This is a genomic window from Mycobacterium sp. 3-98 (assembly GCF_035918355.1).
GTDB lineage: Bacteria > Actinomycetota > Actinomycetes > Mycobacteriales > Mycobacteriaceae > Mycobacterium > Mycobacterium intracellulare.
The window spans coordinates 1,020,417-1,075,610 of sequence record NZ_CP142360.1 but is presented as its reverse complement, the minus strand read 5'-3'; the positions used below and the strand labels follow the sequence as shown (position 1 = coordinate 1,075,610).

The window sequence follows — 55,194 nt, the reverse complement described above, 5'->3', positions numbered from 1 at the left end:
CGGGCGCAGCGGGTCGCCGCCATCGGCCTAGGGCCGTACAGTCTCATCCGTGAGCCGCATCGCGCCCCTCGCCCCGCCGTGGAGCGAAGAGGATGCCGCCGGCATCAACAGCTGGGGCCACCCGGACCGCACCTACGAGCCGCTGCTGTTGGTGCGTTGCCTGCAGCGCCATCCGGTGCTGGCCTCCCGGCTGCGCAAGCTCGGCGAATCCCTTTACACCGCAGCGCTTTTGCCGCCCCGGACGCGGACCATCGCCATCCTTCGCATCTGCGCGCTGCTGCGCTGCGCCTACGAGTGGGGCGGGCAGGCCGCCTTCTGGGGTCCGATCGCCGGCGTCAGCGACGACGAGTGCGACGCGCTGGTGTTGGCCGGGGCCGACGACCCGCGGTGGGGCCCGGCCGAGCGGACGCTGATCGCGGCGGTCGACGAGTGCGAGCGCACCGGCTCGTGGTCGGAGGCGACATGGGAAGCGCTCGGCGACTTTCTGGACGACGAGCAGCGGATCGAATTGCTCACGGCCGTCGGCTGGTACCGCACGATCTGCACGCTGTGCAACGCGCTCGCGCTTCCGGTGGAGGGCTGGATGCGGCCCTGGCCGGGGTCAGCCGGCTGACCGGTCCCTGCGCAGGCTCGGATGCTGGTTCTTCAACAGCGGCAGCAGCACTCGTCGCGGCATGAACTGGAACAGGCGGGTGCTGATCTGGCTGGGCAGGCCGGGGATCACGGTTGGGCGGTCGCTCTCGAGCGCGTCGACCCCGGCGCGCGCCACCTCACGCGACGGCTTCCACATGAACTTCGGGAACGCGTCGGCGAATTCGCGCTCGTCCATGCCGGCGCTCTTCACGAACTCGGTGCGCACCGGGCCGGGACACAGCAGCGCGACGGTGACGCCGGTGCCGGCGAGTTCACCGCGCAGCCCATGGGTGTAGTTGTTGACGAACGCCTTGGTGGCCGCGTACCCGGCCTGCCCGGGGAAGGGTTGGTAGCCGGCGGTCGAGCCGACGTTGAGGATCGCGCCGCGGCCGCGCGGCACCATCCGCTGCACCGCGCGGGTGCTCAGGTCGATGACGGCCTCGACGTTGACCCGCACCTGCGCGATCTCGTCGGCCACGGGAATTTTCGTCACCGAGCCCATGGTGCCGATGCCGGCGTTGTTGACCAGGATGTCGGCCGTCAGGCCGCGGCGCTCGACCTCGTCGAACAGGCCGGCGCGGGCGGCGGAATCGGCGACGTCGCAGGCGATCACCTCGACGCGCACCCGGCCGGCGAGTTCGTCGGCCAGATCGCGCAGCCGGTCTTCGCGGCGGGCGACGAGCGTCAAGCCGTGGCCGCGGTCGGCCAACTCGCGGGCGATGTCGGCGCCGATGCCCGACGACGCGCCCGTCACGACGGCGGTGCTGGTGGGTGAGGGAGCGGGAAGCGCCACGCGTTCAAACGTACAAGGCCGGCCAGGCGCCTCGAGTGTGCACTCTGGGCGTCGAGTGTGAGGCCAGGGCTTCGCGGGTGAAACCAGGGCGGGAAAATCGCGAAAAGCTCGCCGTGAGCTCACACCCAAAGCCCTGAGCTCACACTCGATGCCGCGGCGCGGCGGCCTACCCGCCGAAGGTGAAACCAGGGCGGGAAAATCGCGAAAAGCCCGCCGTGAGTTCACGCTCGGCGCCATCGCCACGAAAAAACCCGGCCCCTTGTGAGGGCCGGGTTTTTTCGTTGGCGACTTTTTAGAAGTCCATGCCGCCCATGCCACCGGTCGGGTCGCCGACGGGAGCGGCGGCCTTCTCCGGCTTGTCAGCGACGACGGCCTCGGTCGTCAGGAACAGGCCCGCGATCGACGCGGCGTTCTGCAGCGCCGAACGGGTCACCTTCACCGGGTCGGCGACACCGGCCTTGAGCAGGTCCTCGTACTCACCGGTGGCGGCGTTCAGGCCGGTACCGGCGGGCGAGTTGCGGACCTTCTCGGCCACCACGCCGGGCTCCAGACCACCGTTGAAGGCGATCTGCTTCAGCGGAGCCTCGAGCGCGACGCGGACGATGTTGGCGCCGGTCGCCTCGTCACCGGTGAGCTTCAGCTCGTCCAGCGACGGGGTGGCGTGCAGCAGGGCCACGCCACCACCGGCGACTATGCCCTCCTCCACGGCCGCCTTGGCGTTGCGCACGGCGTCCTCGATGCGGTGCTTGCGCTCCTTGAGCTCGACCTCGGTCGCGGCCCCGGCCTTGATCACCGCAACACCGCCGGCCAGCTTGGCCAGGCGCTCCTGCAGCTTCTCGCGGTCGTAGTCGGAGTCGCTGTTCTCGATCTCGCTGCGGATCTGGGCCACCCGGCCGGCGATGGCGTCCGAGTCACCGGCGCCCTCGACGATGGTGGTCTCGTCCTTGGTGACGACGACCTTGCGGGCCTTACCCAGCAGGGCGACATCGGCGCTCTCGAGCGACAGGCCGACCTCTTCGCTGATGACCTGACCACCGGTGAGGATGGCCATGTCCTGCAGCATCGCCTTGCGGCGGTCACCGAAGCCGGGGGCCTTGACGGCCACCGACTTGAAGGTGCCGCGGATCTTGTTGACGACCAGGGTGCTCAGAGCCTCACCCTCGACGTCCTCGGCGATGATCAGCAGCGGCTTGCCGGCCTGGATGACCTTCTCCAGCAGCGGCAGCAGGTCCTTGACCGTCGACACCTTGGAGCTGACCAGCAGGATGAAGGGGTCCTCGAGGACCGCTTCCTGACGCTCGGCGTCGGTGACGAAGTAGCCCGAGATGTAGCCCTTGTCGAACCGCATGCCCTCGGTGAGCTCGAGCTGCAGGCCGAAGGTGTTGGACTCCTCGACGGTGATGACGCCCTCGTTGCCGACCTTGTCCATCGCCTCGGCGATGAGGTCACCGATCGACTGGTCGCCCGCCGAAATCGCCGCGGTGGCAGCGATCTGGTCCTTGGTCTCGACCTCCTTGGCCGACTTGAGCAGGGTCTCGGTGACCTTCTCGACGGCCTTCTCGATGCCGCGCTTGAGACCCAGCGGGTTGGCGCCGGCGGCGACGTTACGCAGGCCCTCGCGGACCAACGCCTGAGCCAGCACCGTGGCCGTCGTCGTGCCGTCACCGGCGACGTCGTCGGTCTTCTTGGCGACTTCCTTGACCAGCTCGGCGCCGATCTTCTCGTACGGGTCCTCCAGCTCGATCTCCTTGGCGATGGACACACCATCGTTGGTGATCGTGGGGGCACCCCACTTCTTCTCCAGGACGACGTTGCGACCCTTGGGGCCCAACGTCACCTTTACCGCGTCGGCGAGGGCGTTGAGCCCCCGCTCGAGGCCACGGCGGGCCTCTTCGTCATACGCAATTGTCTTGGCCATTGCGAAGTGATTCCTCCGGATTGGGGATGACACGTTCTGGCCGGGTGCAGTGCCCGCGACGGACGACCGGGCTGTCGTTGGACCTGGTCTCACCGTCCCGACCTAGCACTCACTGGTCGCGAGTGCCAAGTCATTCTTAGCACTCGCCTATGCCGAGTGCAAGAAGTAGTGGGGCTCAGGGCAGGTCGAGCAGCTGCTCGTAGAAGCCGCCGAAGCCGCGCGGGCGGTCGACCAGATGGATCTCGAGGATCCAGTGGCAGATGCGCCCGCGCGGGTCGGTGCGGCGCATCGGCTTGTCCGAGCCGGGCATGATGTACCACTCGATGCCGGGGCCGGCGATCTTCTTGTGCGGGAACTCCCCCACCAGGTGCCCGGCGATCCGGCTGGCCCACTCGAAGCCCTCCGCGTGGGCCGCCCCGACGACGAAGTCGAACAGCTCGGCGCCGGTGACGTCGGGATTGCCGGCGAAGTAGTCGCGGCCGGCCTGCCACACGCGGGGCAGCGCGTCGCGGACGGCCCTCTTGTGTGGGTCGTCGCCCAACAGGAAGGTCCGGCCGAAGTCGGCCTCCCACTCCTCGAAGATCGGCCCCAGATCCAGGAAGACGATGTCGTCGTCGACGATCAGCCGGTCCGGCGGGCGCTCGTGGAACGGTTGCAGCGTGTTCTCCCCGGCGCGCACGATCCGCCGATGCCAGTGCCGGGTCACGCCGAACATTTCGCCGGCCAGATCGTGGATCTCATCGGAGAGCTCCTTCTCCCCGACCCCGGGCCGAATCATGGCCCGCCGCTCGATCTCGTCGAACAGTTGCGCCGCTTTGCGTTCGGCGTCCAGCAGCCGTTCCACGCGCAGTTCCTCCGCGGCCTCCATCCACGCGATGTTATGCGCACACTGGAGCCATGTCCCTCGTCGTGCCGCCCTACCCGCCGGCCCGCTACACCGCCGAAGAGCCGGAGATCAGCGCCTGGCTCAAGCGGGCCGACCAGCCCCCGGACTACGAGACCTCCGGCGTCAAATACCACTACCTGGCCAACCAACAGGACACCGCCGGCGACTACGGCCTCTATCGCGTCGACATCGCCCCGGCCGGCGGCGGTCCCCCGGCTCACTTCCACCGGGCCATGTCGGAGGCCTTCTTCGTGCTCTCCGGGACGATGAAGCTCTACGACGGCACCGAGTGGGCCGACGGGCACCAGGGCGATTTCCTCTATGTCCCCCCGGGCGGCGTCCACGGCTTCCGCAACGAGGCCGACGAGCCGGCGTCGATCCTGATGCTGTTCGCGCCGGGCGCCCCCCGCGAGGCCTACTTCGAAGGCTTCGCGGCGCTGGCCGACATGACCGACGAGGAACGCCGGGAGTGGTTCGTCCGCCACGACAACTACTGGGTCTGACCGCCCAGGTCGCCGTCGACGTAGCGCTGCAGGTTGGGGGCGATCGCGGCGATGGCCTCGTCGTCGGTCATCGAGGCGACGGGCTCGATCTTCCACACGTAGCGCATCAGCGCGAACCCCATCATCTGTGACGAGATGAGGCCGCTGCGGATCAAGCGGTCCCGGTCGTCGCTGCCGAGCCCCGAGACCCCCATCAGGCTGCCCTCGACCACTCGACGGAGTTTGTCGCGGGTGGCGGGGTCGTGCGCCGCGGTCTGCAGGATGGCCCGCAGCGTCGGCCCGATCTCGTCGTCGGCCCAGCTGGCCAGCAGCAGCTGCAGCAGCGCGGCGCCGAGCCGCTCGACCGGGGTGGCCCACACCTCGGCCACGCGGTCCAGCCACTGCTGGGGCGGGTTGGTCGCGGCGTCGAGCAGCCCTTCCTTCGACCCGAAGTAGTGGTAGACCAGCGCCGGGTCGACGTCGGCCCGCCGCGCGACCGCCCGGATCGTGGTGCCGGCCCAGCCGTGCACGGCGAATTCGTCGCGCGCCGCCGCGGCGATCCGCGCGGCGAGCACCCCCCGTTCGTCCCGGGGTCCAGGCGTCGTCGCTGTCTTCGCCACGAGTTTCATCGTAGCGTGAATTTCTCCTTGCGTTGAAACTAATTTCATCGTAGCGTGAGACTAGTCTCAACGGTCCGTGAAAATCTTGAGGAGCGGTCCCATGTACACCTACGACATCGATGCCGCGGCCATGTTCGACGACCGCACCGACCAGTTCGCGAAGTTCGGCGTTCCACTCGAGGACATCGAGCGGGTCCGCTCGGCCGTCGACGACATGTGGGCCGACGCGCCGGGCGGCTGGGTCTACGAATGGTCGCGGGTGGCAAGGGATTACGCCGAGCGCGGGGACCACCGGATGGCGTCCCTGGTGTACGGGTGCGCCAAGTTCCCCTGCCTGACGGACGCCACCCGGGTCAAGGCGCTGCAGCACCAGCTCGAGCAATTTCAGTTGGCGGCCAACGGCTTTCCGGTGCACTTCGAGCGCCGCATCGTCGCCGTCGGGTACCGCGGCGGATCGGTCGAGGTGCCGGTGCACCTGTATTCGGCCGACGGCCGATACGTGGACCGGGCGGTGCTGATCGCCAGCGGCGGTGTGGACACCTGGAAGATGGACATCCACCCGTGGTGGGTCGCATTCACCCAGGGCGCGGGCGTGACCACGCTGGCCTTCGACCATCCCGGCACCGGCGAGACGGACATCCCGCTCGATGAACACGCCGACGAGGTGATCCGCGGCCTCATCGGCTACGCCCGGACGCTGGGCGACGGCCGGGTCGCACACTTCGGCGCGTCATTCGGCGGGAACTTCGCCGCGATGTCCGGGCTGACCGGAATCGTCGACGCCGCAATCGAACTCGGCGGCCCGGTGGTCGACGCGTTCGCCGTCGAGAACATCGCAAAGCTGCCCTACGGCATGCGCGACATCGTGGGCAACGCCATGCACTGGGATCACTCCCCCACCCTCGAGGAGCTCAGCGCCGGCCTCAGCCGACTCAACCGACGGGATCTGCTTGCCCGGCAAGGCAATTCGGAAATGTTGGTGATCAATGGCGCCGACGACTACTTCGTCCCGCAATCCGACACGCTCGTCTTCCAGGGCCGCCCCGACACCGAGGTGCACCTCATCGAGGGCACCGGCCATGTCGCCATGAGCAAGGCGCCCGAGGTGGTGCCGCGGGTCATCGCCTGGCTGCGCGCGCAGATGACAACCGAGCGATGACGCGCCCGGCAACATCCGGCCGGGGTGAGTATGTTTTGGGCCATGGCTTCCAACGACAAAGAAACCCGCGCCTGGTCGGAGAGTGACGTCCCGGATCAGAGCGGGCGCGTCGTCGTCATCACCGGCGCGAACACCGGCATCGGGTATGAGGCGGCCGCCGTGCTGGCCCACCGCGGCGCCCACGTCGTCCTCGCGGTGCGCAACCTCGAGAAGGGCAACGCGGCGCTGTCGCGCATCGTCGCCGCCGGGGGGCAAGGGTCCCGAGAAGTAGACGTCACGCTGCAGCAGCTGGATCTGACCTCGCTGGACGCGGTCCGGTCGGCCGCCGACGCGCTGCGCGCGGCCTACCCGCGCATCGACCTGCTGATCAACAACGCCGGGGTGATGTGGACGCCCAAGCAGGTCACCGCGGACGGATTCGAATTGCAGTTCGGCACCAACCATCTGGGCCACTTCGCGCTGACCGGGTTGCTGCTCGACCACCTGCTCCCCGTGCGGGATTCGCGGGTGGTGACCATCAGCAGCCTCGGCCACCGGCTGCGCGCCGCGATCCACTTCGACGACCTGCAATGGGAACACCGGTACGACCGGATCGCCGCCTACGGGCAATCCAAGCTGGCCAACCTCCTGTTCACCTACGAGCTGCAGCGCCGGCTGGCGGCCACGCCCGACGCGAAGACCATCGCCGTGGCCGCGCACCCCGGCGGCTCCAACACCGAGCTGACCCGCAACCTGCCGGCGATATTCCGGCCCGCCGCCGCGGCGCTGGGCCCGGTGCTGTTCCAGAGCGCGGCCATGGGTGCGCTGCCGACGTTGCGGGCCGCCACCGATCCGGACGTCGAGGGCGGGCAGTACTTCGGCCCTGACGGATTCCTCGAGCAGCGTGGCCACCCGAAGCTCGTCAAGTCCAGCGCCCAGGCCCACGACGCGGAACTGCAACGCCGGCTGTGGGCCGTCTCCGAAGAGCTCACCGGCGTCCGCTTCCCGGTCTGACGCGCGGATAATGGCCCCGATGCGATCAGTCGCGGAACATCAGCGCGTCGTCACCGATTTGATTCGTCCGCGGCCGCCGGTTTCGGTCGCGCTGACCGACGCCCAGGGCCTGGTGCTGGCCGAGGACGTCATCGCCCAGCTGGCCCTGCCGGTCTTCGACAACTCCGCGATGGACGGCTACGCGGTGCGCGCCGAGGACACGGCGTCCGCGACGCCGGAAAACCCGGTGGTGTTGCCGGTCGCCGAGGACATTCCGGCCGGGCGCACCGACGAGCTGACGCTGCAACCCGGTACGGCGCACCGGATCATGACGGGCGCCCCGCTGCCGGCGGGGGCGACGGCGATCGTTCCGGTCGAGGCCACCGACGGCGGGGTGGACGTCGTGTCGATCCGCGAGCCCCGCGAGGCCGGCAAGCACATCCGGCGCGCGGGTGAGGACGTCGCCCCCGGCACCACCGTGTTGCGCCGCGGCCAGGTCGTGACGCCGGCGGTGCTCGGCTTGGCCGCCGCGCTGGGGATCGCCGAGCTGCCGGTGATCCCGCGCCAGCGGGTGCTGGTGATCTCGACCGGATCGGAGCTGGTGACCCCGGGCGTCCCGCTGCGGCCGGGGCAGATCTACGAGTCCAACTCGATCATGCTGGCCGGGGCGGTCCGGGATGCGGGCGCCGATCTGGTCGCCGTCGCGACCGCGGAAGACGATGTGGCTCAATTCAGTTCGATCATCGACCGGTACGCGGCCGACTCCGATTTGATCATCACCAGCGGCGGTGTCAGCGCCGGCGCCTACGAGGTGGTCAAGGACGCCTTCGGGCGCGAGGGCGATCAGGGCGTGGAATTCGTCAAGGTTGCGATGCAGCCCGGGATGCCGCAGGGCGTGGGCCGGGTGGCGGGCGCGACGATCGTCACGCTGCCCGGCAACCCAGTCAGCGCGCTGGTGTCCTTCGAGGTGTTCATCCGGCCGGCGCTGCGCACGGCGATGGGCCTGCCCGACCCCGAACGCCCGCACCGGTCCGCCGTGCTCGCCGAGTCGCTGACCTCGCCGCGGGGCAAGCGGCAGTTCCGGCGCGCGGTGCTCAGCGACGACGCGAGCTCGGTCACCAGCTACGGGCCGCCGGCCTCGCACCACCTGCGCTGGCTGGCGTCGGCGAACGGGCTGCTCGACATCCCCGAAGACGTCGTCGAGGTGCCCGAGGGAACGCGGCTGCAGGTCTGGGATCTGCGCTAGCTGTACTGACCAGGGACGTTGGTGACTTAGCCCGCGGGCGTGGCCACGTCCCGGTGGAATTCGTCGGCCTTGTCGAAGGCCGGGTTGTAGCGGATCGCGATGGCGACGATCGACATCATCACCGGGATGGTGGCCAGCGCCGCCGACAGCCCCACCCAGCCGGACAGGTGACCGATCAGCGGCGGGCCGAGCAGGTAGCCCAGCCAGCCCGTCGCCGCCACGATGGCGATCGCCGATCCCGCTTCGCTCGCGCCGTAGGCCGCGCTGAACGCGGTGGGCACCAGCAGCGCCACGCCGACGCCCAGTGCGGCGAAACCGAGCACGCCGACGGCCGCGTTGGCGGTCGCCAGCGTCACGCTCATGCCCGCCACGGCCACCACCGCCAGGGCCGGCAGCAGCCGGCGACTGGGCACCCGCGCGTGCAGCCGGGGCGCTCCGAACCGGGTGATCACCATCGTCAGCGTGTAGGCCGCGTAGCTCAACGCCGAGACGCTCGGGCCGGCGCCCACGACGTTGCGCAGGTAGTTGGCCGACCAGTCGGTGGCCGCGCCCTCGCACAGAAACGACGCGAACGAGACCGCGGCCAGGATCGCCACCGTCGGCGTCATCCAGGCCCGCCGGCCTCGGGTGGGTCCCGACGGCGCCTCGGAGTCATCTGCCGCATCGGGGATCAGGCGACGGGTGAGCGTTCCCACCACGATCAGCACGACCGCCCCGAGGACCGTCAGCTGGGCGGTCAGCCCGATGCCCGCGCCGACGCACGCCGCGCCGATGACGGCCCCGACCAGCGTCCCGACACTCCACATGCCGTGGAACCGCGCCATGATCGGCGCCCGGGCGGCCCGCTCGACGGTCGCGGCCTGGGTGTTCATCGCGACGTCCAGCGCGCCCTGGAACGTCCCCCACAACGTCAGCGCGCCGAACAGGGCGGCCCCGGATTTGGCCAGCCCCACGGTCGTCCCCGCGACCGCATAGCCGGCGACCATGACCGGGATCAGGCGGTGGCTGCCCCAGCGGCGCAGCGCCCAGTGGCTTGCCAGCGTGGCCACCACCGATCCCAGCGGGGCGCCGAACAGCGCCGTTCCCAACGCCGCGTCGGAGAGGCCCAGCTCGTCCTTGACCCGCGGAATGTGGGCGGCCCACGACGAAAACACCAGACCGTGGGCGATGAATGCGGCGGTGACACCGCGTTTCGCCCGACGCACCGGTGTCGCCCGCCGATCAGCACTGTGCGGTTGCATGTCGAAGGTCAACGTTCCCTCTGCGGGCGTCCACGAATCAACCGCGGGCTCCGTAAGATGGCCGCGTGGCACGACGCCCCCGCACTATCGGCCCCACCGCTTCGGACCCGGGCTTCAGCCCCCAACACGCGCTGGAGCTGGTGCGCTCCGCCGTCCCGCCGGTGCACCCGGCCGGGCGGCCGTTCATCGGCGCCGGGCTGGCGCTGGCCCTGGCCGGCCGCCGTCACCGCTGGGTGCGACGGGCGGGCCTGCTGGCGGCGGGGGCCTGCGCGGGGTTCTTCCGGCATCCCCCACGCGTGCCGCCCACCCGGCCCGGGGCCGTCGTCGCCCCCGCCGACGGCGAGATCTGCGTGATCGACTTCGCCACCCCGCCCGCCGAATTGAGCATGGGCGACGCGGCGCTGCCGCGGGTCAGCATCTTCCTGTCGCTGCTGGACGCCCATGTGCAGCGCGCGCCGGTCAGCGGCGAGGTGATCGCCGTGCAGCACCGGCCCGGCCGCTTCGGGTCGGCCGACCTGGCCGCCGCCAGCACCGAGAACGAACGGACCAGCCTGGTCATCCGCACCCCGGGCGGTGCCGACGTTGTCGCGGTTCAGGTCGCGGGGCTGCTGGCGCGGCGGATCATCTGCGACGCGCACGTCGGGGACAAGCTGTCGATCGGCGACACCTATGGGCTGATCCGGTTCGGCTCCCGGCTCGATACCTACCTGCCGGCCGGCTGCGAACCGCTGGTGAAAGTCGGCCAGCGCGCGATCGCCGGCGAGACCGTGCTGGCCGAGCTGCCATGATCAGCAAGCCGCGCGGCCGGGCGGTCAACCTGCAGATCCTGCCCAGCGCGATGACGGTGCTCTCGGTGTGCGCGGGCTTGACCTCGATCCGGTTCGCCCTCGAACACCAGCCCAAGGCCGCGATGGCGTTGATCGCGGCGGCGGCCATCCTCGACGGTCTGGACGGGCGGGTGGCGCGCATCCTGGACGCCCAGTCGCGGATGGGCGAGGAGATCGACTCGCTGGCCGACGCGGTGAACTTCGGCGTGACCCCGGCGATCGTGCTCTACGTGACGCTGCTGACCAACTCGCCGGCGGGCTGGGTCGTGATCCTGCTCTACGCCGTCTGCGTCGTGTTGCGGCTGGCGCGGTTCAACGCGTTGCAGGACGACGGCAGCCAGCCCGCCTACACGCACGAATTCTTCGTCGGCATGCCCGCGCCGGCCGGGGCGATCTCGATGATCGGCCTGATCGGGCTCAAGCTGCAGTTCGGTGACGGCTGGTGGACCTCGCCGCTGTTCCTGTGCATCTGGATCACCGGGACCTCGATCCTGATGGTCAGCAAGATCCCGATGCGCAAGATGCACGCGGTCGCGGTGCCGCCGAGTTGGGCCGCCCCGCTGCTGGCGATCCTCGCGATCTGCGCGGCCGCGGCGGTGCTGGCGCCCTACGTTTTGATCTGGGTGATCATCATCGCCTACCTGTGCCACGTGCCGTTCGCCATCCGCAACCAGCGCTGGCTGGCCGCCCACCCCGAGGCGTGGGACGACGAACCCAAGCAGCGTCGCGCCACCCGCCGCGCGATCCGCCGGGCGCAGCCCAACCGTCGATCGGTCGCGCGGCTGGGCCTGCGAAAGCCGGGCAGGCGCGTGCCGTGACGGCCGGCGGCTCCGGCGACGATGCGGGCCGCTCCGGGCCGCTGAGGAGCGGAGCCATCAATCCCGCGTCCCGTCAGCTCACCTTGACGGCTCGGCTGAACACCTCGGCCGTCGACTCCCGCCGCGGCGTCATCAGATTGCATCCGAGCGCCGTTGCCGCCCTGGGGATTCGGGAGTGGGACGCGGTGTCGCTGATCGGGTCGCGGACCACGGCCGCGGTCGCGGCCCTGGCCGGCCCGGGCACGCCGTTCGGCACCGTGTTGCTCGACGACGTGACGCTGTCCAACGCGGGGCTGCGGGAGGGGTCCGCGGTGGTCGTCGGCGCGGTCACGGTCTACGGCGCGCGGTCGGTGACGCTGTCCGGCTCGACGCTGGCCACCCAGTCGATCACGCCGGACACGCTGCGCCAGGCCCTGCTCGGCAAGGTGCTCATGGTGGGCGACGCCGTGTCGCTGCTGCCCCGCGACCTGGGACCCGGCACGTCCACCTCGGCCGCCACCCGGGCGCTGGCCACGGCCGTGGGCATCAGCTGGACCTCGGAGCTGCTGACCGTCACCGGCGTCGACCCCGAGGGCCCGGTCAGCGTGCAGCCCAACTCGCTGGTCACCTGGGGCACCGGCGTGGCGTCCGGCGCCGCGACGCCGTCGCGGGTATCGGTCGAGGTCGCCCGGCCGGAGATGGTCGTCGAGGAGCTCAAGGGCACCCAGCCGCAGGCCGCCAAGCTCGTCGAATGGCTCAAGCTCGCGCTCGACGAACCGCACCTGCTCAAGACCCTGGGCGCCGGCACCAACCTCGGGGTGCTGGTGTCCGGCCCGGCCGGGGTGGGCAAGGTGACGCTGGTCCGCGCGGTCTGCGGCGATCGCCGGCTGGTCACGCTCGACGGCCCCGAGGTCGGCGCGCTGGCCGCCGAAGACCGCCTCAAGGCGGTGGCCTCGGCGGTGCAGACGGTGCGCGACGGCGGTGGCGTGCTGCTGATCACCGACGTCGACGCCCTGCTGCCGGCCGCCGCCGACCCGGTGGCCTCGCTGATTCTGGGCGAGCTGCGCACCGCGGTGGCCAGCGACGGCGTCGCGCTGATCGCCACCTCCGCGCGACCCGACCAGCTCGACGCCCGCCTGCGGGCGCCCGATCTGTGTGACCGCGAGCTGGGCCTGCCGCTGCCCGACGCCGCCACCCGCAAAGCGCTACTGGAGTCGCTCCTCAAGAACGTCCCCGCCGGCGGGCTGGATCTCGACGAGATCGCCTCACGCACACCGGGTTTCGTCGTCGCCGACCTGGCCGCGCTGGTGCGCGAGGCGGCGCTGCGGGCGGCGTCGCGGGCCAGCGCCAACGGCCGGCCCCCCGAGCTGAACCAGGAGGACCTGGTCGGCGCGCTGAGCGTCATCAGGCCGCTGTCCCGTTCGGCCAGCGAGGAAGTCAGCGTCGGCGACATCACCCTCGAGGACGTCGGCGACATGGCCGAGGCCCGCCAGGCGCTGACCGAGGCCGTGTTGTGGCCGCTGCAGCATCCCGACACCTTCGCCCGGCTGGGCGTCGACCCGCCGCGCGGCGTGTTGCTGTACGGCCCTCCCGGCTGCGGCAAGACATTCGTCGTGCGCGCGCTGGCCAGCACCGGGCAGCTGTCCGTGCACGCGGTCAAGGGCTCCGAGCTGATGGACAAGTGGGTGGGCAGTTCGGAAAAGGCGGTGCGCGAACTGTTTCGGCGCGCCCGGGATTCGGCGCCCTCGCTGGTCTTCCTCGACGAGGTCGACGCGCTCGCGCCGCGGCGCGGGCAGAGCTTCGACTCGGGCGTCACCGACCGGGTGGTGGCCGCGCTGCTGACCGAGCTCGACGGCGTCGATCCGCTGCGCGACGTCGTCGTCCTGGGCGCCACCAACCGCCCGGATCTCATCGACCCGGCGCTGCTGCGTCCCGGCCGGCTGGAGCGGCTGGTCTTCGTCGAACCCCCCGATGCCACCGCCCGCCGCGACATCCTGCGCACCGCAGGCAAATCGGTTCCGCTGAGTGCCGACGTCGACCTCGACGAGGTGGCCGCCGGGCTCGACGGCTACAGCGCCGCCGACTGCGTGGCGCTGCTGCGGGAGGCCGCCCTCACGGCCATGCGCCGATCCCTCGATGCCACCGACGTGACGGCCGCCGATCTCGCGGCGGCGCGCGAAACCGTCCGCCCCTCATTGGATCCCGCGCAGGTCGAGTCCCTACGGGCGTTCGCCAAAGCTGTTTAGCACGGCCAGCGCCGAGGCGGCGACGTCCTTTTCGAGCCAGGACGGCATCGGGTCGTCGTGGGCGTGGCGGCGCACCACCGCGTAGGGCAGGTCGGCGACCGCGCGCGCGACGGCGTCGACGGAGCGCGGCCTGGCGTTCCCGTACAGCTGCCGGGCCAACACCGCGATCCGCTCGGTCAGCGGGGCGTTCATCGCGGTGAGCGTCTGCCGGAATGCCGCGTCGGGCTCCTCGTCGAGCAGGTCGCCCGGGCGGATCGTCAATAACAGCCGGGCGTCCTCGGGCAGGGCGCGCGCGAAGCCGACGGCCGCCACCGCCATCGCCACGGCCGTGTCCGCCGGCGTGTCCCCGTCGGCGGCCAGCGCCCGCGCCTGGAAGCGTTCCAGCGCCCGCAGCCACGCCGCCGTCAGGACGCCGTCGCGGTTGCCGAAGCGGTGATACAGCGTGCCCGCCGGCGCTCCACTGGTTTTCGCGATGGCGGCGACGCTGGCCGCGCGCGGTCCGCCGTCGAGCACCAGCGCCCGGGCGGCGTCGAGGATCACATCGGTTTCATGCTTCCGCGGAGGCGCCATGATCTAGTACAGTCCTTCTATATGGAACGATTACCCTATATCGACGAGCATGCCATAACCCTCGACGCGAACCGCGCAGACACGTGGTCGGCGCTGCTGCGGGTGATGTGCCGCGACCCGCATGACGCGACGACGGTGCCGGTCGGCTTCGTCCTGGACGAAGCGCGCGCGCCGGCGCGGTTCGCGCTGAAGGGCCGCCACTGGTTCGCGATCTACCGGTGGGTGTTCGAGCTCGACGAACTCGACGGCGCCGCCCGCACCCGGCTGCGCGCGGCGACCTGGGCCGCGTTCCCGGGCATCCACGGGAAGGCGTATCGGGCGCTCGTCATCGGCACCGGCGCGCACCGCGTCGCCGTAAGGTGGACGCTGAAACGCGTTGCGGCAAGGGTTCATTCACGCAATACGCCGGTCCCGTGACGCCGGGCCTGACGTGGGGGGTCAGGCCCGGGGAGCGAACGACACCGCTGCCCTGCGACGGCGTCCTGCCCTCGGCCGGCGTCCGGGCCGACCGCGCGATCAGCATCGCCGCGCCCCCGTCGATCGTGTTCGGTTGGTTGTGCCAGTTGCGCGTGGCGCCTTACAGCTACGACAGCCTCGATAACCTCGGGCGCCGCAGCCCCCGCCGGCGCGACCCCGAGCTGACGCACCTTGCGGTCGGGCAGCGATTCATGACCATCTTCGTCTTGCGGTCGTATCTCGACGGTCGGCAGATCACGTTGCGGTCCAAGGGTGTGGCCGTCACGTATGCGATCCGCCCCGAAGGGGAGGGCTCGCGGCTGCATGCGCGCGTGTTGTTCGCCGGGCCCCGGCTCCTCGCTCAGGCCCTGGCGCTGGGGGACCTGCTGATGATGCGCAAGCAGTTGCTCACGCTGAAGTCATTGGCCGAGACCGAAGCCGACCACCGTCGGATTCCAGCTCTCACACCAGCGCGCTCCCATCCCAGAACGGGCTCAACCCACCCCAGACGCGGTTGGTGATGTGGTGGTCGAGGGTCCGCGTCGCATCGATGAGTGGGTGATCTTCACCGAGCACACGACCACCGTCATCGATGAGCTTTCGGGTGCGCGCCGCGGCCGGGTCGAATTCGTGGCCGTTCCATAGCCACCAGGCGAGGTAGTACCTCCATTGCAACGTTTCGATGTGATCGTTGCCCAGCGTGCGGGCGCTGCGGGCGAGCGCCCTTTTCACCTCCACCGCGTGTTCCATGAGATCCACGCGCTCGGAGCGTTGTTCGTCGGCGTCTTCGGCGACTTTGGCCACGGCGTCGTCGTCGAGATTGCCCGGGTCCATCCAGTCCCGCCCGGGCATGACATCGAGTTCGCGGTCTTCGGATTCGGCGTCGACGAAGAGATCGAAAGCAATGTTGCGGGTCTCGTTGACGCTGTCCTCCCATTCGGCGCGGGCGGCGCCGAGTCTCTGGGCAGCCTCGACCGTCACGGGATGCTGTTCACCGAGAACGCGCGCGAGATCCTCGCCCAGGACCTCCCATTCGGAAACTCGCTCGACCTCGTCGGCAGTCTCCGGTGTCCAGACAGCGCGGTTGTAGCGCGCGATCAGTGTGTGCTCGTGGTCGTGGCCGAGCGTGTTCTGCAGGGCCACGATCAGCTCGTCGAACTCGTTGAGGGTGTGATCGTTGATACCCTCGGCCTCCCCCAGCCACGTCAGCCGCGACAGTTGCGCGGCCAGCGTGTGGGGATGATGTTCGCCGAGCAGACGCCGGCGGTAGCCGACGACGATCAACGCGTCGGTGCTCGCGCCGAAGGGGTCCCCGAGGTCGTGGCGCGCTTGTGCCACCCCGAAGGCGGCCGCCAAGGTCAATTCGTTACGGGGGCCGAATACCCGAGTCTCGGCGCCGCACAACTGCACCCAGCGCAGCAGGCGGGCGGCGGGATCACCGCCGGCATCCTCGGCGGTGGCCAAAGTGTGGGTGACCCACAACGTGTCCGCTTGCTCGGCGCCGAGTACCCGGGTCATCACCGGGACGAGCTCGCGCAGCTCATCGACGCTGTCCTCGTCGCCGCGGTGGTAGCGCCAAATCGCGACCAGCCCCGCCACGCCAAGCGTGGAGGGATGTTCGTCTCCGAGTGTTTCGCGCCTGACGGCCAGCACCTGGCCGGCATCGTGGACGGCACCGAGGCTGTCGCCGGCGGTCCAGCGCGCGGACGCCAGCGCGAGTAGCGCGGTCAAGGTTGACTCGTGATGGGGCCCGAATGTGGCAAAAGCCGAGCGCCATTCCGTGTCGGCGCGCGCAACCGGATCGGCCGCGTCGGCGGGTTGATCTGGGCCGTCAGACATGTGCACTCCTTTTCGTCATGCCAGTCTCCGGCTCCCGTGCCCGCGCCGCCAGTCACCGGCGGTAAGGACTTCGCAGCCGCGAACCAGCCGCGGCGATAGGTTGGTCCGCATGACCGAGCATCCAACGGCCCTGCAGATCGTCGAGGGAATCGATTTGTCCGGCAAGACATGTGTGATCACCGGCGCGTCGTCGGGACTGGGCCGCGAGTCGGCCCGGGCGCTGGCCGCCGGGGGCGCGCACGTCATCCTGGCCGCCCGCAACCCCGATGCGCTGGCGGAGACGGCCCGGTGGATCGCGTCCGAGGTTCCGGCTGCCCGGACGTCGACGGTATCGCTCGACCTCACCGACCTGTCCAGCGTGCGCGCGGCGGCGAGCGCGGTCGCCGGCATCACGCCGGTCGTCGACGTGTTGATGAACAACGCCGGCGTGATGTTCACACCCTTTGGCCGGACCCGGGACGGCTTCGAATTGCAAATCGGGACAAACCATTTCGGGCATTTCGAGCTCACCCGGCTGCTGATCCCCCAGCTCACCGCCGCAGGCGCCGCCCGGGTGGTGATCCTGTCGTCCGGTGGCCACGTGATGGGTGACGTCGACGTCGACGACCCCAACTGGGAGCGTCGCGAATACGACAAGTTCGCCGCCTACGGCGCCTCCAAGACGGCGAACGTCCTGCACGCGATCGAAGCCGACCTGCGCCTGCGCGACGCGGGAATCCGCGCGTACGCCGTGCATCCGGGCACCGTGGCGACCGCGCTCGCGCGGTACATGTCGCGCTCGGACTTCTCCGCGCTGCGCAGCCTCGTCGCCGAAAACAGCCGCGAGCCCTCCGACGGCTTCCTCGATTTCGTCATGCCCGAACACGGTGCGGCGACGCAGGTATGGGCCGCGGTAAGCCCCGACCTCGCCGGCCGCGGCGGCCTCTACCTGCAGGACTGCGGGATCGGTGAGGCAGCGCCGCACGCTCGCGACGAGCGGCGCGCGGCGCAACTGTGGGAGCTCTCCGAAAGGCTTTGCGCCGCATACTGATTCGGTCAAGGATCGGGAAGCGGTGTCCAATCCCGGGAAACCCGCGCGGTGAAATTCGGCGGGCGGCGGTCCAGGAAGGCGGCGACGCCCTCAGCGGCGTCGGCGCCGCCCATCACCCGCTCGTGCAACCGGGTCTCCAGCGCGGCGACCTGCCGCGGTGTGTAGTGATGGATCGCGCTGTCCCACAGGAGGCGTTTACACAGCGCGGCGGACATCGGGGCCACGTTGACCGCGATGTCGCGGGCCACCGTCAGCGCGTGGTCGAGGACCCGCTCGGCGGGCAGGGCCCGGTTGGCGATCCCGAGCGTCACGGCCTCGGCCCCGCCGAACGTCCGGCCGGTGAGCAGGATGTCGGCGGCCACCCCCAGGGTGGTCAACTGGGTCAGCGTCCAGTGCGCCATGCAGTCGGGGATCACGCCCCGCCGTACCTGCACCACACCGTATTTGGCGTCCTCGGCCAGGATCCGGATGTCCGCCTGTAACGCGATCGTGAGGCCGATTCCGATGGCGTGGCCGTTGACCGCGGCGATCACCGGTTTGCGCAATTCGAAGGCCGCCGGGGTGATCGGCGACGCCGAGAACGTGCCGTCGGCGGCGGGCGCATCGAACAGGCTTGCGCCACCGGAGAAGTCGGCGCCGGCGCACAAGGCGCGTCCCGCCCCGGTCACCACGATGGCCCGCACGTCGTCGTCCTCGTCGCACTCCCGGTACGCGCGGCTCAGCAGGGCGCCCATCTCGGCGGTGTAGGCGTTGAGCTGTTCGGGGCGGTTGAGCGTGAGTACCGCGACGCCGGAGTCGATTTCGACCGTCAGGTCATCGCTCATGGCAGGGCCGGCGCCCGGTGCAGGGCGCCGATCAGGTCGGCGATGTCGGCGTCGCGCGGCGTGTAGCCGGGGAAGTAACAGCACACCTCCCCGGCGTGCTCGCCGAACCGGCCGGCGATCTGCCGCGCGCATTCCTCGGGCGTTCCGACGATCCCGATCCGGGCCACCATCTCGTCGCTGACCAGGCGGCGCATCTCGGCGAAGCGCCCCTGCTTGGACAGGGCGTTGAGCTCGGGCTGGACATCGTCCCAGCCCTCGACCTGCAGCACCGGCAGGTAGGCCGGCGTCGAGCCGTAAAACGCGATGAGGGACGCCACCCCGTTGACCGCGGCCGCCAGATCCGCCTCGTCGCGGCCGACGGCAACCATGGCCTGGGCGATGACGGTGAACTCACCGAACGCCCGGCCCGAACGGCGCAGCCCGTCGGCGATCGCGGGCACGGTGCGTTCGGCGAAATGGCGGGCGCTGTTGAACGGCATCACCAACAATCCGTCGGCGACCTCGGCGGCGGTACGGGTCATCACCGGGCCCAGCGCGCCCAGCAGCACCGGCGGCGGCCCGAACGGGTTGGGCCCGGGGTTGAAGTTGGGCGCCATCACGGTGTGCGTGTAGAACTCGCCGCGAAAGTCCAAGCGGCCCTGGTTTTCCCACGCGGCGAAGATCGCCTTGATCGCGGCGATGGCCTCGGCCATGCGGGCCGCGGGCTTGTCCCATTTACTGCCATAACGCTTTTCGATGTGCACCTTGATCTGGGAGCCGAGGCCGAGGCGGAACCGCCCGCCGCTGTAGCACTGTAGGTCGTAGGCCGAGTGCGCCAGGTGCAACGGGCTGCGCGGTGGGGCGATCGCCACGTTCGTCATGAGGTCCAGGCCGGTCGTGCCGGCGGCGAGGAGCAGCGGGAAGAAGACGTCGTGCTGGCCTTCGAACGTGAACAGGCCATCCGCGCCCGTGGCGGCGATGTCGGCGGCGCTGGCCGCCGCACCCGCCGGTGAACCGTCCACCTGCAGGTGAACCTTCATCGTAAGCTCCTGTCGCGCAGTTCTATTCGGAGAGCTGAAACTCGACTACCTCGGCGACCGCGTTCACGGCTTCGCTCAGCGCGGCGAGGCGCTCGGCGGCCGTCGGGGCCGCCAGCACCGTGTAGCGGTCGGCCGTGCCGATCGGGATGCGCGAGGCCAACGCGAACAGGCGCTCCCCCGCCGGGGCCTGGGGGTCGTGACCCAACAGCACCTCGCGGCCGGGCAGGGTGATCCCGCGCGCCTGCGCGATCCGCTCGAACAGGGCCACCGCGCGGTCTTCGACGTCGAGCAACTGGGCCGGCGAGACCTCGGGTCCCGGCTCGTCGGGCCATAACGTGATCCGCGCGCGCGGATAGGGATCGTCGGGCAGCCATTCGCGCACCCGGATCCGTTCCCCGGTCCGGCAGCGCAGCGCGTACCGGCCGGCGCCCTGGTCGACGCATTCGGTGATCCGCGACAGCACGCCGACGTCGCAACGCTCCTCACCGCCGCCCACCTCGCGCCCCCGCGAGATCAGCACCACCCCGAATGGGTCGCCCGTGTCCACGCAGTGCCGCACCAGCGCCCCGTAACGGGGCTCGAAGATCCGCAGCGGCAGGTCCTGGTCGGGCAGCAGCGCCGACTCGAGCGGAAACATCGCCAGCTCAAGGGATTCCATCATCAGATTTCCAGCTCGGACACCAGGGCGTCGACGACCGCGCGCAGGTCGCCGTCATGTTCCTCGGCCACCCGGCGCTGGCGCTGGTAGGACGCGCCCTGCCGGGGTATCTCGGCCACCGCGGCGAGCTCGTCGACGCAGTTCAACTTCTTCGCGACCGGCTCCAGCCGGTTCAGCACGTCGTCGAGATCCTCGGTGACCAATCGCTCGTTGCTGTCGGCGTCCAGGATGATCACCGCGTCCAGGCCGTAGCGCGCCGCGCGCCATTTGTTCTCCTGGTTGTGCCACGGCGGCATGCTGGGCAACGACTCGTCGGCTTCGAGCCTGCGGTCCAAATCGACCACCAGGCAATGCGTGAGCGCGACCAGCGCGCCCAGCTCCCGCAGGTTGGACACACCGTCGCAGATCCGCATCTCGAGCGTGCCCAGGTGCGGGGAAGGCCTGATGTCCCAACGGACTTCGTCGACGTGGTCGATGATGCCGGTCTTCTTCTGGTCGTAGACGAACCCCTCGAACTCCGACCAGGTCTGGAACTGAAACGGCAGCCCGGCGGTGGGCAGCTGCTGAAACATCATCGCCCGGTTGCTGGCGTACCCGGTGTCCACGCCGGTCCACCACGGTGAGGACGCCGACAGCGCCAACAGGTGCGGGTAGTAGTTCAGCAGCGACGTCATGATCGGCATCACTTTGTTCGGCGACGAGATCCCGACGTGCACGTGCACACCCCAGATCAGCATCTGCCGTCCCCACCACTGGGTGCGCTTGATCAGCTCGGCGTAGCGCGCGCCGGCGGTGAGCTTCTGGGTGGTCCACTGCGCGAACGGATGTGCGCCGGCGCAGAAGAGCTCCATGCCCCGATCCCGCACGATGCGCCGCGCCGGGCCCAGGGTCTGCCGCAGGTCCTCCATCGCTTCGCCCGCGGTTTGGCAGATGCCGGTGACGACCTCGACGGTGTTGCGCAGCAATTCCTTGTGCACACGCGGGTTTTCGCCGATCTCGGCGATCACCGCGGTGGCTTCGTTGCTCAGGTCGCGGGTCTGCGCGTCGACGAGCGCGAACTCCCACTCCACCCCGATGGTCGGCCGTGACGAACGGGCGAAATCGATGCGCGCGTCACGCCTTTTAGCCGGCACCGATGACACCGCATGCCACCCGCTTGCCGGCGTCACCGGTGCTCTTCGTCGTCTCGTCGGGGCCCGGCGTGCCGTTGGTCTGGTTGTAGCGCTCGGCGGGGATGTTGGCGAAGTTGTCCGCGTCGGCGTGAATGATGATCGCGGTCTTCTGCCCGGTGAGCAGGTCCTCCATGGCGAACGCGTCGGTGGTGGTCACCAACGTCCCGGAACCGTCCTTGCGCACCTGCAGGGAGGTCAGGTCCCCGCTGGCGGGTTCGGTGGCGTGTCCGGGCACCTGGAAGTGCCCACCGGCGGACAGGAAGTCGCCGGGCGCACCGCCGTTCGGGGCGACCGAGTTGGGCTCGCACTTGCCCACCTTGTGGATGTGGACGCCGTGAAAGCCGGGCGCGAGTACGCCGTTGGCGGTCGTCTCGATGGTGACCGTCGCGTAGCCGTTGTTGAATTCGAACTTGGCGATCGCGACCTGGGTGCCGTCCGGTGCCTTCAGGTGCGTGGTGACGGTGGGCACCTCCGCCGGCCCCGCCTCCGCGGCCTTGGCGCCCGATGGCGACGGCGATCCCGTCCAGATCGCGGGCGTGGTGCCCGGGACGGACGACGCGTACTGCGGCGTCGAGCAGGCGCCCAGCAGCGCGGCGCAACCGGCCAGAACCAGGGAGGGGGGCAGCTTAGCCATAGCCAGCAGCCTAGCCCGGTGACGATGCGAGCCGGAACGGCTCGCTGAGGAGGCGGGCAATCGAACCGTGCCCGGTGACGATGCGAGCCGGAACGGCTCGCTGAGGAGGCGGGCAATCAAACCCGGCGCTTATCTAGCCGGCGACGAGGACGATGACACCTGGCGGCTCCCCGCTCAGGGCGGGAATGCGCGGTTCGACGGGGGCGCCCAGCTTCTTGCCGATCGCGTCGGCGGTGGCGTGTTCGTCGTCGGCGTCGGTGTAGTAGACCGTGGTGGACGAGACGTCGGGCACGGTCATGTTGTCGACCTTAATGACCTTGAAGCCGGCGGACGTCAGCTGGTCTCCGGTGCGCGCGGCGACGCCCTCTTTGGTGGAGATGTTGTACACCTGCACCTCGGCCTGGGTGGCGGCCGGCTTGTTGCTCGTCGACGTGGCCGACGCGGTGGCGGTCGCGCTCGGTACCGGCGACGCCGAATCGTCGTCAGAGCTCCCGGAGGTGCCCAGCGCCTGCCAGCCGAGCAGCAGGAAGATGACGCCGAGGAACAACAGCACCATCACCATGGCCCGCAGGGGCAGCCCAGTGGAGTCGGGAACTCGTTCTTTCATCGAGCCCTACTGTAACGAGTCAGGTCACCTCGAAGCCGAGACGCCGCGCCGCCCGTGCCTTCTGCCTGCTGGCGCGCAGCCGGCGCAACCGTTTCACCAGCATCGGATCGGCCGCCAGCGCCTCAGGCCGGTCAACGAGCGCGTTGAGCACCTGGTAGTACCGCGTCGCCGACATCGAGAACAACTCCTTGATGGCGTCTTCCTTCACACCGGCGAACTTCCACCACTGGCGTTCGAAGGCCAGGATGTCGTGTTCGCGGCGGGTAAGGCCATCGGCGACCTCAGAATCGTCCCCCGATCGATTTGCCCGCGCCATGGCGCTGTCCATATTGCTTCCCCTGGACCCTTTCGGCGAATTCCGAACTGCTCGAATGACTTGACTTAGCTAAGGGCGTGTTTCGGCGAATATTGAAACACGCCCCAAACCCTCAAGCCGTCATCCAGACCCGCGAGTCGGCCGATTGGCCTAATTGCCCACCCCGAAGATCGGCGGCTGAGCAGCCCACGGGCGTGCGGTAGCTTAGCCGACCATGGCAGTCGTTCCGATCCGCATTGTGGGAGATCCCGTCCTGCATACCCCGACGAAGCCGGTGCCCGTCGCTGCCGACGGTTCGCTGCCCGCGGAGCTGCCGGCGTTGATCGCCGACCTGTACGACACCATGGACGCCGCGCACGGGGTCGGGCTGGCGGCCAACCAGATCGGGGTCGGCTTGCGGGTCTTCGTCTACGACTGCGCCGACGAACGCGGGCGCACCGAGCGCCGGCGCGGCGTCGTGGTCAATCCGGTGCTGGAGACCTCCGAAGTACCCGAGACCATGCCCGACCCGGACAACGACGACGAGGGCTGCCTGTCCGTCCCCGGCGAGTCGTTCCCCACCGGCCGGGCGAAGTGGGCCCGGGTCACCGGGCTGGACGCCGACGGCAACCCGGTCGCCCTCGAGGGCAACGACCTGTTCGCCCGCATGCTGCAGCACGAGACCGGACACCTCGACGGCTTCCTGTACCTGGATCGCCTCGTCGGCCGGCATGCCCGCAGCGCGAAACGCGCCGTCAAATCCCACAACTGGGGCGTCCCCGGCCTCTCCTGGATGCCCGGCGAGGGACCGGACCCGTTCGGTCACTGATGATCTCGTGGCCGGCCCTGGGAACGCGGGTGATGATTCGTTACCGGCTCGCCGAAGGATCGGTACCGCCGTTGACCGACGCGGTGGGACACCTGCTGGCGGTCGACCCGGTGGTGCGGCTGCAGACCAAAACGGGCGCGGTCGTCGAATGTTCGCCCGCCGATGTGTCGATGCTGCGGGTGCTGACCTTCGCCCCGGTGCGCACCTCCGACATCCGCGCGCTCGAGCACGCGGCGGCCATGGCCTGGCCCGGCGTCGAACACGCCTGGCTTGAGGGCTGGCTGCTGCGGGCCGGCTCCCCAACCGGGAAGGGCACCGAGCTGCCCGCGAATTCAGCGGTGCCGCTGGATCTTTCGGCTCGCCTGGGTACCGTACCGGCGATCGTGGACTGGTACGAGCGCCGCGGCCTGACACCGCGGCTGGCGATACCCGATCGGTTGTTGTCGGTGCCGACCGGTTCGACGGGTGAACAGCCCGAAAGCGTGCTGGTGCGCGACGTGTCGGAAATGGCCGCGCGCGAACCCGACCCGTCCGCCGGCTGCTCGGCGCGCCCCGACGATGCCTGGCTGTCGATTTTCGGGCCCGAGGTCGACGTCGACGTGCTCACCGCGGTGGGCAACGGCGAGCTCATGTTCGGGACACTGGGCGGCGCGGCGGTCGCGCGTGCCGCGGTGACCGACGCCCCCGACGGCGCGCGCTGGATCGGGCTGTCGGCGATCCGCGGCGACGACCGGGCCGCGACGGCCTTGTGCGAAGCGTTGTTGGCGTGGGGCGCCGGTCGCGGCGCCACGCGCGGCTACGTCGCCGTCCCCGACGCCGAGGCCCACACCGGGTGGCTGGGCTTCCGCCTGCACCACCACCGCCGCTACTTCCCGGTCCGGCAGGGCGCCTGAAATGCGGATCGCCACCTGGAACGTCAATTCCATCCGCTCCCGGCTGCCGCGCGTCCTCGACTGGCTGGCCCGCACGGACGTCGACGTGCTGGCCATGCAGGAGACCAAGTGTTCCGACAGCCAATTCCCGACCCTGCCGTTCTTCGAACTCGGCTACGAGGTCGCCCATGTCGGTTTCAACCAGTGGAACGGCGTGGCGATCGCGTCCCGCGTCGGCCTCGACGACGTGCAGATCGGATTCGACGGCCAGCCGACCTGGAGCGGCAAGCCGGAGGTCGCCGCCGTCGCGGAGGCCCGCGCGCTGGCCGCCACCTGCGGCGGCGTGCGGTTGTGGAGCCTCTACGTTCCCAACGGCCGCGCGCTGGGCGACCCGCACTACGCGTACAAGCTCGATTGGCTTGCCGCGCTGCGTGATTCGGCGGAAGGATGGTTGCGCGACGACCCTGGCGCCGCGATCGCGCTGGCCGGCGACTGGAATATCGCTCCACAGGACGACGACGTGTGGAGCATGGAGTTCTTTGCCGGCGCCACGCACGTCTCCGCACCGGAGCGCCGCGCGTTCAACGCGATCGTCGAGGCGCAATTCACCGACCTGGTACGGCCTTTCGCGCCGGGGCCCGGCGTCTACACGTACTGGGACTACACCCGGCTGCGGTTCCCGAAGCGGCAGGGCATGCGCATCGACTTCATCCTGGGCTCACCGGCATTGGCGAGTCGCGTGACCGACGCGCGGATCGACCGCGAGGAACGCAAAGGCAAGGCCGCCAGCGATCACGCGCCCGTGCTCGTCGATCTGCGCGTCGACTGACGCCGCGACCCGGCGTAGGCTAACTGGCAGCGCAATTCCGTAGATCCCCTCAACTGTGCGATCCACGGTATACATGAAAACAGCGAACGCGAATTGCATGAATACGAAATTGGGCCAGGGAGTCAACATGGGTGTCGTCGACGGAGCGGTTCGCAGCGTGGGGCGAACACTGAATCGTGCGGCATCGGTCACCACCTCCACTGCCGGCGCGGTCGGCGGAGCGGCGGTGAACGGTGTCGTCGGCGGCATCAAGGGCGCCGCGGACGGCATTCAGCAGGGCATCAGCAAGGGCAGCAAATCGACGACGGCCGCCGCGGTGGGCCTGGGAGCGCTCGGCGCCATCGGCCTGATCGAGTGGCCGGTGCTGCTCGCGGTCGGCGGCGGGGCGCTGGTGTTGCAGCGGATCGCCCGCCAGCAGAAGGAGTCGGCCCCGCCGTCCAGGGCAAAGCTGACGACGGTGCCGACCAAGCCCGAACCCGAGCCCCAGACGCGCAAATCGCCGCCGCAAAAGGCCCCCACCAAGCGGGCGGCCGCCAGTAAACCGGCCAAGAAGGCCACCGGCCGCCGCGCCGGCAGCGCCGCGCTGCGCAGCACCAACTGACACGGAATCCTTACTGAACCCTTGAGTATCACAACGTCTCTGCGACGGTCGCTGCCGTCGCGACTGATTTCTGCGGGCCTGCAGGCGACAACCGAGCTGGCGCGAGCCGGGATCGAAACCGGTATTGACGTCGCGACGATCCCCCTGCGCGAGGGGGCCAAGGCGCTGTCCGGCGAACTCTCCCGCGCCACGTTGCGCCGGCATTGCTGGCGTGGCAACGGCCGCGCGTGGATCGAGGTGCGCGGGCTGGCGGACGGGGCCGACGGCCCACTCGGTCCGACCGTGCTCGAGGCGATCCTGGCCCATCCCGGCGTGGCGTCAGCAAAGCTGAATCGTCCCCTGTCCCGGGTGGTGGTGGACCTCGACGACCCGGACACCTCGCTGAGCGACCTCTGCCGCGTCGTCGAGGAAGCCGAAAACCGTTGCCCGCCAACGCAAGATGCCGGCCAACCGGTGTCGGCGAGCCTGCCGGGCGACGGCCTGGTGCTGGCAACCAGGGCGGTCACCGTGGCCGCCAATGCGGCCGGGCTGGGCGTGGCGCTCTTCGGCCGGGCCACGCGGCTACCCCGGCTGCCGGTCACCATCGCCGCGGGCATCACGTTCTTCGACTACCAGCCCTGGCTGCGCCGTCGGCTCGAAGACCGCATCGGCGGCCCCGCCACCGACACCGTGATGACGCTGGTGCAGGCGACCAGCCAGACGCTCTCGCAGTCGCCGACGTCGCTGTCGCTGGGGCTGACGATGCAGTCGCTGAAGGTCGCCGAGTGCCGTGCCGAGGCACGAGCCTGGGAGCAGCATGAGCCCGAGCTGGCGCGCCACGCCGACCAACCGCTGGCCCACCGCTCGCCGCGGCCGCAGCCGTCGAGGGGCATGGAGCGCGCGCCCGGTCGCTTCGCCCTCCTTCAGGCGCTCAGCGCCGGCGCGATCGGCGCCGGCACCCGCAACCTGAACATGGCCGCCACCGCGGTGCAGGTGACCACCCCCAAGGCCAACCGGACCACCCCCGAGGCGTTCGCCGCGACGCTGGGCCGCGGCCTGGCCGAGCGACATTCGGTGTTGCCGTTGCGGCCCGAAAGCCTGCGCCGGCTGAACAAGGTCGACACCATCGTCATCGACCCCCGCGTGTTGTGTACCGACACGTTGCGGGTGTCCCGCATCCGCGGCGCGGACGACAGCGAGCTACCCGCGGCGTGGAATCGCGCCCAGCTCATGCTGGAGAACAGCGGCCTGGGCGCCGGCTGGCGCAAGGTGTCCGGCATATCGAGCGGCCGGTCCGGTGCCCAGGTCGAGGCGCTGTTCCTGCCCGCCCACGATCCGCTGGCCTCCGCCGTCGTCGGCGAGGCCAACCGCGCCGGGGCGCAACTGGTGACGGTCGACCACGAGTCGCTCGACGAGTTGCGGCCGGCGTTCGACGAGGTCCGGCCGCTGAAGAGCGGGACCGACAAGTCCATCGACGACGCGCTGGCCGCCGCGGTGGACGACCTGCAGGAGGCCGGCCGCACCGTGGCCGTGCTGTCGTCGACTGCCGCACAAGCCATTTCGTCGGCGCACTTGGCGCTCGGCGTGTTGCCGCAGGACGGCGTGGGTGCCCCGCTGTGGAACGCCGACCTGCTGTTGCCGGACCTTCAGGCCGCCTGGCGGGTGCTGCACGCGCTGCCCGCGGCCGCGGCGGCGACCCAGCGCGGCATCGGGATTTCGGCCGGCGCCACCGCGATGGGGTCGCTGTTCATGATCCCGGGCGTGCGGGGCAACCTCGGAGCCGAAACGGTGAACGTCGGCGCGGCGGCCGGTCTGCTCTCGGGGTACCTGCTCGCCCGCGGGGTCCTGGGCGCGGACACCCCGCGCCCGGCGGCCATGCACGAATGGCACGCGATGTCGGTCGAGCAGGTCCGTAAGGCGTTGCCCGAGCAGGATTCCGCGGCGCCCGTCCCGACGGAGCGAGGCACCCCCGCGGCCCTGCGGCTGGCGGAGACGCCCGCGCAGGCGGTGTGGCAGCTCGCCAAGGCGGTGCGCGCCGAATTGTCCGACCCGCTGACCCCGGTGATGGCGCTCGGCTCGGCCGCCAGCGCCGTGCTCGGTTCGCCCGTCGACGCGATGTTGGTCGGCACCGTGCTCACCGGCAACTCGATCCTGGCCGCCGCGCAGCGGCTGCGCGCCGAGAAGCGGTTGAGTTATCTACTGGCCCAACAGACTCCGCCCGCCCGGAAGGTCATCGTCGGCCCGGACGGCGCGCGCACGTACACGCTCGTCGACGCCGCGCAGCTGCGGCCGGGCGACGTGATCGAGGTGCGCACGCACGAGGTGGTGCCCGCCGACGCCCGCGTCATCGAAGAGGTCGACGTCGAGGTCGACGAATCGGCGCTCACCGGCGAATCGCTGTCGGTCGAGAAGCAGGTCGAGGCGACGCCCGGCGCGCCGCTCGCCGAGCGTCGCTGCATGGTGTTCGCCGGTACCACCGTGGTGGCCGGCACCGCGCTGGCCCTGGTGACCGCGGTCGGGCCCGACACCCAGCAGCGCCGCGCCGCCGACCTCATCTCCGGCGAGCTGTCCTCCGACATCGGTCTGCAGCACCAGCTCGGCCAGCTGACCACCAAGGCGCTCCCGGTGAGCATCACCGGCGGCGCGCTGGTCGGCGCGCTCGGGCTGCTGCGCCGCCTCCCCCTGCAGCACGCGGTCGGCAGCGCCATCGCCATCGCGGTCGCCGCCGTCCCCGAGGGAATGCCGCTGGTGGCCACGCTGGCCCAGGCGTCGTCGGCGCGACGGCTCACGAAGTTCGGTGCGCTGGTGCGGGTTCCGCGCTCGGTCGAGGCGCTCGGCCGCATCGAGGTGGTGTGCTTCGACAAGACCGGAACGCTCAGCGAAAACCGCCTGCGCGTCTCGCAGGTCCATCCCGCGCCCGGGTACTCGCGCGAGGAGGTGCTGCGCTGCGCCGTGCACGCCGCGCCGGTGACCAACGGCGGCACCCAGGTGCACGCCACCGATGTCGCCATCGTCGAGGCCGGTTCGGCCGTTGACGGCTCGGCGTCCGCACCACCGACCGCGCACCTGCCGTTCCGCTCCGGCAGGTCCTTCTCCGCCTCGGTGACCGGCACCGAGCTGACCGTCAAGGGCGCGCCCGAAGTGGTCCTGGCCGCCAGCGGGGACACCGGCGCGATGGAAGGCACGGTCGCCGAACTCGCCGCCGGCGGCCTGCGCGTCATCGCGGTGGCGCGCCGCGAGCTGACCGCCCAACAGGCCCGGGCGATCGCGGAAAACCCCGATGACATCGCCGAGTACTGCACCGGCGGGCTGACGTTGACCGGCTTCCTCGGCCTGTCCGACACCCCGCGCGCCGAGGCCGCGAAATTGCTCGCCGACCTCGGCGGCCTCGGGGTGGGCGTGAAGCTGATCACCGGCGACCATCCGATCACCGCCAAGGCCATCGCCGCCGAGCTGGGGCTCAACGTGACCGCCGATCAGGTCATCAGCGGCGCCGAATGGGAGGCCTTGTCGCGCAAGGACCAGGAGCGCGTCGCGGCGGAGCGGGTGATCTTCGCCCGCATGACACCGGAGAACAAGGTCCAGGTTGTCCAGGCGCTGGAGAACGCGGACGTGCGGACGGCGATGGTCGGCGACGGCGCCAACGACGCCGCCGCCATCCGGTCCGCCACGGTCGGCATCGGCGTGGTCGCCCATGGCAGCGACCCCGCGCACCTGGTGGCCGACGTGGTGCTGGTCGACGGCAGGATCGACGCGCTCATGGAGGCCATCCGGGAAGGACACCAGCTGTGGCAGCGGGTGCAGTCGGCGGTGTCGGTGCTGCTCGGCGGCAACGCCGGCGAGGTGATCTTCGCGATCATCGGCAGCGCGATCACCGGCACGTCGCCCCTGAACACGCGCCAGCTGCTGCTGGTCAACACGATGACCGACGCCCTGCCGGCCGCCGCGCTCGCGGTCAGCAAGCCCAGCGGCCCGATCGACCCGCGGCTGCGCGGCGCGGATCAGGCCGCGCTGTGGCAGGCGGTCACCATCCGCGGCGTCACCACGGCGGCGGCGACGACGGCGGCGTGGGCGATGGCGGGCCTGTCCGGTCCGCTGAGTAGTCCGCAACGCGCCTCGACCGTCGCACTGGTCGCGCTGGTGGGGACCGAACTGGGCCAGACGCTGGTGGAGTCTCAGGCCCCGCTGGTGGTGCTCACCGCGCTGGGTTCACTCGGCCTGGTGGGGGTCCTGATCAGCACGCCGGGCGTCAGCCAGCTGCTCGGCTGTACGCCACTCGGACCGTTCGGCTGGGCCCAGGGCCTGGGCGCCGCCGCGGCGGCGACGGTCGCGACCGGCGTGCTGTCACGTGCGCTGACGGGTCGGGACAAATCAAACCCGGAGCCGCCGCCGGATCCCGCCGAGCCTCCCGCTCCGAGTTCCGAATCTCGACCACCCCGGCGCGCCACAACAGCGCATAGAGTTCCAGTAACGGCACCCTGAGCACCGAAGCAATCGACGAAACTAGCGGATCGCCCCCGGTGCCTGTCATCGTCGACATAGGTCCGACGTTGTACGCGTGACCCAGCGAGGCGGGAAACCCTTCGTTACCGAAAGGCAAATGATGGCGGAAAAGAAGTCGCGGCGCCAGACGTCCCAGCGCGATGCGGTGGAGAAGATCCGCGAGGGCGAAACGTTTGTGGTGAACCTGCCGGCGATCGGCCAGGTGCAGATTCCCCGGCCCGAGCAGCTGGCCTACTTCGGGGGGTTGGCCGCACTGGCGGCGTTCGAACTCATCGACTGGCCGGTGGCCGTCGTGATCGCCGCCGGACACCTGCTGGCGAGCAACCACCACAACAAGCTTCTCGAGGAACTCGGCGAGGCGATGGAGGAGGTCTGACCTCGTAGCGCCACCGACAGCGTCGGGCCTGTCGCCGCAGCCGACGTCGAGATCCTAGTCGGCGGGCTCGGACGAAATCCGTTCGTGCACGGTCAGCAGCAAATGGTCGAACTGGCTTTGCACGGCCGTCGACGGCGCCGGCAGGTTGGCCATTTCGTCGAGCAGCTGCTTGGCCAGCGCACGCAGTTTCACGTTGGTCTCCTGCGAGCGCCACTGCAGCACGCGGAAGGCCTGTTGTGCGCTGACCCGGTAGACGGACATCAGCACACCCTTGGCCTGTTCGATGGCCGCGCGGCTCTCGACCAGATCCGGCAGCGCCTCGTCGAGCACCTCCTGGCGGGTCTCGTCGAGGGTGTCGGTGAGGTCGATGTAATAGCCCTCGGTGCCCAGCACGGCGCCCGACTCGTCCAGCATGCGGTCGGCGACGACGATCGCGTCGTGCACCGTGCCCGCGGTGTCGAGGAATCGGTGCCGGCTCGAGAACGATCCCTCCGACTGCAGCGCGTAGTCCAGCAACTCCTGGACGTGCGCGCGGTCGTCGGGATGCTTGTGCGACAACAGCAGTTGGGTCGTCGGCTCCACGTCGTCGGGTTCGTAGCCGTGCATCCTGGCGACCTCGTCGGACCATTCCCAGCGTTGTCCCCCGAACCAGAAGCGGAAGGTGCCGATGTTCAGGTATTCGGACGGCCCACGGGACCGCGCGCCATCGCCGTTCGTGGACGGGTCGCCAGCTTGCACGTTTGCATCTTTCCACTCGGGGGACGTCCTCGGCTACCGCCCCGGAAGATGGGCCGTCGCCCTGCCATGTGTTCCGGCGTGGGGGTAACGTCGCGTGCGGACCCATCCATCAACGCGGGAGCGCATGCCGAGTGCGCTGAGAGGACGGCTCGGGGCCGTCGACCGTACGAACCTGACCGGGTAATGCCGGCGTAGGGAGATGAAAAATGACCGAGACCCTATCGGGAACCGCTGCACCCTCCGTGACCACCGGCCCGATTGCGGGCAGCCACAAGATCTATCGCGATGTTGCCGGCGGACGGGTTCCGTTCCGCCGGGTCGACCTGTCCAATGGCGATCACTTCGATCTTTACGACACTTCGGGCCCCTACACCGATCCGGACGCGACGATCGACCTGGCGGCCGGGCTGCCGGCGCGGCCGGGTGTGGTTCGCGACCGCGGCACTCAGTTGCAGCGCGCCCGCGCGGGCGAGATCACCGCGGAGATGGCGTTCATCGCCGCGCGCGAGGGCATGCCCGCCGAGTTGGTGCGCGACGAGGTCGCCCGCGGGCGCGCGGTGATCCCCGCCAATCACAACCACCCCGAGATCGAGCCGATGATCATCGGCAAGGCGTTTGCGACCAAGGTCAACGCGAACATCGGCAACTCGGCGGTGACGTCCTCGATCGCCGAGGAGGTCGACAAGATGGTGTGGGCCACCCGGTGGGGTGCGGACACCATCATGGACCTGTCCACCGGCAAGAACATCCACGAAACCCGCGAGTGGATCATGCGCAACTCACCGGTGCCGGTCGGGACCGTGCCGATCTACCAGGCGCTGGAAAAGGTCAAGGGCGACCCGACCGAGCTGACGTGGGAGATCTACCGCGACACCGTGATCGAGCAGTGCGAGCAGGGCGTGGACTACATGACGGTGCACGCCGGTGTGCTGCTGCGCTACGTGCCGCTGACCGCCAAGCGCGTCACCGGCATCGTGTCGCGCGGCGGCTCGATCATGGCCGCCTGGTGCCTGGCGCATCACCGGGAGTCGTTCCTGTACACCAACTTCGAGGAACTCTGCGAGATCTTCGCCCGTTACGACGTCACCTTCTCCCTCGGTGACGGGCTGCGGCCGGGCTCGATCGCCGATGCCAACGACGCCGCGCAGTTCGCCGAGCTGCGCACTCTCGGTGAGCTGACCAAGATCGCGAAATCCCATGGCGTGCAGGTCATGATCGAGGGCCCGGGCCACGTCCCGATGCACAAGATCGTCGAGAACGTGCGGCTGGAAGAGGAGTGGTGCGAGGAGGCCCCGTTCTACACGCTGGGCCCGCTGGCCACCGATATCGCCCCGGCGTATGACCACATCACCTCGGCGATCGGCGCGGCGATCATCGCCCAGGCCGGCACCGCGATGCTGTGCTATGTGACGCCCAAGGAGCACCTGGGGCTGCCGGACCGCAAGGACGTCAAGGACGGGGTGATCGCCTACAAGATCGCCGCGCACGCCGGCGACCTGGCCAAGGGGCATCCGCACGCCCAGGAGCGCGACAACGCATTGAGCCAGGCGCGCTTCGAATTTCGCTGGAACGACCAGTTCGCCCTGTCGCTGGATCCCGACACCGCGCGGGAGTACCACGACGAGACGCTGCCCGCCGAACCCGCCAAGACCGCGCACTTCTGCTCGATGTGCGGGCCGAAGTTCTGCTCGATGCGCATCACCGCAGATGTGCGGGCGTACGCGGCGGAACACGGCCTGGACAGCGAGGAAGCGATCGAGGCGGTCATGTCCGAGGGCATGGCGGAGAAGTCTCGCGAGTTCGCCGAGCACGGCAATCGGGTGTATCTGCCGCTGGCACAGCAGTGACCGCAAGCGCGGCTGCGGTGACCGCAAGCGCGGCTGTGGCGATCGCAAGCGCGACTGTGGCGATCGCAAGCGCGGCGAAGCCGGGCGCAGCGGGTCGCCACCAACTGGCACAGCCGGGCGCAGCGGGTCGCCACCAACTGGCACAGCCGGGCGCAGCGGGTCGCCGCCATCCAGAACAGTGAGTTTCCTGCCGCTGCCCGCGCCGGGCACGACGCCCCTGCGGGTGTTGTCCATCGCCGGGTCGGACTCCGGGGGCGGCGCGGGCATCCAAGCCGATATGCGCACCATGGCGCTGTTGGGTGTGCATGCGTGCGTCGCCGTGACCGCGGTGACCGTGCAGAACACCGTGGGAGTCAAGAGCTTTCACGAGATTCCCGATGACGTCGTCGCCGGCCAGATCGAGGCGGTGGTCGGCGACATCGGCATCCAGGCCGCCAAGACCGGGATGCTCGCGTCGCCACGCATCATCGACACCGTCGCCACCACGTGGCGCCGGCTCGGACTGACCGTCCCGCTCGTCGTCGACCCGGTGGCGGCCTCCATGCACGGCGACGCGCTCATGGCGCCGGCGGCCCTGGATTCGCTTCGGAATCAATTGTTTCCGTTGGCCACGCTGGTGACGCCGAACCTCGACGAGGTAAGGCTGCTGGTGGACATCGACGTCGTGGACCCGGCGTCGCAGCGGGCAGCGGCCAAGGCCCTGCATGCGCTCGGCCCGCGGTGGGTGTTGGTCAAGGGCGGCCACCTGCGCTCGTCGGACCGCAGCTGTGACCTGCTCTATGACGGCACCTCCTACCACGAGTTCGACGCGGAGCGGATCGCGACCGGCAACGACCACGGCGGCGGGGACACCCTGGCCAGCGCGGCGGCTTGCGCGCTCGCGCACGGCTTCACCGTGCCGGAAGCGGTCGGTTTCGGGAAGCGGTGGGTCACCGAATCTCTGCGTGCCTCCTATCCCCTGGGCCACGGCCACGGCCCCGTCTCGCCGCTGTTTAGGCTGTCATGATGGCTCGCCCCCTCGATCAGATCGCGGGCATCGCGCACGAACCGGACGATGCAAGTCGCCCAGAAGGGGTAGTGGTTCTGACCCACGGCGCCGGTGGTAACCGGGATTCTTCACTGCTGCAACAGGTTTGCGACGAATGGGCCCAACGGGGCTGGCTGGCGGTGCGCTATAACCTGCCCTACCGCCGCCGGCGCCCGACCGGCCCGCCATCCGGGTCGGCCGTCACCGATCGCGCCGGCATCGTCGAGGCGATCACGGTGTGCCGCGACCTCGCCCCCGGGCCGCTGATCGCCGGCGGGCATTCCTACGGCGGCCGGCAGACATCCATGGTGGTTGCCGCCGGCGAGGCCCCGGTGGACGTGCTGACGCTGTTCTCCTACCCGCTGCACCCGCCGGGCAAGCCGGAGCGCCTGCGCACCGAGCATCTGCCCGACATCACGGTGCCGACGGTGTTCACCCACGGAACCTCGGATCCCTTCGGCACGCCCGACGAGCTGCGCACCGCGGCCGCGCTGATCGGCGGAACGACCGCCGTCGTCGAGATCGCCAGCGCCCGACACGATCTGCGGTCCAAGACGCTGAACGTCCCGGCCCTGGCCGTAGATGCCGCGCTACAGCTGCTCGGCCGGGAATAGACAGTCTGAACTGGACAGTTTTGGCTGTCTAATTTAGAGTGGTGCCGTGGATGGCATCAGCGACTCCGCGGCAGCGGCGGCACGCGATATCCGGGTGGTGTTCAGCCGGCTGCGGCGCCGGTTGAAGGACATCGCGGTCGACGGTTTGACACCGTCGCAGATGGCGGTGCTCACGAGGCTTTGGAAGGAGGGGCCGTCGTCGGCCAGCGCATTGGCCGGCGCGGAACAGGTGCGTCCCCAGTCGATGGCCACCATCCTGGCCGGATTGGGGCAGCGGGGGCTCATCGAACGCTCCCCGGACCCGAACGATGGTCGGCGACAGGTGGTCTCGCTGACCCCGGCGGGGAGAAAGCGCGCCGAGAGCGACCGTCGGGCCCGGGAGGAATGGCTGGCCCGGACCATCCAGGAGCGCTACACCGAGGCGGAGCGGCGCGTCATCGTCGACGCGCTGTCGCTACTCGAGCGCTTGACCGAACACTGAGAAAGGGGCGTCATCGCAATGGAATTGGGATTGCACTTCATCGACTTTCTACCCGGAGACCCGGCGCGACTGGGCCCGACGCTGGCCGACGCGGCCAAGGCCGCCGAGCAGAGCGGCGCCACGTTGTTCACCCTGGCCGATCACTTCTTCCAAATGGAAGAGCTTGGCCCGGCCCAGGACCCGTTCCTCGAGGGCTACACGTCGCTGGGGTTCTTGGCCGCCCAGACCGCCACGATCGACCTGACCCTGCTGGTCACCGGGGTCACCTACCGCCACCCGGGCGTGTTGGCCAAAACGGTCACCACCCTGGACGTGTTGTCGCAAGGCCGATCGATGCTGGGGCTGGGTGCGGCCTGGTACGAGCGTGAGCACACCGCGCTGGGCATTCCGTATCCGCCGCTGAGCGCGCGCTTCGAAATGCTCGAGGAGACGTTGCAGATCTGCCGGCAGATGTGGAGTGACGACGACGGCCCGTATGAAGGCGCGCACTATCGGCTGGCCGAGACGATCTGTGTGCCGCAACCGATTCGGCGTCCCCCGATCCTGATCGGCGGGGATGGCGAGAAGAAGACGCTGCGCCTGGTCGCGCAGTATGCCGACATCTGGAACAGCATGTCGAATGACGTCGAGGAGCTCGAGCACAAGATCGACGTGCTGCACCGGCACTGCGACGCCGTGGGCAGGAACCCCGCCGACATTCGTAAGACGTCCGGCGGTCTCGCGACGACGGACCCGTTCGAGAACATCGACGAGTACCTGAAGACCGCGGAACGCTACGCCAGGCTCGGTGTGGACATGATCAATGTCGGCCCGCTGCCGGGCAACCCGGACCCGGTCGGGTTCGTCCGCCGCCTGGGTGACGAGGTGATTCCCCGGCTCGCCGAAATAGGCTGATCCGCGGAGTCTTTCGTTATCCCGGATAACGGGAGTAACACGCGTCCGCGTTGCCGGTCACGCCACCACGGAACGCGGCAATGCGGGTGAAGCCGGCGGGCACGCTGGTGCCGTCCGCGTCGCTGGCCACCAGGTGATTGGTGAGTAGCCCGGCGACCGCTTCGTCGAGATCGCCGGCGGTGAGCTGCAATTGGTTGTGCGAGGGCAGCTCGATGGGTTCGGCCATCTTGCGGTGCGCGACGCCGGTCAGGCATGCGGTGCGCAGCGCGGTCCACGGGCTCTGCATCGGCAGGCCGCGCTCATGCTGCACCGCCAGTGCGTATCTCGACATCACGAGGGACAGGGCCGTGTCGTCGCCTTGCGGCAGGGACTGTTCGCTCTCGTCGGCGACCCTGCCCATGACGGCGAGCTTGGGCAGGTCGACCGCGATGGTGTTGGTGCCCGGACAGTAGGACGCCGGTGGGGTGGGTTTGGCGTCCGGGCAATTGGCGGGCTGGTAGGACAGCACCGGCGGATTGGCCGGGGCGAAGATCTTGCCCAGCAGTTCCATCAGGGTCGACAGGGTGTCCTGGTTGATCGGGACCTCGCCGGTCTCCGGCGTTCCGGTGCTGAAGTCGACCCGCAGGGCGTTCGGCAGATCGCCGCGGCGCTGCTCGATCTCCCTGCGGTCGATCGCCGCGCACGCCGAGGCGCCGGTGAGGAAACCCATTTGGAAGGCGCTGATCCGGTCCAGGGCCGAGCCGTGTGCGTCGTCGTTCTCGGTCTCGCTGTCCATCACCGGGTCGCGCGTGGTGATGATTCCGGCCAGCACGTGGTCGAGGCCGTCGGCGGTGCTCAGCGTGAAGCGCGGCGACTTGCCGTCGGCGACCCAGAACAGATAGACACCGGCGAAGCAGTCGGCCTGCTGTTCGTGGACGATGGTCGGGTCCCGTCTGGTCACCAGCTTCGCCATCTGCTGCAACGCGTGCCCGAATTCGTGGGCGAGCACGCCGGTGACGGACATGTCGCCGAAGTACTTTTGCGCGACGGGCATGAACACGCCGCGGTCCCAGGCGATCAGGTTGCAGCGCGACGTGTAGAAGGCGTTGACGAGCTTGTAGGTGTCGTTGTGGCACACGATCGGGCTGCTCGGGTCGTTGGAGTCGTAGGACACCATCTTGCTGACGGGAGCGAAGGTGCCCTTGAGCGATCGGCTGTACGCCGACTGCCAGTAGTCCTCGATGTCGTTGACCGAGAGCAACGCCAACCTGTCGATGGGTCCGTTGTCGGTGTTGAGAACCTTGCCGGTGGGGCTGGGTGCGTTCGAGCGGATCCCGCTGGGCCCGTTGGTCGCGGGCAGCCCGCCCACCAGGAACGGGTCGTTGAGCATCGACAGCGCGCGCCCGTCGACGAATGTCGTGCAGCCGGCCACCACCAGCACCGCCGCCGCCCAGACCAGTGCCGACCTGAGCGCATGGCTATTCATGACCAACCTCATCCCGACCGGCGACACGGCAGCACCAAGGGGACTCATTCTAGAGGTGCCGACTGTCCGCGGCGGGCGAAATCGAGAGACCCAGCAAACCCCGGCAGGACGCGGCTGCGCTAGAAAGGCGGTGGCTCGCCGTCGCCTTCGGCTGACGGCTCGGCGTGTCGAAGGCCTCGCGATGGTTACGTAAGCCCGGCTATATTGACGGTCATGTGGACGGTGCCACTGAAGACCGAAGACACCACAAAGCCATTCGGATCGACCGCCGCGCGAAATCGCCGCTGCAGTGGTTGAAACCGCTCAGCGCGCGGACCTTGGCGTGACGTTCGACGAACTCGATGCCAAGATCAACGCCGGCATGGACGCCTACGCGATTCCGGGCGTCGCGGTTGCTATCTGGGTCGACGGCCAAGAATTCGTCAAGGGCTACGGGGTTACCAATGTCGACCATCCGTTGCCTGTCGACGGCGACACGGTCTTCCGAATCGGTTCCACCACAAAGACTTTCACAGGAACCGCGATGATGCGCCTGGTCGAGCAGGGCAAGGTAGACCTGGATTCACCCGTGCGCCGCTACATCCACGACTTCGCGGTGGCCGACGAGTCGGTGGGCGCCACGGTGACCGTCCGTCAGCTGCTCAATCACACCGGGGGCTGGGATGGCCGCAACGGCCAGGACTTTGGGCGTGGCGATGACGCGGTGGCGCGCTACGTCGACGCGATGACACACTTACCGCAGCTGACGGCTCCGGGAACCGCGTTCGCGTACAACAATTCGGGCCTCGTGGTGGCGGGGCGCATCATCGAGCTTGTCACGGGAACAACCTACGAGTCTGCCGTGCAGAAGTTGGTACTTGATCCGCTGCAGCTGGCCCACACCCACTACTTCTCCGACCAGATCATCGGTCTGAATGTGGCGGCGCCGCACGCCGTGGTCGGCGGAAGATCCATTGTCGAAAGCGAGTTTTGGGCTTTTCCACGCAGCTGTAATCCCACCGGTGGGTTGATGTCCACGGCGCGAGATCAGCTGCGCTACGCGCGGTTCCACCTCGGCGACGGCAGGGCGCCGAACGGCGAGCAGATTCTGAGCCGACGGTCGCTGGAGGCGATGCGCTCGAACCCGGGCGCGGGCGGAACGCTTTGGGTCGAGCTGACCGGGATGGGGGTGACCTGGATGCTGCGGCCGTCCGCGGAGAATGTGACCATCGTCGAGCACGGCGGTACCTGGAAGGGGCAACGTTCCGGTTTCTTCATGGTGCCCGATCGCGACTTCGCCATGACCGTACTCACCAACTCCGACGGCGGATTTCATCTGATCAACGATCTTTTCGCCCGCGACTGGGCGTTGCGAAGATTCGCCGGAATCAACAACCTGCCCGCCGCACCGCAACGCCTCGGCCCCGCCGACCTGGCGCCCTACGAGGGCCGGTACGTCGCCGGGCAAGTCTCGCAAAATGGCAGTCTCGAGCATACGGTCATCGAATTCCGGGCGAGGGACGGCCAGCTCGCCGGAACCCTGACTGATGCCAACCCGGACGGCCCGGATACCGCCGAATTGGGGCTCGCCTTTTACCGGCCCGATTACGGGATCGACATCGGACCCGACGGCAAACCCACCGGCAGTCGGTCCAACTTCGTCCGCGGAGCGGACGGCAACATCGCCTGGTTCTGCACCCTGCATGGGCGCCTGTTCCGACGCCAATAGCACCGCACCGATGAATCCACCCAACGCGGACAGCCGACGACGAGGCCGCGGCTAAGGTGGCCTGATGCCGCGCACCGACGACGACAGCTGGGATCTGGCGTCGAGCGTCGGCGTCACCGCGACGATTGTCGCGGCCGGGCGCGCGATGGCCACCAAGGATCCGCGCGGTTTGATCAACGATCCGTTCGCCGAACCTCTGGTCCGTGCGGTGGGATTGGATCTGTTCACCAAGATGATGGACGGCGAGCTCGACATGTCGGCGATCGCCGACGTCTCACCGGCCGTGGCCCGGGCGATGGTCGACGGAAACGCGGTCCGCACGAAGTACTTTGACGACTACGCCCTCAACGCCACCGGCCGCGGGATTCGACAGGTGGTGATCCTCGCGTCCGGGTTGGACACCCGGGCCTACCGTCTGCCGTGGCCGACCGGGACGGTGGTGTACGAGATCGACCAACCACAAGTGATGGAGTTCAAGGCGACGACCTTGGCCGGCCTCGGCGCCCGATCGTTGACGACGCTGCGCGCCGTGTCCGTCGACTTGCGCGCGGATTGGCCGACGGCGGTGCGCGCCGCCGGCCTTGACTCGGCGGCACCGACGGCGTGGCTGGCCGAGGGGTTACTGATGTATCTGAGGCCAGAAGACCAGGACCGGCTGTTCGACAACATCACGGCACTCAGCGCGTCAGGAAGCAGGGTAGCCACCGAATTCGTCACCAGCATCGTGGATTTCGACGCCGAGCGAGCGCGGACGATCTCCAACCCGTTCCGCGACCATGGCGTCGACATCGACCTGGCTTCCTTGGTCTACACCGGCCAGCGCAACCACGCCCTCGACTACCTCGGCGCCAAGGGCTGGCAGCTCGAAGGTGTGCCGCTGGCAGAACTGTTCCGGCGCAGCGGCCTCGATGCGCCCGCTCCAGACGACGACGACACCCTCTTCATCAGCGGCGCTCTGGCCTGACTTGGCTCACGTATCGGGATTGGCGGCCCGGTTTTGTCGGTGGTGGCTGTGATGATGTGGTCATGTCGTCGATCGCGTCCGCTGAGGCCGTGGTGGTCACTGCGAGTGACCGCCTTGAGGTGTTGTTCGAGGAGTTGGCGGAGTTGAGTGGTCAGCGCAATGCGATCGACGGGCGCATTGTGGAGATCGTGGCCGAGATCGACCGCGACCAATTGTGCGGTGTGACCGGGGCGCGCTCGGTGCCGGCGTTGGTGGCCTGGAAGCTGGGGTGTTCGTCGGCAAACGCGCACACGCTGGCCGCGATTGCTGGCCGGCTGACGGAGTTTCCCCGCTGCGCCGCCGGCCTGCGAGAGGGTCGCCTGTCGGCCGATCAGGTTGGGGTGATCGCCGCACACGCAGGCGAGGGATCTGATGAGCATTACGCGCAGCTGGCCGCGGTCGCCACGGTGAACCAGTTGCGTACCGCGGTCAAGCTGGAACCGCGACCGCAACCCGAACCTCGCCCCGATCCTGGGCCCGAGCGTTCGATCACCACGACCACCGACGACGCGGGCAGCTGTTACCGGATCAAACTTCCGCACCACGACGCGGCGAAGTTCGACGCGGCGTTGGCGTCTCATCGTGATGCGCTGATCGCCGAGTGGAAGCGCGATCACGACAATGGCGAGCACGCCGGTGCTCAGGTGCCGCCGTTGCCTACCACCGCCGACGCGTTTATGCGCCTGGTCGAGGCGGGCTGGGACGCCGAGGCCACCCGCCGCCCGCATGGCCAGCACACCACCGTCGTGGCACACCTCGACATCGAGCAGCGCGTCGCCGCGCTGCATCTGGGTCCGCTGCTGCCCGATGCCGAACGCCGCTACCTGACCTGTGATGCCACCTGTGAGGTCTGGTTCGAACGCCACGGCGAGGTCATCGGTGCCGGCCGGGCGACGCGGGTGATCAATCGGCGGCTGCGCCGCGCGCTCGAGCACCGTGACACCATGTGCGCGGTGCCCGGTTGTGGGGCCACCCGTGGTTTGCACGCCCACCACATCCGGCACTGGGAAGACGGCGGCCCCACCGAGTTGGCCAACCTGGTGCTGGTCTGCCCCTATCACCACCGGTTGCACCACCGTGGCCTGATCACCATCACCGGACCCGCAGACGCTCTCGTGGTCACCGGCGAGGCCGGCCAAATCCTGAGCCCGGGATCACTGGCACACCCACCCACCCGACCCCCGCCCGCGGTGCCACCCTGCCCCGGTCCTACCGGGGAGCGCGCCGACTGGTGGTGGTATGACCCTTCCAACCCCAACCACCACCGACAAACAACTAGCCCGGACAGTGCTGGCGATCAAACAGGCTGGGGCATAACGGGATTCGTTCACACCACCCGGCCGCCTAGCTCGTCGTGCACCTCATCAGCATCCACGGTCTGCGTGCGCGCCAATGTGGTGGTTGTCGACCTGCGTTTGTTGACGTCGGTTCGCGTTGGCGCGATTGCGGACTCCCGATATCCGGGTTCCCACATACTCCGGAGGTTCGCGAGCAGGGCGGCGCCCGTTGCCAATCGGTCCAGTCGCCCTCGGCTCATTGAGTTTCGGGCGAATAGCGCCACCCAACACCTCGTTTGTATGCGATTCTTTGGCCAGAGTGGTGCGGAACGGCGGAGGAAAAGGTTCGGATTGGTCGACGAATTCCCGGGGGTGGCGGCGCGAGCGAAAAGGGAGGATTGGCGGTGCGGAGAGACGACGATAGCTGGGATCTGACCAGCCATGTCGGCGCAACCGCAACGCTGGTGGCCGCAGGCCGTGCCAGAGCCACCAATTCGGCCGAGCCGTTGATCGAGGACCCGTTCGCCGAACCGTTGGTCCGCGCGGTGGGTATCGAATTCCTCATCAGATGGGCCACCGGAGAGCTCCGCGCGTCCGACGTCGACGATCCCGAGGCGGCGTGGGGTCTACAGCGAATGACAACCGAGTTGGTGGCCCGCACCCGCTACTTCGATCAGTTCCTGGCGGACGCCACTGCCACCGGAATCCGACAGGCGGTGATCCTGGCGTCCGGCCTGGACGCGCGCGGCTACCGACTGTCGTGGCCGCCCGGGATGACGGTGTACGAGATCGATCAACCGGATGTGCTGGCATTCAAGGCCGAAACCCTGGCACAGCTGGGCGCCGAGCCGACGGCACATCTGCGGATGGTGCAGGCCGACCTGCGCCACGACTGGCCGGCCGCGCTGCTGCGTAGCGGATTCGACCCGGCGCAACCGACCGCCTGGATCGCCGAAGGACTGTTCGGTTATCTGCCCCCGGAAGCCCAGGATCGCCTGCTGGACAACGTCACCCATCTCAGCGCGTCGGAAAGCCAGATGGCCATGGAGACGTTCGTGGGATCGTCGGATCTGGACTCCCAGCGGGTCGAAGAGATCATCCGCGGTGCGACTCGCAGCTGGCGCGACCATGGATTCCATCTCGACATCTGGTCGCTGAACTATTCCGGGGCCCGCAGCGACGTTTCCGACTACCTCGACAACCACGGTTGGCGCTCGGTGGGGACCACGGCCGCGCAGCTGCTGGCCGATCACGGCCTGCCCGCGATGCCCGGCAATCACCGCCCGCCTTCCGACAAGCCCAGCTACTACATTTCGGTTCTCGCGTGATAGACGCGATGTAGAGGACAGCAGGATGCGGATTCTGGCGGTAACGCGCGCGCACAATGCCGGGGAAACCTTGGCCGATACCTTGGACTCGCTGGCCGCCTTCAGTGACGAGATCTACGCGATCGACGACCGCAGCACCGACGACACCGCCGCGATTCTCGCGAACCATCCCGCGGTCACCAATGTTGTTCGCGCCCGGGCGGATCTACCGTCCACGCCATGGTTGATCCCCGAGTCCACCGGCCTGGATCTGCTCTACCGGATGGCCGATTTCTGTCGCCCGGACTGGATGGTGATGGTCGACGCCGACTGGGTTTTCCAGATCGACGTCGACATCCGTGAAGTGCTTGCCCGGACACCGCAGGACGTGGCGGCGCTGATGTGTCCGATGGTTTCCCGCTGGGATGATCCCGACTACCCGGACATGGTGCCGGTGATGGGCACCGCCGAGGCGCTGCGCGGGCCGTTTTGGCGTTGGTACCCGGGCCTGTATGCGGGCTCCAAGTTGATGCACAATTCGCACTGGCCGGCCAACATCACCGACCACGGCCGGATAGGGCGGCTGGACGGAATCCGCTTGACGCACAACGGCTGGTCGACGCTGGAGGAACGGATCGCACGCGTCAGGCACTACATGCGGCTGGATCCCGATTTTCGGCACAACTTCGGTGTGGCCTATGACCGATCCCTGCTGTTCGGCTACGCACTCGACGAGGTCGACCTCCTCAAAGCGGACTACCGGCGGCGGGTGCGTGGCGACTTCGACCGGACCGAGCCGGGGGCGCGCCTGCCGATCGAGGCGGAGCCACGCGCGATCGGGCGCGGATACGGACCCCGCGCGGACGGTTTCCATCCCGGGGTCGACTTCGCCGCTGACCCCGGTAGCCCGATCTACGCAGTCATATCCGGAACTGTTTGCCGCACAGGCGAAGTCGATCACCTTTGCTCGGTGACCATCTCGGACGGCGACTCCGAAATCCGCTACGTGTTTCGGCCAGGTGACGCCACGCACATCGCGGTCGGTGATCGAATCAATGCGGGAACCCAAATCGGCAGCATCGGCGCGGAAGGTCAATCAGCCGACGGCTACCTGCATTTCGAGACGCGGGTTCGGGGCGCACACGTCAATCCGCTGCGCCTTCTGGGCAACATGGGCCTGCGGCCCTGGCCGCCACCGGGGCGGCTGCGCGCGGTATCGGGCAACTACCCGCCCGCCACACCGTGCACAATCACCGCCGACGGGTAGCGGTGAGTTGGGCGGCCTCGACGCGTTCCAGCAGGCTGCGGCCGGCCCGGATCGTCGAGCGGACCTCCTGCAGCAGTTTGGCGGGATGCTGCAGGTCCATGTCGTGCAGTCCTTCGTAGCGGTCGATGCCGAAGCCCACCGTCTCGATGCCAATTCCGAACGGCAGGGTCAGAGTTCGCAGCGCGTCAAAGTTCTGATAGGGGACGAACGGCTGACCGGTCACCAGTAGGCAACTCGATCGCTGCATATCCAGGCTCCGCGCGGTAAAGGTGAAGGTATCCGCGGAGGTGGCGCGGCGGTTGTTGGGGTCCGGCGACGGCGCCTCGAGCAGTGTGATGGGTAGCCCGACGTCGTTGCTGTCTTCGCTGAAGCGCCAGACCATCTGGCCCCGATGCGGGTCGCCGACTCGCTGCCGCCCATGCCGTACCGCTTCGCGGGTATCCACCCCGAACGCGTCGGTCGCAGCGGCCGCCAACAACTCGAATTCGGTACGCGCGCCCGGCGCGCAGGACGCGGCCGCGTCGTGTTCGGACGGCAATAGCTGCCGAGAAGCGGCGGCCAGCACGATATGACCGACGCGATTCTCGGCGGCCAGATTCCGCGCCCACCGGGCCCGAAGCATGTTCGAGTAGCGTCCGGTGCCGATCACCAGCATGTAGTCGAACGTTGCGTCAGTGCGCCGTGATTCGTCGGTAAGGCCAAGCTGTTGCGCCAGCGTCGTGATCGTGTCGAGTTGCCGGTCCGGCAGGTCCAGGCGCGGGATCATCCACCGCGCCCCGCCGTCGGCGTCTTGGCACCGCACCTGCTCTCCGCCCCGACGCGCCCTCGCACGGCCCCGGTAATCCCATACCTCACTGAACTCGTCCAGGGCGGCCAACCGGGCTGCCAGGTTGGCGTGCCGCGGGAAAACTCCGCCGAACATCGCAACCAGCTGCGCCAGCGCGTCATGCGCACTCCACGCGTCGACCTCCTGGCGCAGCGACGTCAAAAACTCACCATCAAACTCGCCGCCACGCATCGACACTTCAGCCGGACTGTTCACTTCAAGGTCCTTGCTCCGCGAACACGTAACACCGAGCCATTTGTGGGATGGAAGCTTTCACCAGCCTAACGGCGATGTGCTGGGCAAGATGCACTTTTTGAAAGATCGGTAATCGCCGGACTCATAGGGGCGACAAGACGCCGCTGACCCCGTCTTGTTGGTAGGAGTATTGTGGCTGATCCTTGGCCCATTGGATGTAGCGGTCGATGCCTTCCCAGATACCGACTTCGGGCTTGAATCCGAGGCTTTTCGCGAAGTCGATGTTGGCGGGGAAACGAGCGACTTCGCCGGCGCGTGCTTCGCGACGTTCGATTTTGGCGTCGAACTTTCCGGCGACATATTCGACGATGTCTTTCACCCGTGTGTTTATGCCGCTCGCGAAATTGATCGCCCGCCCACGAAGCGCGCTGTTTTCCAATACCAGGTTGTATGCGCGCACGATATCGCTGACGTACAGGTAGTCGCGCGTTGCCGAACCGTCGCCGAAGATCGTCAGGTTTTCGCCGTTGATGGCCTGCCGGACGAGTCGTGGAATCAGCGCACCGAAGCGCCCGGTTTTCTGGCGCACCCCGAAGATGTTGAATGGCCGAACGATCGTGACGTCAAGCCCATAGGAGCGGTAGTAGGAGTAGCACAACCGATCCGCCGCCGCCTTGGAGGCGCCGTAGGGGCTGTTCGGTTTGAGCTCAGCTGTCTCGTCGAGAAGCTCGCCGTCCCGCAGATTGTGTCCGTCGCCGTACACTTCGCAGGTTGACACGTAGATCAACCGGTTCTTATAGCGCCTTACCGCCTCGAGCACGCGGTAGGTACCCATGACGTTGGTTTCGAGAAAGCTCTCTGGATCACCCAAAGACTGGTCCACGTTGATATTGGCGGCCAGATGAAAAACGACGTGGTGCTCCCGCACCGCGCGATGGACAGTTTCGCCGTCGGTCACCGAGCCGGAGATAAAGGCCGCTCGCGGGTGCGAACGAAAGTCATTGGTGTTTCGGTTCGCGCTCTTCGACGACGTATTCAGGACGGTGACCCAATGCCCGTCGGCCAGTAGCGACTCGCATAGATGACTTCCCTGAAAGCCTGCGCCCCCCGTGACAAGTATTTCCATCTGGTTCGTCCCTCGCCTGCTACTGGTAGGGCGAGAGCTTAATCGATACGCGCGGGCTCGGTGGGCGATCCGGCTTGATAGTGAAAGCTCTTGTGTTCTCAGGAAAGGAGTTCGATGATTCTGCTGCTGGGATCGCGGACGCCTGCTAAACTCCCGCGAGCGATATAGCGCTTGGCGCAGCGCATTATTTTGCAGTGTCCGACAAAACGCCCCTACGGCATTCGGGTGCGATGCCTCTTGTCGTGTGACGGCACGCCGTTGACCCCGCCGATGGACTCGGCGTAGCTGCCGACCGCGAAACCGACGCCAGAACCCATGATCCCCAAGGCTTCCCGGTTGATGTTGTCGACGGTGTCGCGCGGGCTCTGGAAGTTCGGATCGAACGGCACGCCGGCCTGGCCGCCCCACAAGCGCGCCTGCACGGTGGTCTTCGTCTGGGAGGAACCGGTCGTCAGTCCGCCGATCGGCACGCCCGCGACCATGAAGGGGTGGTAGTCGGCCCGGGAATTCAGCGGCATGTCCGCGGGACGCTTGCCGGCCAGGTTCAGATAGCCGGCCAGCGTGCGCTCGATGCCCGCCGAGCCTTCGGGGACGTCCGCGGCGAAGACTCCGGGTCCGGGCGGGCCGGATTGATCGCCGTCGTCGGTGAAGAAACCCGCGTTGGGCGAGCCCAGCATGGTGAAGTTCAGATAGAGCGCGATGTCGTTGAGCTGATCACGGTCCATGCCGAACACGTAATCCATGACCCCGTTCAGCCCCTCGGCTTCGGCACCCCAGAACACGAACCGCACGGCGTTGTTCACCGGGGCCAGCGGTCCCAGTTGACGCGCCGTCTCGAGCACCGCGGCGACCCCGGAGCCGTCGTCGTTGATGCCGGGTCCGGCGCGTGAACCGTCGAGCTGCGCACCCACCACGACGACGTCGTGCGGAGAACCGGTCTTGGTCTGTGCCACGACATTTCGGGAGGTGATCTTGGTGTTGACGGCGTCGAGCACCAGGCGGATCGGTGCGGTCACACCGGTCAGCGCGGAGGCGCCGTACGGGTTGACGACGGCAACCGGCACGGTCAGCTGCTTGAAATAACCGGGACTGAACAACTTGGGCGGCGCCCCTCGCCCGGTGGGGGCGCTCAGCACGATGAGCCCGCTCGCCCCCTTGGCCAGCGCGGCGTTCTGCTTGTCAACGACCGAGCAGCGGGTGTCGTCGACGACGGCGATCGCGCCCTTGGGCATCGCGGCCGGGTAGTCGTGGGCGGCGCAACCCGATGGCTGTGCCGGCCGGATCGGTTGCCCCGTCAGGCCGCCGGGCGGCGTTTGCACCAGCAGCGAGGCCTGGTCGACGGGATAGGTGCGGCCCGCGACGGTCAGCGACGGCTTACCCATCGACACGGTGTACAACCGGTCGAACTGCGGCGTCTGCACGTCAAACCCCTTGTCGCGCAGCGCTTTGGCGACGTAGTCCACGCTGGCGTTGAAGCCCGGCGTGCCGTCCGCGCGGTTGCCGCCGTTGGCGTTGGCGATGTCCTGCAGGGCGCGCAGATGGGTGACCATGCCCTCGACGGTGATCTTTTTGGCGAGGCCGTGCCCGAGGTCGGGTGTCGCGGCGTGCGGGGCGGGCCGCGTCGACGAACACCCGGCCACGAGCGCCGCGATCAGCAACAGCGTTGCACCCCAGCGGGGATTCATGACTTGGCGAGGACGTGCCGGACGCGGTCTTCCATCGCCGGGACCCCGTTGTGTCCGCTGAGGTCCTGTGCGTAGAACCCGAGCGCGTAGGCCACCCCGCCGCCGTTGATTCCCAGCGCGGTGCGGTCGATGTGGTCGAGGGTGTCGCCTTTTTGGTGGTAGTTGGGGTCGAACGGTTGGTCCGCCGTCCCGCCCCACAGCTTGGCCTGGTCCGCGGACATCTTCCCCTCGGCGCCGGAGAACAGGCCGCCGGCGGGGATGCCCGCCAGGGTGAATCCGTCGTAGTCGGACCGGCCGTCGAAGGAGGTGTCCTGCGCGGTCTTGCCGGCCGACTTCAGGTAAGCGACCAGCGTGCGCTCAATGCCGGCCGAGCCTTCGGGGACCACCGGCTTGCCGCGGGCGTCCATGGGCAGCGATTGGTCCCCGTCGTAGGTGAAATAGCCGGGGTTCGGCGATGCCAGCATGTCGAAGTTGAGGTAGAGCGCAATGTTTTTGAGCGCGGCCAGGTCCAGCGACTCGACGTAGTTCCGCGACCCGATGAGCCCGAGTTCCTCCGCACCCCAGAAGCCGAATCGCAGCTTGTTGTGCACCGGCGGCGAACTGCCCAGCCGCACAGCGGTTTCCAGCACCGCCGCCACTCCCGATCCGTTGTCGTTGATCCCGGGCCCCTCGGGCACGCTGTCCAGGTGCGCCCCCGCCATCACCACGTTGGCGTCCGAACCGGTCTTGGTCTGTGCGATCACGTTGCGGGCCTTGAAGCTTTGCGCGCTGGCATCGAGCTTGATCGTGGTGGGCCCCGGCTGGCCGCGCAGCTGCACCCCGGTGGATTTCGTCACGCTGAGCACCGGGATCTTCACCTCGGTGGTCGGCCCGAGCGTGCCGCCCATCTGTTCTTCGTCGACGTTGTCGGCGATGATCATCGCCACGGCCCCGCGCTGCGCCGCGGCGTCTTCCTTCTGAGCGAACGGGCAGGTGCCGCGATCGACGAGCACCACCGCGCCCCGCACCGGGAGATCGCCGTAGTCGGCGGCCGCACAGCCCAAGCTGTTCGCCGGCGCGGCGACCAGCGGCCCGCTCACCCCGCCCGGGGGGGTTCCCAGGCTGAAGTCCAGCGCGCGCGCCTCCACCGGCCTGCCGCCGACGGTCAGCTCCGGCTTCTCGGCATGGAACACTCGCGCCGAGAACTCGGGCGTCTGCACATCAAAACCGCTGTCGCGCAAGGTATTCACCACATAGTCGACACTGGCTTCGTAGCCGGGGGTCCCCACCGCCCTGGTGCCGTTGTTTGCGTTGGCGATGTCTTGCAGCTTGGACAGGTGGGCCATCATGGCGTCGGTCGTCACCTTGCCCTTCAGCGCGGACGCGAACTCGGCCGCACCCGTCGTTTGCTCCGAGCCGGACCGGTGGGAGCAACCGGTCGAGAATGCGGTCAGGGCGATCACGGCGAGCGCCGCCGGCAACGTCGCGAGTTTGTTCACCATCGCGCCCAGGTTAGACCGCGGTCCGAGCGGGCGGGATCAGGACACGTCGGGATCAGACATACAGCGCAGTGAAGGGGGCGAAGGGAATGTTGCGCACCACGAACCACGCCAGCACCAATGACAGTGTCACCGCGGCGGCCCAGCGGCGGTGTTGCCAACTGCGGACCCGCCGGCCCACCACGTGTCCGTAGGTCCAGGCCAGGTACGCCCACACCAGCAGCACGACCGCCGCCAGGCCCAGAGCGTTGAACCTGGCGGCCGCCAACACATTGCCGTGCATGAGGGAATACAGCATGCGCAGGCTGCCGCAACCGGGACAGTCGATCCCCAACAACGCCTTGGTGGGGCATACCGGCAGCGGGCCGTTCGGGGTGGTCGGGTCACCCGCCCAGATGGCGGCGCACATCAACGTCGTGGATGCGGCCACCACTAGTGGTGCACCCAGACCCGCGTGCGCCGCCCCCCGGCGGGTCACCAACATCGAGATCCGGGCTTAGAACATCGCGGCGAGCGCCGCGTTCGTGTTCGTGTTCAGCGCGCCGACCGACATCAAGATGACGTAGATGATGCCGACGACGACGCCGATGGCCGCCGACCAGATCGCCCATTTCTTGGCGCTCTCGGCCGATGCCTGCGCCTCGGCGTAGCGGCCCTGCGCCCACAACCCGTTGACCTGGCTGGATTTGACGATCGCCACGATCCCGAACGGAAGGCAGCAGAACAGGGTCACCAGAATCGACCACACCAGATAGTTGTTCGGCGCTTGGGCGGCCGGCTGCTGCGGCGGGTAACCGGGCGGCGGCGGCGGGGGCGGCGGTTGTGTCATGGATTCTCCACTCAGAGAAGTTAGCTGGCGTAAAGCGGTGCTAACCATACCCGCTCGGCGTCGCGTCGGCACTAGCAATGAAAAAATCCGATCCGCGCAACGACGGCCGCGGCGCATCGGCGGCGTCGGCGCATCGGCCCGAAGACCCGATTGTCGCCCGGCCTCAACGTCATTCGATATTCGACGCATCGAATTGCCCCTGCGGTCCGTTGCCCTGGGGCTTTGCGGGCGACGCCCCGAACTAATGCCCACACAGACAATTGCCGCCGGAACGTGTTGCATTACCACGACATAGCCCTACTATCCGTGTTAGCAACGGCCGTTAAGGAGCCATTCATGTCTGATTTCAGCAACGCGCTGAAGACGGCGATGGCAATGGCGCTCACGGCCGGTTTTGCGTTAGCGGGCGGCGTCACGGCGGCCGCCGACCCCGCCGGCACCGGCAACTCGTCGGACATCAACACGCTCGCGGCCACGCTCTCGAAGGGCTACGGCTTGAACAACTGCACCGCCCAGAACATCGACCGCGGCAGGCAACTGGCCGTACTCACGTGCGGACAAAGCCCCGATCCGAAAGGACCGGCACAGGCCAAGTACGTCCTGTTCACCAGCGCCGAGAACCTGGCCACCGCGTTTCGGGCCACCATCAAGGAGGACGTCCTGACGCCGTGCGGGGACGCCAACCAGTCGCCGTCCAGTTGGCACAAGGACGGTTCGGCCGCCAACGCCGGGCAGGCGGCGTGCGGCACATACCAAAACGCCGCCGAGATCATCTGGACGACGGACGCGAAAAACACGCTGAGCTACCTGCGTGCGTCCAACACCGACGTCAACGCGCTCTACCAGTGGTGGCGCGCCAACGGTTGACAATCTTCTTGGGGGGCAAGGGGTTTCTGCATCAACCACCCACAACCGCAGGGAGTCAAAATGTCACATCTGATCACCGCGCTGCGCGTCGCGTCGGCCGCAGCTTTCACGGGCGGTTTGGTCCTCGCGGGCAGCGCCACCGCGGTCGCCGAACCCAACACCGGTAGCGCCACGGACATGAACACGCTGGCGACTTCGCTGTCGAAGGGCTACGGCCTGAACAACTGCAGCCGCAGGAGCTGACCGAAACCGGCGAACTGGCCGAACTGCTTTGCGGGCAGAGCCCCGACTCCGGCGGACCCGGCTCCGGCGTCTACGCGCTCTTCTCCAACAGCACGAACCTGGGCTCTGCCTTCAGTTCCACCATCAAGGATGTGTCGCTGGCCGCGTGCGGGGACGCCGGGCAGTCGCCGGGAACGTGGAAGCAGAACGGCCAGACCGGCGGCCAGATCGCCTGCGGCACCTACAAGAACTACGCGACGTTGACCTGGACCACCGACGCCAAGAACGTGCTGGGTCACCTGACCGCGGCCAACGCCGACGTCAACGCGCTCTACCAGTGGTGGCGCACGAACGGCTGACGTTTACAGCTGAGCCGCAATCAAATCCGCTACCGCGCACATCCCGGCGGGATTCGGGTGCAACGGTGCGGGGCGACCCGGTAGCGGAACACCGTAGCGCGCCGGCAGCGTCGTCCACGGCTCCGCCGACCAGGCGTGGTGCTCGCGGCTGGCCGCGGCGGCGTGGACGATTCCGCAGCCGGCCGCCGCGGCGGCGTCGGCCGTCATCCTTTCCAGCGTGGCGGCCACGTGCCGGCCCAGGTCGGCATCCGCGGGCGACAGCGGTGGGGCAGGCGTGCCCGCGGGCGGCAGCATCGTCAGGTAGTCGACGAAGAAGATCCGCGCCCCTGCGGATCGTTGACGCACCGCGCGGCCCACCGCGCACAGCGATTCGAACACCGCGTCGAGGGCCTGATCTCGCGCGTCGGGATCGAGCAGTTCGCGGATGCGGTCGCCCAACAGCGGCACGCGCCGCAGCGGGCGCGGCAGTGCGGCCGCCATCAACAGCGGTACGTAGCCGACGTCGTTGCCGCCGATGGTGATGGTGACCAGACCCTCCGAACCGTCCAGGGCGTCGACTTGCGCCGGCGCGCCGCGTTGACGCTCGGCGAGCACGTTCGCGGTGGTCGCACCTGAAAAGGTGACGTCGACAAGGTCGTAGCCGTATCGCCGGGCGATCAGGTGGGCATAGTTGCGGGCGGACCGGCCCGACCAGCGCGGGGCACCCGCGGCGCGCGGCCGGATACCGGGACCGGCGGCCATCGAACTGCCCAGCGCGACATAGCGTTTCATCGTTGGGGGCTCGAGGCCTGCGCCCAGAACCGCTTCGGGATCCGCCCGGCGCGCCGGGCCAGATAGCCGGCGGTGACGGCGGCCGACATCGCGGCGGCCATCGCGGGGGGGTCGGCGGCCCGGGTCACCGCGGAGGCCAACAGCACGGCGTCGCAACCCAATTCCATGGCCAGCGCGGCGTCGCTGGCGGTGCCGATGCCGGCATCGAGCACCACCGGGACGTGGGCCCCGGCGACGATCATCTCGATGTTGTGCGGATTGGTGATGCCCAGCCCGGTCCCGATCGGCGATCCCAGCGGCATGACGGCCGCGCATCCGGCGTCCTCCAGCCGGCGCGCAAGCACGGGATCATCGTTTGTGTAGGGCAGCACGACGAACCCGTCGTCGACCAATTGCTCTGCCGCGCGTACCAATTCGACCGCGTCGGGCAGCAGCGTGCGCTCGTCGGCGATCACCTCGAGCTTGATCCAGTTGGTGTTCAACGCCTCGCGCGCCAGCTGCGCGGTGAGCACCGCCTCGGCGGCGCCGCGGCATCCCGCGGTGTTGGGCAGCGGCGTGATTCCGAGCCGGTTGAGCAGATCGAGCAACCCGGTGCCACCCTCGGCGTCGACCCGGCGAATCGCGACGGTGGTCAGTTCCGTGCCCGACGCGACGAGCGCCTCTTCCAGCACCGCCAGGTTGCTCGCTCCCCCGGTCCCCATGATGAGCCGCGAGGCGAAGCTGCGGTCCGCGATGGTCAGTTTCGAGTCAGCCACCTTGCACCGCCGTCACCACTTCGAGACGCACGGGAGCGCCGGGAAGCTCCGAAAGCTCTGTCGCCCATCGTGATCGCGGCAGCACCGCGTCGTCCATCGCCACGGCGACGCCGCGGTCCGGGAAGCCCAGGGAATCGAGCAGCGCCGACACCGTGGTGTGCGCGTCGACGTCGACCTCTTTCTCGTTCACCAGGATGATCATTAGTGTGCTCCCACCGGTGCCAGTTCGGAAACGATCTGTTCTGCCGTCCAGGGCGCCAGCAGGAACCCCGACCGGCCATGGCCGGCGGCGACCAGCGTGCGAGCGTCCAGGCGATGCACCAACGGCAGATTGTCGGGTGTCATCGGGCGCAGCCCGGCCCCGCACTCGGCTAGCTCGTATTCACCGAGCGCCGGCAGCACCGCGCAGGCGTCGTCGAGGAGGTCACGCACCCCCGAGACGACCGGGGCGGTGTCGCGCCCGTGCTCGTATTGGGTCGCGCCGACCACCACGCCGTCCGCGCGCGGCACCAGGTAGACCTGCCGGCCGTGCACCCGGGCGCGAATCACCCGCCGCGGCAACGGCATACAGCCTTTGCGCCACCGCAGTCGCAGCACCTCACCCTTGACCGGGCGCACCGGCAACCCGGGCCACAACGCCGGCGCGTCGATGCCGTTGGCGATCACCACCGCGTCGGCCTCGACCGCCGACAGGTCGTGCACCGGCGGCGCCCACCGCACCCCGAGACGCTCGCACCCCGCCTCGAGCGCGTCGAGCACCGCCCGGTTGTCCACGGCCAGCTCCGTGGGCGCCCGAAAGCCGTGCCGGATGCCCTGCGCGAGTAGGGGTTCCACGTCGCGGGCGGCCGACTCCCAGACCACGGGGTGTCCCTGAGCGGACAACCAGTCCGCCACGGTGCGCAGGTCGGCGGCATCGGCGCGGTCGACGGCCACCACCAGCGACTCGCGGGCGGTGACCACTCCGGCCGGCAGGCCGTCGAGGAAACCGCCGTCGCGCCACAACCGCAGGGATTCCAGGCCCAGCCGCAGCAATCGCTCTTCTCCCGGCCAGCCCTCGCTGTGCGGGGCCAGCATGCCGCCGGCGACCCAGGATGCGCCCCGCTCCCCGCTGCGGTGCACCCGCACCGACCAGCCGGCCTGGGCGGCGCGGCGCGCCACCGCCAGCCCGATGACGCCGCCGCCGATGACGGCCAGCGACCCCAGCGGTGGGCCCGAAGGCATCCCGGTCATTGTCGAGCCTCCCTTCGCCGGCATGATCCGGATCAGGTGTGACGGTAAGGGCAGGTCCTCGCGGCTGTGCCCACTCTCAGCCCCGCTCCCGGGACTCCCGTGTCTGGTAATTCTCTGCGCTCCACGCTAGCGCGCTAGCGTCTCGGTGTGCAGCGTCCCATGGATAGACGACTCTCCGTCCTGGCCACCGCGCGGCTGTATCTGTGCACCGACGCGCGCCGCGAGCGCGGCGACCTGGCCGAGTTCGCCGACGCCGCCCTGGCCGGCGGCGTGGACATCATCCAGCTGCGCGACAAGGGGTCGGCCGGCG

The 55,194-nt window shown here is 68.9% G+C and carries 54 protein-coding genes, 3 pseudogenes and 2 riboswitches (1 of these 59 cut by a window edge); of the genes and pseudogenes, 30 read left to right on the top strand and 27 right to left on the bottom strand.

The features are described 5' to 3' along the window. The first annotated feature begins 49 nt into the window (after positions 1 to 49). Positions 50 to 613, top strand: coding sequence for a carboxymuconolactone decarboxylase family protein (locus tag QGN30_RS05240; RefSeq protein WP_009953506.1), 564 nt, complete (start codon positions 50 to 52; stop codon positions 611 to 613). Here QGN30_RS05240 and QGN30_RS05235 read toward each other — a convergent pair. The 3 genes from QGN30_RS05235 to QGN30_RS05225 all read right to left on the bottom strand — a co-directional run bounded on the left by QGN30_RS05235 (position 602) and on the right by QGN30_RS05225 (position 4,212). Next, positions 602 to 1,426, bottom strand: a complete 825-nt coding sequence (locus QGN30_RS05235) for an SDR family NAD(P)-dependent oxidoreductase (RefSeq protein ID WP_014381252.1) — start codon at positions 1,424 to 1,426, stop codon at positions 602 to 604. The genes QGN30_RS05240 and QGN30_RS05235 overlap by 12 nt on opposite strands. Before the next feature lie 292 nt (positions 1,427 to 1,718). Beyond that, the gene (gene groL, locus QGN30_RS05230) at positions 1,719 to 3,344 is read right to left on the bottom strand and encodes a chaperonin GroEL (RefSeq protein ID WP_008261313.1); all 1,626 of its coding nucleotides are present in this window, start codon (positions 3,342 to 3,344) and stop codon (positions 1,719 to 1,721) included. 175 nt (positions 3,345 to 3,519) lie between these two features. After that, positions 3,520 to 4,212: a M24 family metallopeptidase gene (locus tag QGN30_RS05225; RefSeq protein WP_009953503.1), complete on the bottom strand. Its 693-nt coding sequence runs from the start codon at positions 4,210 to 4,212 to the stop codon at positions 3,520 to 3,522. Positions 4,213 to 4,241: 29 nt separating this feature from the next. On the opposite strand from QGN30_RS05225, the gene QGN30_RS05220 reads away from it, so the two are divergent. Beyond that, entirely contained in the window at positions 4,242 to 4,733 is a 492-nt protein-coding gene (locus QGN30_RS05220) for a cupin domain-containing protein (RefSeq protein ID WP_008261318.1), read from the top strand. On the opposite strand, the gene QGN30_RS05215 is transcribed toward QGN30_RS05220, so the two are convergent. Next, positions 4,721 to 5,341 carry a TetR/AcrR family transcriptional regulator gene (locus tag QGN30_RS05215; RefSeq protein ID WP_044059223.1) on the bottom strand — a complete coding sequence of 207 codons (621 nt, stop codon included), beginning with the start codon at positions 5,339 to 5,341 and terminating at the stop codon, positions 4,721 to 4,723. The genes QGN30_RS05220 and QGN30_RS05215 overlap by 13 nt on opposite strands. A 91-nt stretch (positions 5,342 to 5,432) precedes the next feature. Between QGN30_RS05215 and QGN30_RS05210 the strand changes: the two genes are divergently transcribed. The 3 genes from QGN30_RS05210 to moeA are packed head-to-tail and all read left to right on the top strand — an operon-like array spanning position 5,433 to position 8,709. Then, positions 5,433 to 6,491, top strand: coding sequence for an alpha/beta fold hydrolase (locus QGN30_RS05210; RefSeq protein WP_009953502.1), 1,059 nt, complete (start codon positions 5,433 to 5,435; stop codon positions 6,489 to 6,491). A 42-nt stretch (positions 6,492 to 6,533) separates the two neighbouring features. Then, positions 6,534 to 7,484, top strand: coding sequence for an SDR family NAD(P)-dependent oxidoreductase (locus QGN30_RS05205; protein WP_248923253.1), 951 nt, complete (start codon positions 6,534 to 6,536; stop codon positions 7,482 to 7,484). Between the two features lie 19 nt (positions 7,485 to 7,503). After that, the gene (gene moeA, locus QGN30_RS05200) at positions 7,504 to 8,709 is read left to right on the top strand and encodes a molybdopterin molybdotransferase MoeA (RefSeq protein WP_009953499.1); all 1,206 of its coding nucleotides are present in this window, start codon (positions 7,504 to 7,506) and stop codon (positions 8,707 to 8,709) included. A 26-nt stretch (positions 8,710 to 8,735) separates the two neighbouring features. On the opposite strand, the gene QGN30_RS05195 is transcribed toward moeA, so the two are convergent. After that, positions 8,736 to 9,950: an MFS transporter gene (locus tag QGN30_RS05195; RefSeq protein WP_050782790.1), complete on the bottom strand. Its 1,215-nt coding sequence runs from the start codon at positions 9,948 to 9,950 to the stop codon at positions 8,736 to 8,738. A gap of 65 nt (positions 9,951 to 10,015) precedes the next feature. Between QGN30_RS05195 and QGN30_RS05190 the strand changes: the two genes are divergently transcribed. The 3 genes from QGN30_RS05190 to QGN30_RS05180 are packed head-to-tail and all read left to right on the top strand — an operon-like array spanning position 10,016 to position 13,820. Beyond that, on the top strand, positions 10,016 to 10,738 hold the full coding sequence (locus QGN30_RS05190; protein WP_179293530.1) for a phosphatidylserine decarboxylase: 723 nt from the start codon (positions 10,016 to 10,018) through the stop codon (positions 10,736 to 10,738). Beyond that, complete coding sequence (gene pssA / locus QGN30_RS05185; RefSeq protein WP_008261338.1) at positions 10,735 to 11,595, top strand: CDP-diacylglycerol--serine O-phosphatidyltransferase; 861 nt, start codon at positions 10,735 to 10,737, stop codon at positions 11,593 to 11,595. Before QGN30_RS05190 ends, pssA begins: the two co-directional genes overlap by 4 nt. A gap of 56 nt (positions 11,596 to 11,651) precedes the next feature. Then, positions 11,652 to 13,820 (top strand): AAA family ATPase, encoded by a 2,169-nt coding sequence (locus QGN30_RS05180; RefSeq protein ID WP_248923695.1) that lies wholly within the window; start codon positions 11,652 to 11,654, stop codon positions 13,818 to 13,820. On the opposite strand, the gene QGN30_RS05175 is transcribed toward QGN30_RS05180, so the two are convergent. Continuing rightward, a complete protein-coding gene (locus QGN30_RS05175; RefSeq protein WP_009952557.1) occupies positions 13,794 to 14,390 on the bottom strand; it encodes a TetR/AcrR family transcriptional regulator in 597 nt (198 codons plus the stop codon). The two genes, QGN30_RS05180 and QGN30_RS05175, sit on opposite strands and share 27 nt — an antisense overlap. A 21-nt stretch (positions 14,391 to 14,411) precedes the next feature. Here QGN30_RS05175 and QGN30_RS05170 point away from each other — a divergent pair, with 21 nt between their 5' ends. Together QGN30_RS05170 and QGN30_RS05165 are read left to right on the top strand one after the other, a co-directional pair. After that, entirely contained in the window at positions 14,412 to 14,807 is a 396-nt protein-coding gene (locus tag QGN30_RS05170) for a hypothetical protein (protein ID WP_009952559.1), read from the top strand. Beyond that, complete coding sequence (locus QGN30_RS05165; protein WP_009952560.1) at positions 14,804 to 15,367, top strand: hypothetical protein; 564 nt, start codon at positions 14,804 to 14,806, stop codon at positions 15,365 to 15,367. The genes QGN30_RS05170 and QGN30_RS05165 overlap by 4 nt, the downstream gene beginning before the upstream one ends. On the opposite strand, the gene QGN30_RS05160 is transcribed toward QGN30_RS05165, so the two are convergent. Then, positions 15,309 to 16,685, bottom strand: a complete 1,377-nt coding sequence (locus tag QGN30_RS05160) for a tetratricopeptide repeat protein (protein ID WP_248923254.1) — start codon at positions 16,683 to 16,685, stop codon at positions 15,309 to 15,311. The two genes, QGN30_RS05165 and QGN30_RS05160, sit on opposite strands and share 59 nt — an antisense overlap. Before the next feature lie 109 nt (positions 16,686 to 16,794). On the opposite strand from QGN30_RS05160, the gene QGN30_RS05155 reads away from it, so the two are divergent. Continuing rightward, complete coding sequence (locus tag QGN30_RS05155) at positions 16,795 to 17,715, top strand: SDR family NAD(P)-dependent oxidoreductase (protein ID WP_038537781.1); 921 nt, start codon at positions 16,795 to 16,797, stop codon at positions 17,713 to 17,715. A 5-nt stretch (positions 17,716 to 17,720) separates the two neighbouring features. Here QGN30_RS05155 and QGN30_RS05150 read toward each other — a convergent pair whose 3' ends face one another. The 7 genes from QGN30_RS05150 to QGN30_RS05120 all read right to left on the bottom strand — a co-directional run bounded on the left by QGN30_RS05150 (position 17,721) and on the right by QGN30_RS05120 (position 22,957). Then, a complete protein-coding gene (locus QGN30_RS05150) occupies positions 17,721 to 18,539 on the bottom strand; it encodes an enoyl-CoA hydratase-related protein (RefSeq protein ID WP_038537784.1) in 819 nt (272 codons plus the stop codon). Next, positions 18,536 to 19,558 carry a TIGR03617 family F420-dependent LLM class oxidoreductase gene (locus QGN30_RS05145; protein ID WP_009952565.1) on the bottom strand — a complete coding sequence of 341 codons (1,023 nt, stop codon included), beginning with the start codon at positions 19,556 to 19,558 and terminating at the stop codon, positions 18,536 to 18,538. Before QGN30_RS05145 ends, QGN30_RS05150 begins: the two co-directional genes overlap by 4 nt. A 22-nt stretch (positions 19,559 to 19,580) precedes the next feature. Then, a complete protein-coding gene (locus QGN30_RS05140; protein WP_009952566.1) occupies positions 19,581 to 20,219 on the bottom strand; it encodes an LON peptidase substrate-binding domain-containing protein in 639 nt (212 codons plus the stop codon). Continuing rightward, the gene (locus QGN30_RS05135) at positions 20,219 to 21,349 is read right to left on the bottom strand and encodes a glutamate--cysteine ligase (RefSeq protein ID WP_008261359.1); all 1,131 of its coding nucleotides are present in this window, start codon (positions 21,347 to 21,349) and stop codon (positions 20,219 to 20,221) included. Before QGN30_RS05135 ends, QGN30_RS05140 begins: the two co-directional genes overlap by 1 nt. Beyond that, the gene (sodC, locus tag QGN30_RS05130; protein ID WP_009952568.1) at positions 21,339 to 22,022 is read right to left on the bottom strand and encodes a superoxide dismutase[Cu-Zn]; all 684 of its coding nucleotides are present in this window, start codon (positions 22,020 to 22,022) and stop codon (positions 21,339 to 21,341) included. The genes QGN30_RS05135 and sodC overlap by 11 nt, the downstream gene beginning before the upstream one ends. Positions 22,023 to 22,155: 133 nt before the next feature. Continuing rightward, entirely contained in the window at positions 22,156 to 22,629 is a 474-nt protein-coding gene (locus tag QGN30_RS05125; RefSeq protein WP_043955429.1) for a LytR C-terminal domain-containing protein, read from the bottom strand. 19 nt (positions 22,630 to 22,648) lie between these two features. Further along, positions 22,649 to 22,957, bottom strand: coding sequence for a DUF3263 domain-containing protein (locus QGN30_RS05120; RefSeq protein ID WP_008261362.1), 309 nt, complete (start codon positions 22,955 to 22,957; stop codon positions 22,649 to 22,651). Positions 22,958 to 23,159: 202 nt separating this feature from the next. Between QGN30_RS05120 and QGN30_RS05115 the strand changes: the two genes are divergently transcribed. The 5 genes from QGN30_RS05115 to QGN30_RS05095 all read left to right on the top strand — a co-directional run bounded on the left by QGN30_RS05115 (position 23,160) and on the right by QGN30_RS05095 (position 30,516). Continuing rightward, complete coding sequence (locus QGN30_RS05115; RefSeq protein WP_009952571.1) at positions 23,160 to 23,753, top strand: peptide deformylase; 594 nt, start codon at positions 23,160 to 23,162, stop codon at positions 23,751 to 23,753. Then, positions 23,753 to 24,646 carry an N-acetylglutamate synthase, CG3035 family gene (locus QGN30_RS05110; protein ID WP_094081084.1) on the top strand — a complete coding sequence of 298 codons (894 nt, stop codon included), beginning with the start codon at positions 23,753 to 23,755 and terminating at the stop codon, positions 24,644 to 24,646. Before QGN30_RS05115 ends, QGN30_RS05110 begins: the two co-directional genes overlap by 1 nt. Position 24,647: 1 nt before the next feature. Then, positions 24,648 to 25,454: an exodeoxyribonuclease III gene (locus tag QGN30_RS05105; RefSeq protein ID WP_009952573.1), complete on the top strand. Its 807-nt coding sequence runs from the start codon at positions 24,648 to 24,650 to the stop codon at positions 25,452 to 25,454. A gap of 127 nt (positions 25,455 to 25,581) precedes the next feature. Next, positions 25,582 to 26,055, top strand: a complete 474-nt coding sequence (locus tag QGN30_RS05100) for a hypothetical protein (RefSeq protein ID WP_008261371.1) — start codon at positions 25,582 to 25,584, stop codon at positions 26,053 to 26,055. Between the two features lie 21 nt (positions 26,056 to 26,076). Further along, positions 26,077 to 30,516: a cation-translocating P-type ATPase gene (locus tag QGN30_RS05095; RefSeq protein WP_094081085.1), complete on the top strand. Its 4,440-nt coding sequence runs from the start codon at positions 26,077 to 26,079 to the stop codon at positions 30,514 to 30,516. On the opposite strand, the pseudogene QGN30_RS05090 reads toward QGN30_RS05095, so the two are convergent. Next, positions 30,497 to 30,565 (bottom strand): annotated as a pseudogene (locus QGN30_RS05090) (Rv1535 domain-containing protein); the annotation flags it as partial. The gene QGN30_RS05095 and the pseudogene QGN30_RS05090 overlap by 20 nt on opposite strands. A 72-nt stretch (positions 30,566 to 30,637) precedes the next feature. Between QGN30_RS05090 and QGN30_RS05085 the strand changes: the two are divergent. Further along, positions 30,638 to 30,913, top strand: coding sequence for a hypothetical protein (locus tag QGN30_RS05085; RefSeq protein ID WP_008261377.1), 276 nt, complete (start codon positions 30,638 to 30,640; stop codon positions 30,911 to 30,913). 54 nt (positions 30,914 to 30,967) lie between these two features. On the opposite strand, the gene QGN30_RS05080 is transcribed toward QGN30_RS05085, so the two are convergent. Continuing rightward, positions 30,968 to 31,651 (bottom strand): PAS and ANTAR domain-containing protein, encoded by a 684-nt coding sequence (locus tag QGN30_RS05080; protein WP_009952577.1) that lies wholly within the window; start codon positions 31,649 to 31,651, stop codon positions 30,968 to 30,970. A gap of 104 nt (positions 31,652 to 31,755) precedes the next feature. Next, positions 31,756 to 31,866, top strand: a riboswitch (TPP riboswitch). On the opposite strand from QGN30_RS05080, the gene thiC reads away from it, so the two are divergent. The 5 genes from thiC (at position 31,858) to QGN30_RS05055 (ending at position 36,514) form a co-directional block, all read left to right on the top strand. Continuing rightward, positions 31,858 to 33,498 (top strand): phosphomethylpyrimidine synthase ThiC, encoded by a 1,641-nt coding sequence (gene thiC / locus QGN30_RS05075; protein ID WP_008261381.1) that lies wholly within the window; start codon positions 31,858 to 31,860, stop codon positions 33,496 to 33,498. It overlaps the preceding riboswitch by 9 nt. 178 nt (positions 33,499 to 33,676) lie before the next feature. Next, positions 33,677 to 34,504, top strand: coding sequence for a bifunctional hydroxymethylpyrimidine kinase/phosphomethylpyrimidine kinase (thiD, locus tag QGN30_RS05070; protein WP_095562944.1), 828 nt, complete (start codon positions 33,677 to 33,679; stop codon positions 34,502 to 34,504). Next, positions 34,504 to 35,139 carry an alpha/beta hydrolase family protein gene (locus QGN30_RS05065; RefSeq protein ID WP_095562945.1) on the top strand — a complete coding sequence of 212 codons (636 nt, stop codon included), beginning with the start codon at positions 34,504 to 34,506 and terminating at the stop codon, positions 35,137 to 35,139. Before thiD ends, QGN30_RS05065 begins: the two co-directional genes overlap by 1 nt. A gap of 46 nt (positions 35,140 to 35,185) precedes the next feature. After that, entirely contained in the window at positions 35,186 to 35,620 is a 435-nt protein-coding gene (locus QGN30_RS05060; RefSeq protein ID WP_136245093.1) for a MarR family winged helix-turn-helix transcriptional regulator, read from the top strand. Positions 35,621 to 35,638: 18 nt separating this feature from the next. Further along, entirely contained in the window at positions 35,639 to 36,514 is an 876-nt protein-coding gene (locus QGN30_RS05055; protein WP_014943013.1) for an LLM class F420-dependent oxidoreductase, read from the top strand. 16 nt (positions 36,515 to 36,530) lie between these two features. Here QGN30_RS05055 and QGN30_RS05050 read toward each other — a convergent pair whose 3' ends face one another. Beyond that, positions 36,531 to 37,979 (bottom strand): peptidase, encoded by a 1,449-nt coding sequence (locus tag QGN30_RS05050; protein WP_041785814.1) that lies wholly within the window; start codon positions 37,977 to 37,979, stop codon positions 36,531 to 36,533. A 277-nt stretch (positions 37,980 to 38,256) separates the two neighbouring features. Between QGN30_RS05050 and QGN30_RS05045 the strand changes: the two genes are divergently transcribed. The 5 genes and pseudogenes from QGN30_RS05045 to QGN30_RS05025 all read left to right on the top strand — a co-directional run bounded on the left by QGN30_RS05045 (position 38,257) and on the right by QGN30_RS05025 (position 44,541). After that, a complete protein-coding gene (locus QGN30_RS05045) occupies positions 38,257 to 39,687 on the top strand; it encodes a serine hydrolase domain-containing protein (protein ID WP_247600128.1) in 1,431 nt (476 codons plus the stop codon). Between the two features lie 64 nt (positions 39,688 to 39,751). Continuing rightward, positions 39,752 to 40,651 (top strand): class I SAM-dependent methyltransferase, encoded by a 900-nt coding sequence (locus QGN30_RS05040; protein WP_136245095.1) that lies wholly within the window; start codon positions 39,752 to 39,754, stop codon positions 40,649 to 40,651. Between the two features lie 62 nt (positions 40,652 to 40,713). Further along, positions 40,714 to 41,969, top strand: a pseudogene (locus QGN30_RS05035) (HNH endonuclease signature motif containing protein). Between the two features lie 402 nt (positions 41,970 to 42,371). Beyond that, on the top strand, positions 42,372 to 43,295 hold the full coding sequence (locus QGN30_RS05030) for a class I SAM-dependent methyltransferase (RefSeq protein WP_038538847.1): 924 nt from the start codon (positions 42,372 to 42,374) through the stop codon (positions 43,293 to 43,295). A gap of 25 nt (positions 43,296 to 43,320) precedes the next feature. Beyond that, entirely contained in the window at positions 43,321 to 44,541 is a 1,221-nt protein-coding gene (locus QGN30_RS05025) for a peptidoglycan DD-metalloendopeptidase family protein (protein ID WP_014385905.1), read from the top strand. Here the strand turns inward: QGN30_RS05025 and QGN30_RS05020 are convergent. The 6 genes from QGN30_RS05020 to QGN30_RS04995 all read right to left on the bottom strand — a co-directional run bounded on the left by QGN30_RS05020 (position 44,525) and on the right by QGN30_RS04995 (position 50,680). Continuing rightward, complete coding sequence (locus QGN30_RS05020) at positions 44,525 to 45,559, bottom strand: hypothetical protein (RefSeq protein ID WP_232065641.1); 1,035 nt, start codon at positions 45,557 to 45,559, stop codon at positions 44,525 to 44,527. The two genes, QGN30_RS05025 and QGN30_RS05020, sit on opposite strands and share 17 nt — an antisense overlap. A 145-nt stretch (positions 45,560 to 45,704) precedes the next feature. Continuing rightward, positions 45,705 to 46,688 carry an NAD-dependent epimerase/dehydratase family protein gene (locus tag QGN30_RS05015; RefSeq protein ID WP_008261409.1) on the bottom strand — a complete coding sequence of 328 codons (984 nt, stop codon included), beginning with the start codon at positions 46,686 to 46,688 and terminating at the stop codon, positions 45,705 to 45,707. Positions 46,689 to 46,900: 212 nt separating this feature from the next. Next, positions 46,901 to 48,373 (bottom strand): M28 family peptidase, encoded by a 1,473-nt coding sequence (locus tag QGN30_RS05010; RefSeq protein WP_248923255.1) that lies wholly within the window; start codon positions 48,371 to 48,373, stop codon positions 46,901 to 46,903. After that, complete coding sequence (locus tag QGN30_RS05005) at positions 48,370 to 49,854, bottom strand: M28 family metallopeptidase (protein ID WP_009952594.1); 1,485 nt, start codon at positions 49,852 to 49,854, stop codon at positions 48,370 to 48,372. The genes QGN30_RS05010 and QGN30_RS05005 overlap by 4 nt, the downstream gene beginning before the upstream one ends. A gap of 52 nt (positions 49,855 to 49,906) precedes the next feature. Beyond that, positions 49,907 to 50,332 (bottom strand): DUF2752 domain-containing protein, encoded by a 426-nt coding sequence (locus QGN30_RS05000; protein WP_026071162.1) that lies wholly within the window; start codon positions 50,330 to 50,332, stop codon positions 49,907 to 49,909. Between the two features lie 15 nt (positions 50,333 to 50,347). Continuing rightward, positions 50,348 to 50,680, bottom strand: coding sequence for a CD225/dispanin family protein (locus QGN30_RS04995; protein ID WP_008261422.1), 333 nt, complete (start codon positions 50,678 to 50,680; stop codon positions 50,348 to 50,350). A 336-nt stretch (positions 50,681 to 51,016) separates the two neighbouring features. On the opposite strand from QGN30_RS04995, the gene QGN30_RS04990 reads away from it, so the two are divergent. Further along, entirely contained in the window at positions 51,017 to 51,547 is a 531-nt protein-coding gene (locus tag QGN30_RS04990; protein WP_008261424.1) for a hypothetical protein, read from the top strand. 60 nt (positions 51,548 to 51,607) lie between these two features. Continuing rightward, positions 51,608 to 52,128, top strand: a pseudogene (locus tag QGN30_RS04985) (serine/threonine protein kinase). Between the two features lie 3 nt (positions 52,129 to 52,131). Here QGN30_RS04985 and QGN30_RS04980 read toward each other — a convergent pair. The 4 genes from QGN30_RS04980 to thiO are packed head-to-tail and all read right to left on the bottom strand — an operon-like array spanning position 52,132 to position 54,875. Continuing rightward, positions 52,132 to 52,899 (bottom strand): SGNH/GDSL hydrolase family protein, encoded by a 768-nt coding sequence (locus QGN30_RS04980; protein ID WP_014385910.1) that lies wholly within the window; start codon positions 52,897 to 52,899, stop codon positions 52,132 to 52,134. Beyond that, the gene (locus QGN30_RS04975) at positions 52,896 to 53,654 is read right to left on the bottom strand and encodes a thiazole synthase (protein WP_014385911.1); all 759 of its coding nucleotides are present in this window, start codon (positions 53,652 to 53,654) and stop codon (positions 52,896 to 52,898) included. The genes QGN30_RS04980 and QGN30_RS04975 overlap by 4 nt, the downstream gene beginning before the upstream one ends. Further along, on the bottom strand, positions 53,647 to 53,856 hold the full coding sequence (thiS, locus tag QGN30_RS04970) for a sulfur carrier protein ThiS (RefSeq protein ID WP_008261432.1): 210 nt from the start codon (positions 53,854 to 53,856) through the stop codon (positions 53,647 to 53,649). The genes QGN30_RS04975 and thiS overlap by 8 nt, the downstream gene beginning before the upstream one ends. Beyond that, positions 53,856 to 54,875 (bottom strand): glycine oxidase ThiO, encoded by a 1,020-nt coding sequence (thiO, locus tag QGN30_RS04965; RefSeq protein ID WP_233042823.1) that lies wholly within the window; start codon positions 54,873 to 54,875, stop codon positions 53,856 to 53,858. Before thiO ends, thiS begins: the two co-directional genes overlap by 1 nt. 1 nt (position 54,876) lies before the next feature. Beyond that, positions 54,877 to 54,995: riboswitch (TPP riboswitch) on the bottom strand. A gap of 48 nt (positions 54,996 to 55,043) precedes the next feature. Between thiO and thiE the strand changes: the two genes are divergently transcribed. Further along, positions 55,044 to 55,194, top strand: partial view of a thiamine phosphate synthase gene (thiE, locus tag QGN30_RS04960; RefSeq protein WP_233042267.1) — the beginning only. 521 nt of this gene lie beyond the right edge of the window; 151 of the gene's 672 nt are visible here — the first part of the coding sequence; its start codon is at positions 55,044 to 55,046; its stop codon lies beyond the right edge, outside the window.

Bases quoted from the DNA above. Each gene is read 5' to 3' on its own strand.
- QGN30_RS05015 (WP_008261409.1), bottom strand. From the start codon at position 46,688: ATGGAAATACTTGTCACGGGGGGCGCAGGCTTTCAGGGAAGTCATCTA.
- QGN30_RS05215 (WP_044059223.1), bottom strand. From the start codon at position 5,341: ATGAAACTCGTGGCGAAGACAGCGACGACGCCTGGACCCCGGGACGAA.
- thiS (WP_008261432.1), bottom strand. From the start codon at position 53,856: ATGATCATCCTGGTGAACGAGAAAGAGGTCGACGTCGACGCGCACACC.
- QGN30_RS05005 (WP_009952594.1), bottom strand. From the start codon at position 49,854: ATGGTGAACAAACTCGCGACGTTGCCGGCGGCGCTCGCCGTGATCGCC.
- QGN30_RS05100 (WP_008261371.1), top strand. From the start codon at position 25,582: ATGGGTGTCGTCGACGGAGCGGTTCGCAGCGTGGGGCGAACACTGAAT.
- QGN30_RS05040 (WP_136245095.1), top strand. From the start codon at position 39,752: ATGCCGCGCACCGACGACGACAGCTGGGATCTGGCGTCGAGCGTCGGC.
- QGN30_RS05225 (WP_009953503.1), bottom strand. From the start codon at position 4,212: ATGGAGGCCGCGGAGGAACTGCGCGTGGAACGGCTGCTGGACGCCGAA.
- QGN30_RS05115 (WP_009952571.1), top strand. From the start codon at position 23,160: ATGGCAGTCGTTCCGATCCGCATTGTGGGAGATCCCGTCCTGCATACC.
- QGN30_RS05210 (WP_009953502.1), top strand. From the start codon at position 5,433: ATGTACACCTACGACATCGATGCCGCGGCCATGTTCGACGACCGCACC.
- QGN30_RS05050 (WP_041785814.1), bottom strand. From the start codon at position 37,979: ATGAATAGCCATGCGCTCAGGTCGGCACTGGTCTGGGCGGCGGCGGTG.
- QGN30_RS04995 (WP_008261422.1), bottom strand. From the start codon at position 50,680: ATGACACAACCGCCGCCCCCGCCGCCGCCGCCCGGTTACCCGCCGCAG.
- QGN30_RS05110 (WP_094081084.1), top strand. From the start codon at position 23,753: ATGATCTCGTGGCCGGCCCTGGGAACGCGGGTGATGATTCGTTACCGG.
- QGN30_RS05025 (WP_014385905.1), top strand. From the start codon at position 43,321: ATGCGGATTCTGGCGGTAACGCGCGCGCACAATGCCGGGGAAACCTTG.
- QGN30_RS05170 (WP_009952559.1), top strand. From the start codon at position 14,412: ATGGAACGATTACCCTATATCGACGAGCATGCCATAACCCTCGACGCG.
- thiO (WP_233042823.1), bottom strand. From the start codon at position 54,875: ATGCCTTCGGGCCCACCGCTGGGGTCGCTGGCCGTCATCGGCGGCGGC.
- QGN30_RS05155 (WP_038537781.1), top strand. From the start codon at position 16,795: ATGACCGAGCATCCAACGGCCCTGCAGATCGTCGAGGGAATCGATTTG.
- QGN30_RS05175 (WP_009952557.1), bottom strand. From the start codon at position 14,390: ATGGCGCCTCCGCGGAAGCATGAAACCGATGTGATCCTCGACGCCGCC.
- QGN30_RS05150 (WP_038537784.1), bottom strand. From the start codon at position 18,539: ATGAGCGATGACCTGACGGTCGAAATCGACTCCGGCGTCGCGGTACTC.
- QGN30_RS05125 (WP_043955429.1), bottom strand. From the start codon at position 22,629: ATGAAAGAACGAGTTCCCGACTCCACTGGGCTGCCCCTGCGGGCCATG.
- QGN30_RS05160 (WP_248923254.1), bottom strand. From the start codon at position 16,685: ATGTCTGACGGCCCAGATCAACCCGCCGACGCGGCCGATCCGGTTGCG.
- QGN30_RS05065 (WP_095562945.1), top strand. From the start codon at position 34,504: ATGGCTCGCCCCCTCGATCAGATCGCGGGCATCGCGCACGAACCGGAC.
- QGN30_RS05055 (WP_014943013.1), top strand. From the start codon at position 35,639: ATGGAATTGGGATTGCACTTCATCGACTTTCTACCCGGAGACCCGGCG.
- QGN30_RS05145 (WP_009952565.1), bottom strand. From the start codon at position 19,558: ATGAAGGTTCACCTGCAGGTGGACGGTTCACCGGCGGGTGCGGCGGCC.
- moeA (WP_009953499.1), top strand. From the start codon at position 7,504: ATGCGATCAGTCGCGGAACATCAGCGCGTCGTCACCGATTTGATTCGT.
- QGN30_RS05105 (WP_009952573.1), top strand. From the start codon at position 24,648: ATGCGGATCGCCACCTGGAACGTCAATTCCATCCGCTCCCGGCTGCCG.
- QGN30_RS05205 (WP_248923253.1), top strand. From the start codon at position 6,534: ATGGCTTCCAACGACAAAGAAACCCGCGCCTGGTCGGAGAGTGACGTC.
- QGN30_RS04980 (WP_014385910.1), bottom strand. From the start codon at position 52,899: ATGAAACGCTATGTCGCGCTGGGCAGTTCGATGGCCGCCGGTCCCGGT.
- QGN30_RS05220 (WP_008261318.1), top strand. From the start codon at position 4,242: ATGTCCCTCGTCGTGCCGCCCTACCCGCCGGCCCGCTACACCGCCGAA.
- QGN30_RS05020 (WP_232065641.1), bottom strand. From the start codon at position 45,559: ATGCGTGGCGGCGAGTTTGATGGTGAGTTTTTGACGTCGCTGCGCCAG.
- QGN30_RS05140 (WP_009952566.1), bottom strand. From the start codon at position 20,219: ATGATGGAATCCCTTGAGCTGGCGATGTTTCCGCTCGAGTCGGCGCTG.
- QGN30_RS05120 (WP_008261362.1), bottom strand. From the start codon at position 22,957: ATGGACAGCGCCATGGCGCGGGCAAATCGATCGGGGGACGATTCTGAG.
- QGN30_RS05085 (WP_008261377.1), top strand. From the start codon at position 30,638: ATGGCGGAAAAGAAGTCGCGGCGCCAGACGTCCCAGCGCGATGCGGTG.
- QGN30_RS04990 (WP_008261424.1), top strand. From the start codon at position 51,017: ATGTCTGATTTCAGCAACGCGCTGAAGACGGCGATGGCAATGGCGCTC.
- groL (WP_008261313.1), bottom strand. From the start codon at position 3,344: ATGGCCAAGACAATTGCGTATGACGAAGAGGCCCGCCGTGGCCTCGAG.
- sodC (WP_009952568.1), bottom strand. From the start codon at position 22,022: ATGGCTAAGCTGCCCCCCTCCCTGGTTCTGGCCGGTTGCGCCGCGCTG.
- thiC (WP_008261381.1), top strand. From the start codon at position 31,858: ATGACCGAGACCCTATCGGGAACCGCTGCACCCTCCGTGACCACCGGC.
- QGN30_RS05195 (WP_050782790.1), bottom strand. From the start codon at position 9,950: ATGCAACCGCACAGTGCTGATCGGCGGGCGACACCGGTGCGTCGGGCG.
- pssA (WP_008261338.1), top strand. From the start codon at position 10,735: ATGATCAGCAAGCCGCGCGGCCGGGCGGTCAACCTGCAGATCCTGCCC.
- QGN30_RS05010 (WP_248923255.1), bottom strand. From the start codon at position 48,373: ATGAATCCCCGCTGGGGTGCAACGCTGTTGCTGATCGCGGCGCTCGTG.